Annotated in this window: 51 protein-coding genes and 1 pseudogene (2 of these 52 cut by a window edge); 31 read left to right on the top strand and 21 right to left on the bottom strand. The window is 71.8% G+C overall.

Annotation, left to right across the window (positions count from 1 at the left end):
- From ABTV91_RS01780 to ABTV91_RS01770, 3 genes and pseudogenes are all read right to left on the bottom strand, one after another.
- A protein-coding gene (locus ABTV91_RS01780; protein ID WP_433852935.1) for a hypothetical protein crosses the window boundary here: on the bottom strand, positions 1 to 400 show its 5' portion. The gene continues 179 nt to the left of window position 1, outside the view; the window shows 400 of its 579 coding nt (coding positions 1-400); the start codon lies at positions 398 to 400; the stop codon falls past the left edge of the window.
- 65 nt (positions 401 to 465) lie between these two features.
- Positions 466 to 999 (bottom strand): annotated as a pseudogene (locus tag ABTV91_RS01775) (NUDIX hydrolase).
- Positions 1,000 to 1,118: 119 nt separating this feature from the next.
- Complete coding sequence (locus tag ABTV91_RS01770) at positions 1,119 to 3,482, bottom strand: S9 family peptidase (RefSeq protein WP_433852934.1); 2,364 nt, start codon at positions 3,480 to 3,482, stop codon at positions 1,119 to 1,121.
- A 231-nt stretch (positions 3,483 to 3,713) separates the two neighbouring features.
- On the opposite strand from ABTV91_RS01770, the gene ABTV91_RS01765 reads away from it, so the two are divergent.
- The gene (locus ABTV91_RS01765) at positions 3,714 to 5,042 is read left to right on the top strand and encodes an AMP-binding protein (RefSeq protein ID WP_433852933.1); all 1,329 of its coding nucleotides are present in this window, start codon (positions 3,714 to 3,716) and stop codon (positions 5,040 to 5,042) included.
- Positions 5,043 to 5,756: 714 nt separating this feature from the next.
- Here ABTV91_RS01765 and ABTV91_RS01760 read toward each other — a convergent pair.
- Complete coding sequence (locus ABTV91_RS01760) at positions 5,757 to 6,767, bottom strand: pteridine-dependent deoxygenase (RefSeq protein ID WP_433852932.1); 1,011 nt, start codon at positions 6,765 to 6,767, stop codon at positions 5,757 to 5,759.
- Between the two features lie 198 nt (positions 6,768 to 6,965).
- Between ABTV91_RS01760 and ABTV91_RS01755 the strand changes: the two genes are divergently transcribed.
- From ABTV91_RS01755 to fabG, 8 genes are read left to right on the top strand one after another with little or no spacing between them, the layout of a single operon-like run.
- A complete protein-coding gene (locus tag ABTV91_RS01755) occupies positions 6,966 to 7,235 on the top strand; it encodes a phosphopantetheine-binding protein (protein WP_433852931.1) in 270 nt (89 codons plus the stop codon).
- Positions 7,236 to 7,240: 5 nt separating this feature from the next.
- Positions 7,241 to 7,963 (top strand): ketosynthase, encoded by a 723-nt coding sequence (locus ABTV91_RS01750; RefSeq protein ID WP_433852930.1) that lies wholly within the window; start codon positions 7,241 to 7,243, stop codon positions 7,961 to 7,963.
- Between the two features lie 50 nt (positions 7,964 to 8,013).
- Positions 8,014 to 8,313: a hypothetical protein gene (locus ABTV91_RS01745; protein WP_433854094.1), complete on the top strand. Its 300-nt coding sequence runs from the start codon at positions 8,014 to 8,016 to the stop codon at positions 8,311 to 8,313.
- Positions 8,310 to 9,290 (top strand): acyltransferase, encoded by a 981-nt coding sequence (locus tag ABTV91_RS01740; protein ID WP_433852929.1) that lies wholly within the window; start codon positions 8,310 to 8,312, stop codon positions 9,288 to 9,290. Before ABTV91_RS01745 ends, ABTV91_RS01740 begins: the two co-directional genes overlap by 4 nt.
- Positions 9,232 to 9,882: a LolA-related protein gene (locus tag ABTV91_RS01735; protein ID WP_433852928.1), complete on the top strand. Its 651-nt coding sequence runs from the start codon at positions 9,232 to 9,234 to the stop codon at positions 9,880 to 9,882. Before ABTV91_RS01740 ends, ABTV91_RS01735 begins: the two co-directional genes overlap by 59 nt.
- Before the next feature lie 41 nt (positions 9,883 to 9,923).
- The gene (locus ABTV91_RS01730) at positions 9,924 to 12,218 is read left to right on the top strand and encodes an MMPL family transporter (protein ID WP_433854093.1); all 2,295 of its coding nucleotides are present in this window, start codon (positions 9,924 to 9,926) and stop codon (positions 12,216 to 12,218) included.
- Positions 12,205 to 12,639: a phosphotransferase gene (locus tag ABTV91_RS01725; RefSeq protein ID WP_433852927.1), complete on the top strand. Its 435-nt coding sequence runs from the start codon at positions 12,205 to 12,207 to the stop codon at positions 12,637 to 12,639. The genes ABTV91_RS01730 and ABTV91_RS01725 overlap by 14 nt, the downstream gene beginning before the upstream one ends.
- A 28-nt stretch (positions 12,640 to 12,667) precedes the next feature.
- Entirely contained in the window at positions 12,668 to 13,396 is a 729-nt protein-coding gene (gene fabG, locus ABTV91_RS01720) for a 3-oxoacyl-ACP reductase FabG (RefSeq protein WP_433852926.1), read from the top strand.
- A 32-nt stretch (positions 13,397 to 13,428) separates the two neighbouring features.
- Here the strand turns inward: fabG and ABTV91_RS01715 are convergent, their stop codons facing one another.
- From ABTV91_RS01715 to ABTV91_RS01705, 3 genes are read right to left on the bottom strand one after another with little or no spacing between them, the layout of a single operon-like run.
- Positions 13,429 to 14,211 (bottom strand): glycosyltransferase family 2 protein, encoded by a 783-nt coding sequence (locus ABTV91_RS01715; RefSeq protein ID WP_433852925.1) that lies wholly within the window; start codon positions 14,209 to 14,211, stop codon positions 13,429 to 13,431.
- A complete protein-coding gene (locus ABTV91_RS01710) occupies positions 14,204 to 14,992 on the bottom strand; it encodes a beta-ketoacyl synthase chain length factor (RefSeq protein ID WP_433852924.1) in 789 nt (262 codons plus the stop codon). The genes ABTV91_RS01715 and ABTV91_RS01710 overlap by 8 nt, the downstream gene beginning before the upstream one ends.
- Positions 14,993 to 14,997: 5 nt before the next feature.
- The gene (locus ABTV91_RS01705; RefSeq protein ID WP_433854092.1) at positions 14,998 to 16,188 is read right to left on the bottom strand and encodes a beta-ketoacyl-[acyl-carrier-protein] synthase family protein; all 1,191 of its coding nucleotides are present in this window, start codon (positions 16,186 to 16,188) and stop codon (positions 14,998 to 15,000) included.
- Positions 16,189 to 16,431: 243 nt separating this feature from the next.
- On the opposite strand from ABTV91_RS01705, the gene ABTV91_RS01700 reads away from it, so the two are divergent.
- Together ABTV91_RS01700 and ABTV91_RS01695 are read left to right on the top strand one after the other, a co-directional pair.
- Positions 16,432 to 16,707: a YcgL domain-containing protein gene (locus tag ABTV91_RS01700; protein ID WP_055767125.1), complete on the top strand. Its 276-nt coding sequence runs from the start codon at positions 16,432 to 16,434 to the stop codon at positions 16,705 to 16,707.
- Positions 16,700 to 20,017 carry an ankyrin repeat domain-containing protein gene (locus ABTV91_RS01695; protein ID WP_433852923.1) on the top strand — a complete coding sequence of 1,106 codons (3,318 nt, stop codon included), beginning with the start codon at positions 16,700 to 16,702 and terminating at the stop codon, positions 20,015 to 20,017. Before ABTV91_RS01700 ends, ABTV91_RS01695 begins: the two co-directional genes overlap by 8 nt.
- 586 nt (positions 20,018 to 20,603) lie before the next feature.
- Here ABTV91_RS01695 and ABTV91_RS01690 read toward each other — a convergent pair.
- Positions 20,604 to 22,415 carry a monovalent cation:proton antiporter-2 (CPA2) family protein gene (locus tag ABTV91_RS01690; protein ID WP_433854091.1) on the bottom strand — a complete coding sequence of 604 codons (1,812 nt, stop codon included), beginning with the start codon at positions 22,413 to 22,415 and terminating at the stop codon, positions 20,604 to 20,606.
- Positions 22,416 to 22,741: 326 nt separating this feature from the next.
- Here ABTV91_RS01690 and mgtE point away from each other — a divergent pair, with 326 nt between their 5' ends.
- From mgtE to ABTV91_RS01665, 5 genes are all read left to right on the top strand, one after another.
- Positions 22,742 to 24,112 carry a magnesium transporter gene (gene mgtE, locus ABTV91_RS01685; protein WP_433852922.1) on the top strand — a complete coding sequence of 457 codons (1,371 nt, stop codon included), beginning with the start codon at positions 22,742 to 22,744 and terminating at the stop codon, positions 24,110 to 24,112.
- A 111-nt stretch (positions 24,113 to 24,223) separates the two neighbouring features.
- Positions 24,224 to 24,583, top strand: a complete 360-nt coding sequence (locus ABTV91_RS01680; RefSeq protein WP_433852921.1) for a helix-turn-helix domain-containing protein — start codon at positions 24,224 to 24,226, stop codon at positions 24,581 to 24,583.
- Positions 24,584 to 24,688: 105 nt separating this feature from the next.
- Positions 24,689 to 27,397 carry a bifunctional acetate--CoA ligase family protein/GNAT family N-acetyltransferase gene (locus ABTV91_RS01675; protein WP_433852920.1) on the top strand — a complete coding sequence of 903 codons (2,709 nt, stop codon included), beginning with the start codon at positions 24,689 to 24,691 and terminating at the stop codon, positions 27,395 to 27,397.
- 19 nt (positions 27,398 to 27,416) lie between these two features.
- Complete coding sequence (locus ABTV91_RS01670; protein ID WP_433852919.1) at positions 27,417 to 27,896, top strand: hypothetical protein; 480 nt, start codon at positions 27,417 to 27,419, stop codon at positions 27,894 to 27,896.
- A 74-nt stretch (positions 27,897 to 27,970) separates the two neighbouring features.
- A complete protein-coding gene (locus tag ABTV91_RS01665; protein ID WP_433852918.1) occupies positions 27,971 to 28,699 on the top strand; it encodes an alpha/beta fold hydrolase in 729 nt (242 codons plus the stop codon).
- A gap of 13 nt (positions 28,700 to 28,712) precedes the next feature.
- Here the strand turns inward: ABTV91_RS01665 and ABTV91_RS01660 are convergent, their stop codons facing one another.
- A complete protein-coding gene (locus ABTV91_RS01660) occupies positions 28,713 to 29,015 on the bottom strand; it encodes a hypothetical protein (protein ID WP_433852917.1) in 303 nt (100 codons plus the stop codon).
- A 79-nt stretch (positions 29,016 to 29,094) separates the two neighbouring features.
- Positions 29,095 to 30,051, bottom strand: coding sequence for an aldo/keto reductase (locus ABTV91_RS01655; RefSeq protein ID WP_433852916.1), 957 nt, complete (start codon positions 30,049 to 30,051; stop codon positions 29,095 to 29,097).
- A gap of 170 nt (positions 30,052 to 30,221) precedes the next feature.
- On the opposite strand from ABTV91_RS01655, the gene ABTV91_RS01650 reads away from it, so the two are divergent.
- Together ABTV91_RS01650 and ABTV91_RS01645 are read left to right on the top strand one after the other, a co-directional pair.
- Entirely contained in the window at positions 30,222 to 31,082 is an 861-nt protein-coding gene (locus ABTV91_RS01650) for a class I SAM-dependent methyltransferase (protein ID WP_433852915.1), read from the top strand.
- Positions 31,083 to 31,231: 149 nt separating this feature from the next.
- The gene (locus tag ABTV91_RS01645) at positions 31,232 to 31,774 is read left to right on the top strand and encodes a pseudouridine synthase (RefSeq protein ID WP_433852914.1); all 543 of its coding nucleotides are present in this window, start codon (positions 31,232 to 31,234) and stop codon (positions 31,772 to 31,774) included.
- Between the two features lie 113 nt (positions 31,775 to 31,887).
- On the opposite strand, the gene ABTV91_RS01640 is transcribed toward ABTV91_RS01645, so the two are convergent.
- Together ABTV91_RS01640 and hrpB are read right to left on the bottom strand one after the other, a co-directional pair.
- Positions 31,888 to 32,241, bottom strand: a complete 354-nt coding sequence (locus tag ABTV91_RS01640) for a hypothetical protein (protein WP_433852913.1) — start codon at positions 32,239 to 32,241, stop codon at positions 31,888 to 31,890.
- A gap of 254 nt (positions 32,242 to 32,495) precedes the next feature.
- Complete coding sequence (gene hrpB, locus ABTV91_RS01635) at positions 32,496 to 34,994, bottom strand: ATP-dependent helicase HrpB (RefSeq protein WP_433852912.1); 2,499 nt, start codon at positions 34,992 to 34,994, stop codon at positions 32,496 to 32,498.
- Positions 34,995 to 35,116: 122 nt separating this feature from the next.
- Here hrpB and ABTV91_RS01630 point away from each other — a divergent pair, with 122 nt between their 5' ends.
- Complete coding sequence (locus ABTV91_RS01630; RefSeq protein WP_433852911.1) at positions 35,117 to 35,932, top strand: TatD family hydrolase; 816 nt, start codon at positions 35,117 to 35,119, stop codon at positions 35,930 to 35,932.
- A gap of 48 nt (positions 35,933 to 35,980) precedes the next feature.
- Here the strand turns inward: ABTV91_RS01630 and ABTV91_RS01625 are convergent, their stop codons facing one another.
- The 5 genes from ABTV91_RS01625 to ABTV91_RS01605 form a co-directional block, all read right to left on the bottom strand.
- A complete protein-coding gene (locus tag ABTV91_RS01625) occupies positions 35,981 to 37,498 on the bottom strand; it encodes an OmpA family protein (protein WP_433852910.1) in 1,518 nt (505 codons plus the stop codon).
- A 93-nt stretch (positions 37,499 to 37,591) separates the two neighbouring features.
- Positions 37,592 to 38,494 (bottom strand): NAD-dependent epimerase/dehydratase family protein, encoded by a 903-nt coding sequence (locus ABTV91_RS01620; RefSeq protein ID WP_433852909.1) that lies wholly within the window; start codon positions 38,492 to 38,494, stop codon positions 37,592 to 37,594.
- Entirely contained in the window at positions 38,491 to 39,429 is a 939-nt protein-coding gene (gene panE / locus ABTV91_RS01615) for a 2-dehydropantoate 2-reductase (RefSeq protein WP_433852908.1), read from the bottom strand. Before panE ends, ABTV91_RS01620 begins: the two co-directional genes overlap by 4 nt.
- A 39-nt stretch (positions 39,430 to 39,468) precedes the next feature.
- The gene (locus tag ABTV91_RS01610; RefSeq protein ID WP_433852907.1) at positions 39,469 to 40,263 is read right to left on the bottom strand and encodes an ABC transporter permease; all 795 of its coding nucleotides are present in this window, start codon (positions 40,261 to 40,263) and stop codon (positions 39,469 to 39,471) included.
- Positions 40,260 to 41,213, bottom strand: a complete 954-nt coding sequence (locus ABTV91_RS01605) for an ABC transporter ATP-binding protein (protein ID WP_433852906.1) — start codon at positions 41,211 to 41,213, stop codon at positions 40,260 to 40,262. Before ABTV91_RS01605 ends, ABTV91_RS01610 begins: the two co-directional genes overlap by 4 nt.
- Before the next feature lie 136 nt (positions 41,214 to 41,349).
- Here ABTV91_RS01605 and ABTV91_RS01600 point away from each other — a divergent pair, with 136 nt between their 5' ends.
- The 8 genes from ABTV91_RS01600 (at position 41,350) to ABTV91_RS01565 (ending at position 48,087) form a co-directional block, all read left to right on the top strand.
- Positions 41,350 to 42,060, top strand: coding sequence for an FAD-binding oxidoreductase (locus ABTV91_RS01600; RefSeq protein ID WP_433852905.1), 711 nt, complete (start codon positions 41,350 to 41,352; stop codon positions 42,058 to 42,060).
- A 94-nt stretch (positions 42,061 to 42,154) separates the two neighbouring features.
- Positions 42,155 to 43,336 carry a diguanylate cyclase gene (locus ABTV91_RS01595; RefSeq protein WP_433852904.1) on the top strand — a complete coding sequence of 394 codons (1,182 nt, stop codon included), beginning with the start codon at positions 42,155 to 42,157 and terminating at the stop codon, positions 43,334 to 43,336.
- A 133-nt stretch (positions 43,337 to 43,469) separates the two neighbouring features.
- Positions 43,470 to 43,634 carry a hypothetical protein gene (locus ABTV91_RS01590; protein ID WP_433852903.1) on the top strand — a complete coding sequence of 55 codons (165 nt, stop codon included), beginning with the start codon at positions 43,470 to 43,472 and terminating at the stop codon, positions 43,632 to 43,634.
- 3 nt (positions 43,635 to 43,637) lie between these two features.
- A complete protein-coding gene (locus ABTV91_RS01585; protein ID WP_433852902.1) occupies positions 43,638 to 44,216 on the top strand; it encodes a hypothetical protein in 579 nt (192 codons plus the stop codon).
- A gap of 10 nt (positions 44,217 to 44,226) precedes the next feature.
- The gene (locus ABTV91_RS01580; protein ID WP_433852901.1) at positions 44,227 to 44,421 is read left to right on the top strand and encodes a helix-turn-helix transcriptional regulator; all 195 of its coding nucleotides are present in this window, start codon (positions 44,227 to 44,229) and stop codon (positions 44,419 to 44,421) included.
- A 69-nt stretch (positions 44,422 to 44,490) separates the two neighbouring features.
- Positions 44,491 to 46,020, top strand: coding sequence for an alpha/beta hydrolase (locus ABTV91_RS01575; RefSeq protein ID WP_433852900.1), 1,530 nt, complete (start codon positions 44,491 to 44,493; stop codon positions 46,018 to 46,020).
- A gap of 121 nt (positions 46,021 to 46,141) precedes the next feature.
- Positions 46,142 to 46,897, top strand: a complete 756-nt coding sequence (locus ABTV91_RS01570) for an ABC transporter ATP-binding protein (RefSeq protein WP_433852899.1) — start codon at positions 46,142 to 46,144, stop codon at positions 46,895 to 46,897.
- Positions 46,894 to 48,087, top strand: a complete 1,194-nt coding sequence (locus ABTV91_RS01565) for an ABC transporter permease (RefSeq protein WP_433852898.1) — start codon at positions 46,894 to 46,896, stop codon at positions 48,085 to 48,087. The genes ABTV91_RS01570 and ABTV91_RS01565 overlap by 4 nt, the downstream gene beginning before the upstream one ends.
- A gap of 420 nt (positions 48,088 to 48,507) precedes the next feature.
- Here the strand turns inward: ABTV91_RS01565 and ABTV91_RS01560 are convergent, their stop codons facing one another.
- On the bottom strand, positions 48,508 to 49,500 hold the full coding sequence (locus ABTV91_RS01560; protein WP_433852897.1) for an energy transducer TonB: 993 nt from the start codon (positions 49,498 to 49,500) through the stop codon (positions 48,508 to 48,510).
- A 188-nt stretch (positions 49,501 to 49,688) separates the two neighbouring features.
- Entirely contained in the window at positions 49,689 to 50,270 is a 582-nt protein-coding gene (locus ABTV91_RS01555; protein WP_433852896.1) for a TIGR00645 family protein, read from the bottom strand.
- 107 nt (positions 50,271 to 50,377) lie between these two features.
- Here ABTV91_RS01555 and ABTV91_RS01550 point away from each other — a divergent pair, with 107 nt between their 5' ends.
- On the top strand, positions 50,378 to 51,067 hold the full coding sequence (locus ABTV91_RS01550; protein ID WP_433852895.1) for a glutathione binding-like protein: 690 nt from the start codon (positions 50,378 to 50,380) through the stop codon (positions 51,065 to 51,067).
- A 61-nt stretch (positions 51,068 to 51,128) separates the two neighbouring features.
- Here ABTV91_RS01550 and ABTV91_RS01545 read toward each other — a convergent pair whose 3' ends face one another.
- A complete protein-coding gene (locus ABTV91_RS01545; RefSeq protein ID WP_433852894.1) occupies positions 51,129 to 51,275 on the bottom strand; it encodes a hypothetical protein in 147 nt (48 codons plus the stop codon).
- A 76-nt stretch (positions 51,276 to 51,351) separates the two neighbouring features.
- A complete protein-coding gene (locus ABTV91_RS01540) occupies positions 51,352 to 51,906 on the bottom strand; it encodes a hypothetical protein (protein WP_433852893.1) in 555 nt (184 codons plus the stop codon).
- Between the two features lie 164 nt (positions 51,907 to 52,070).
- Between ABTV91_RS01540 and ABTV91_RS01535 the strand changes: the two genes are divergently transcribed.
- The 3 genes from ABTV91_RS01535 to ABTV91_RS01525 form a co-directional block, all read left to right on the top strand.
- On the top strand, positions 52,071 to 52,214 hold the full coding sequence (locus ABTV91_RS01535) for a hypothetical protein (protein WP_153191803.1): 144 nt from the start codon (positions 52,071 to 52,073) through the stop codon (positions 52,212 to 52,214).
- Between the two features lie 85 nt (positions 52,215 to 52,299).
- Positions 52,300 to 54,525 carry a S9 family peptidase gene (locus tag ABTV91_RS01530; RefSeq protein WP_433852892.1) on the top strand — a complete coding sequence of 742 codons (2,226 nt, stop codon included), beginning with the start codon at positions 52,300 to 52,302 and terminating at the stop codon, positions 54,523 to 54,525.
- A gap of 19 nt (positions 54,526 to 54,544) precedes the next feature.
- Positions 54,545 to 54,971 carry the 5' portion of a cytochrome c oxidase assembly factor Coa1 family protein gene (locus ABTV91_RS01525; RefSeq protein WP_433852891.1) on the top strand. Its footprint extends 62 nt past the window's final position, so 427 of the gene's 489 nt are visible here — the first part of the coding sequence; the start codon lies at positions 54,545 to 54,547; its stop codon lies beyond the right edge, outside the window.

The following is a 54,971-nucleotide window of genomic DNA, read 5'->3' as shown; positions in this document are numbered from 1 at the left end:
ACTGCATCGCCGCGAACATGCCGTCGACCAGCGGCAGCATGGCGAAATTGGCCAGCGCCACGACGACCAGGAAGACGATGAAGCCGATCCGCCCCCATTCGTGGCGGCGCAGCAGCGCCCACGACACCGCGAGCAGGGCGACGGACAGCAGCAGCATCAGCACGGTCAGCGACAACGCGTGGCGCGCGGCCCATTGCACCGCCGCCGGCACCGGCAATCCCTGCTGCTGCAGCCAGCCCACCGGGTCGAGCCGGCCCAGCACCGCGACCAGCAGCAGCTGGAACAGGCTCCAGGCGATGGACAGGCCGGCCATCAGCAGCGACAGCCTGGCGGTGACATCGACGAAGGACGCGGCCGACGGGCGCGTGGGATGGAGCGGAGGAGGGGCGGGCTGGATCACGCGGGTACGCTGCGGGGAAACGGTGGAGCGCACTATCGCCGGACCGGCCGGACTTTCCCAGCCCCTCAGGCATCGGCGTGGGGATGCGGCGGCCGGCGCCGGGGCGCGGTGGAGCGCAGCGCCCGCGCCGCCGCCGGCAGCACGTGGCGTTCGCTCAGCGGCGCCAGCACCACGCCGTGCGGCGATTGCAGCGGAATCCAGACCAGTTCGGCGATTTCCGCCTGCGCGCGCGGCGTGCCGTCCACCTGCACCGGGAACGATTCGCCCTGAACGCGCCGCCCTGGTTCGTTGTTGCCGCCATCCATGGCGGCAACCCTCCGGGCCATCGACAAGCGATGTCAAAAACCGCTCCGGGCGGTTTTTTTGACCGCGTCGTCCTCGAAGGTGCCCAGGGCAACCGCCTCGCCCGCGCGCAACGCCACGCCCAGTTCCTCGCGCAGTTCGCGCGCCAGCGCATGCAGCGCGTCCTCGCCGGCTTCGCGTTTGCCGCCGGGCTGGATGAAGGCGCACGAACCGCGCTTGCGCACCACCAGCACGCGACCGGCGGCGTCGAGGATCACCGCGGTGACGATGCGGATGGGGGGCAAGGCGGGCTCCATTGCAGGTGATCGCCGTAGGAGCGCCCTTCAGTGCGTGATGGGGCACTACCGGCAAAGCCCTTTCGCGCACTTAAGTGCGCTCCTACGTGACAAGGGCGGCCAGTGGCCGCCCTTGTCGCTTACTTCAGCGTTTCCTCGAACAGCTTGAGGATGCGCTTGTACTGGTCCAGCCAGGAATCGGCGCGCGTATAGCCGTGGCGTTCCAGCGGGTAGGGCGCGATGGTCCAGTTGTCCTTGTGCAGTTCGATCAGGCGCTGGGTCATGTTGACCGAGTCCTGGAAGAACACGTTGTCGTCCATCATGCCGTGGGCGATCAGCAGGTGGTCCTGCAGGCCTTCGGCGTACTCGATCGGCGAGGACACGCGGTAGGCCTCCGGATCGATGTCCGGGGTGTTGAGGATGTTGCTGGTGTAGCCGTGGTTGTACTGGTGCCAGTCACCGACCGGGCGCAGCGCGGCGCCGGCCTTGAACGTGCCGGGCGCGCGGTACAGGGCCATGAAGGTCATGAAGCCGCCGTAGGAGCCGCCGTAGATGCCGGCGTGGTCGCGGTCGCCCTGCTGGGTTTCCACCAGCCAGTCCAGGCCGTCCTGGTAGTCCTCGAGTTCCGGGTGGCCCATGTTGCGGTAGATGGCGGTGCGCCAGTCGCGGCCGTAGCCTTCGCTGCCGCGGTAGTCCATGTCCAGCACGATGTAGCCCTTCTGCACCAGCAGGTTGTGGAACATCTGCTCGCGGAAGTAGGTGGGGTAGCGCTGGTGCACGTTCTGCAGGTAACCGGCGCCGTGCACGAACATCACCACCGGGTACTTCCGGCCCGGTTCCTTCTGCGCGGGGCCGTAGTACTTGGCCCAGACCACGCCGGCACCATGCTTCGACGGCACCGCCACCAGCTGCGGCTGGATCCACTCGCGCGCCTTGAACTCGGCGCTGCGGGTGTCGGTGAGCACGCGCGCGCTGCCGCCGGCGGCCGGCACCACCGCCAGCTGCGCCGGCAGGTAGGCGCCGGAGTAGCGCACCAGCAGCTGCTGGCCGTCGGGCGAGAGCGAGAAATCCTCCACGCCGTTGAGGTCGGTGAGCTCGCGCACCTGGCCGCTGGCGGCATCGACGCCGCACACCTCGTAGTCGTGCGGCGCCTGCTGGTTGCACAGCACGTAGAAGCCCTTGCCGTCAGCCGAAGGCACCGGCGCGGAGGTTTCCCACCTGCCGCTGGTCAGCGCGCGCGGCTTGCCGGTGCCGGCCTGGGTGTACAGGTGCGAGAAGCCCGATTCCTCCGACAGCAGCCACAGCGTGCTGCCGTCGGCCATCCAGCCGAAATCGTTGAAGCCCCAGTTGATCCAGCCCGGGTCGGTGAGGCGGTGGCGGTTCTGCATGCGGCCGTCGGCGCCGACGCTGACGATCCAGCGGTCCTTGTTGTCGTTGGCGCGCAGCATCACCGCCGCCTGCCTGCCGTCGGCGCTCCAGCGGATGCCGCCGCCCATGAAATCGCCCATCACCTGCACGGTGCGGTCGCCCTTGAGCGGTTCCTTGCCGGCGGCCTTGCGCAGCGCGGCCAGCGGATCGGTGCCGATGCCGGGCAGGGCGTCCAGCGCCAGCGGGCGCACCTGGCCGGTGCTCGCGTCGACGAACCACAGCGCATGCGGCGCGAAGCCGTTGCGGCCGACGCGGGTGCGGGTGTCCTCGGTTTCCTCGTAGCCGGATTCGGTCACGTACAGCGGCATCTTGCCGCCGCGGCCGTCCTCGAAGTTCTTCGGCTTGGTCACCACGATCAGGTGGGTGGCGTCGGGCGAGAGCACGCTGTCCACGATCTCCACGTCCGCGCCCAGGTAGACCGGGCCCGGCGCGCGGGTCGGGTCGGCCTGGCGCCAGCGCTCGCCCTGCTCGCGCAGCGCGTCGCGCTGGGCGCGGTCGCGGCGCAGGGTTTCCAGCGTGCGCATCTGCTGGTCGCGCAGCACGTCGGCCTTGGGCGCGTCGGCGGGGTTCTTCTCGGCCTTGAGCTGGGCCACCAGGGCGATCGCGCCGCTGCTGGCGTTCCAGTGGTACCAGGTGTTGCCGACGTTCCAGATCAGGCCGCCGTCGGTGGCGAAATCCACGCCCGAGGCGCGCTCGTTGCCGCGGGTGAGCTGGGTCAGCGCGCCGCTGCGCAGGTCGCGCACGAACACGTCGCCGTTGCGCACGAAGGCCATGCGCTGGCGCTGGCGGTCGTAGACGCGGTTGGCCGCGTCCAGCGTGCCGCGCTGGTCGTCGGCCACCTGCTGCGCCGTGCCGCCGGCCACCGGCTGGCGGAAGGTGTCGCGCACCGGGCTGCCCTTGCGCTTGAGCGTGTATTCGGCCTGCTGGCTGTTCCACGACCACCAGGCCGATTCCACCGGCGGCCCGATCCAGTCCGGGTCGGCCATCGCCTGTTCGATGGTGATCGGCGTGGGCGCGGCATGGACGCCGCCGACGGCGGTCAACAGCAGCAGGGACAGGGGCAGAAGTCTGGACATCGCGGGCACCGGTGAAGAAAACCGGCAAAGCCTAGCAGCCCGCTCCCGCGAAGGGCTGGGCCACTGGTCATGGACGCGCCGGCAAACCGCGCGCAAGGCGCGTCGCGCGGGGCACCTGATGCTGCCGCGGCGTTGTCCGGCCTGCGCCAGCGGCTATGCTGGGCGCCGGCCGCGCCCTGGTTCCGCGACCGTTCTTTCCGAAGGTTGTCCCGCGTGCCTGCTGCCCATCCGATGTCTTCTTCCCTGCATCCCCTCGCCGTTGGCGCGCCCGGGCGGCCGCTGGCGGTGGCCGGCGCCACGCGGATCGATCTGGCCACCTTCCTCGAGCACGTGCGCGGCGTGGCCGCGCTGCTGCCGCCCGGCCACCATGCGGTCAACCTGTGCGAGGACCGCTACCGCTTCCTGGTCTGCTTCTGCGCGGTCGCGCTGCGCGGGCAGGTGAACCTGCTGCCGCCCTCGCGTGCGCCGGCGGTGGTGGCCGAGGTGCAGCAGCGCCATGCGCAGACGTGGTGCCTGGGCGACACCGCGCCCGATCCGCTGCCGGCCGGCTGGTTCGCGCTGCCGGAGGACCTGCCGCGCCAGCCGGGCGAAACCCCGCGGCTCGATGCCGCGCAGCTGGTCGCCATCGGCTTCACGTCGGGCAGCACCGGCGCGCCGGCGGCCAACCCCAAGACCTGGGGCGCGTTCGTGACCAGCACCGCGCAGAACCTGCAGGCGCTGGGCGACCTGTGGGGCGAACGCGCGCCCGCGGTGGTCGCCACCGTGCCGCCGCAGCACATGTACGGCATGGAGATGTCGGTACTGCTGCCGCTGCTGGCGCCGGCGGTGCTGCACGCCGGGCGGCCGTTCTTCCCGCAGGACGTGGCGCAGGCATTGGCCGAGGTGCCCGCGCCGCGGCTGCTGGTCACCACACCGGTGCACCTGAAGGCCCTGGTCGAATCGGGCGTGGAGCTGCCGCCGCTGGCCGGCATCGTCACCGCCACCGCGCCGCTGCCGCAGCCGCTGGCCGAAGCGGCCGAAACGCGTTTCGCCACCGAGGTGCGCGAAGTATTCGGTTCCACCGAGACCTGCATCTTCGCCCGCCGCCGCACCGCCCGCGAGCAGGCGTGGACGCTGCTGCCGGGCGTGCGCCTGGAACCGCAGGAGGACGGCACCTGGGTGCACGCGCCGCACCTGCCCGATGCGGTGCTGCTGGCCGACCTGGTCGAGCTGCTGCCGGAAGGGCGTTTCCTGCTGCGCGGCCGCCGCGCCGACCTGCTGGAGATCGCCGGCAAGCGCGCCTCGCTGGGCGACCTGACACGGCGCCTGCTGGCGGTGCCCGGCGTGCGCGACGGGGTAATGGTGCAGCTGGACCCCGAACCGGGCCAGGCGGTGGGCCGCATCGCGGCGCTGGTGGTGGCGCCGGACCGGGAGGACGCCGGGATCCTGCAGGATCTGCGCGCGGGCATGGATCCGGTGTTCCTGCCGCGGCCGTTGCGCCGGGTGGCGTGCCTGCCGCGCAACGAGACGGGGAAGCTGCCGAGGGATGCGGTGCTGGCCTTGCTGCGCGGCGAAGGCTGACTCAGCCGTTGCCATTGCCATTGCCATTGCCATTGCTTTTGGCTTTTGACTTCTGGGTCCCCTTCCGTAGCGACGGAGCCGACGGATTAGACCCCGCAGGGGCGACGTGCATGGATGCACGTCGTTTTTCGACGAGACATGGATGTCTCGTCGAAAAATCCCGCCGGCGGAGTGGACCCAGCCCGCGTAGCGGGCTGGGCGCGTAGGCAGGGGCGTGTTTCTCTTGGTTACTTCTCTTTGCACGAGCAAAGAGAAGTAACTCGCTCCTGCGAAGCAGGGGCGAAAGCTCTGCTTTCAAGCTTCCGCTTTCATGCTTTGCCTTTGGCCTCTGCCTTGACCCTTTGCCTATCGCTTTGGCAACAACATCCAGGGGAAGCAAGAACAAGGGCAGAAACAGAATCAAAGGCTTTCGCTCCCCTTCGGGGCGCGAGCCACCTTTCTTTGCTCGTGCAAAGAAACGTGGCCCAAAGAAACACGCCCCTGCCTACGCGCCCGCCGCGCTGCGCGCGCCGGGTCCACTCCGCCGACGGGATTTTTCTACGCGACATCCATGTCGCGTAGAAAAACGACGCACATCCATGTGCGTCGCCCTTCGGGTTTTTCCCGCCGGCTCCGTCGCTGCGGAAGGGGACCCGGAAGTCAAAAACCAGAGCAAAAGCAAAAGCAAAATCACGGCAACGGCAACGGCAACGGCAACGGCAACGAAAACCGCAGTCAGGCGCCGTGCACCCCGTCGATCTCCACCCGCAGATCGCGCCGGCACACTTCCGCATGCAGCACGATGTACGGCACCTCCGCCGGCAGGTGCCGCGCCAGCGCCTGGCGGACGGCCGGGATCTCCGCTGCGTCGCGCACATAGACCTTCAGCCGGCTGCCCGCGCCGAAATGCGCCGGCAACGCCGGCAGCCGCGCGCGCGCCGTGCCCACCAGCGCGTCGAGGTTGGCGAAGGTTTCCTCCAGCTGGCGCAGAGTGTCCTCGCCGTGCAGGGTGGCGTGGCCGACGACGCTGGCCGTGCCCGACAGCAGCAGCGGCAGCGCGCTGCCCGGCGCGGCCAGCATGCCGCGGGCGAAGCTGGGCGACTGCGGGCCGTACTGGCGCGGGTACCGCCAGGCGCTGACCTGGCGCGGGTTTTCCAGCGGCGTGCCGGGCTCGCGCGCGGCCAGCCAGTAGACCTGCAGCACGCGCACGCCATCCAGGCGGCCGATGGCGGTGGCCGCCGGCAGGGTGCCGGCGTCGATGGTGCCGATGCCGCGCGCGCGGCCGATGCAGAACTGGCGGTAGCGCTCGTCGTCGCCTTCGCCCTCGGTGATCGCGTCCAGGTAGTTCCAGATGCGCAGCAGGTGCGGGTAGCCGTGCTGCGGCAGCGCCGACAGCAGCCGCGCATAGGCGTGCGCGGCTGCCTCGAGGATGCCGCCGTGGCGGGATTCGTCGATCTGCAGCGCGCCGAACATCAGCGCGCCGTCGCTGGCCCAGGCCAGGCCGTCGGCTTCGCGGCCGCTGCGCACCGGGCCGGTGCCGCGCCAGACCTCCAGCCGCGCTTCGCCCTCGGGCTGCAGGCCGACCTGCAGGTAGCGTGGGTCGTCGCTGGCCGGGGCGCCGTCGCCGGCTTGGAAACCGAATACCGCCAGCACCTGCGGATCGGCCAGCAGGGCCGGCAGCCGCGCCGGATCGGCGTAGTCCACCTCCAGCCCGGCGGCGGGCGCGAAGCCGGAAACCGCGTTCATCGCGCGCTCCCGCGGGCGCGGCGGCCGGCAGGGGAGGAAAGCGGGAATACGGCGGGGAGACGGGGGTGCGGGAACGTCATTGCGCGGCGGATCGGTGCTGCAGAAAGCGCCATGATAGCGCGCGCGCCGCGACGGCCATGGTTGCGCCGCGGGCGGCGATACCGGATCGTTGCGCATCATCTCTTCATGGAAGTGGCAATGTCGCAACAAACCGAGGCCGAGCGCGAGCTGGCGCAGCTGCTGGTCGAGAGCCTGAACCTGGAAGACGTGGACCCGGCGGCGATCGACCCGGAGGCGGCGCTGTTCAATGACGGGCTGGGCCTGGATTCGATCGACGCGCTGGAACTGGCCCTGGCCATCGGCAAGCGCTACGGCTTCCAGCTGCGTTCGGACAACGACGACAACCGCCGCATCTTCGCCTCGCTGCGCGCGCTGTCGGCGCACGTGCAGGCCAACCGGACCGCCTGACCGCCATGGGCGACGCCGGCCACGCGCCCGGCCACGGGCCGGCGGCAAGCGTCCTGCGCATCGCGCTGCTGCTGGCCTACCCGGTGTTCTCGCACGTGGCCAGCGTGCGCAACGAGGGCGGCTGGGCGGCGCTGGCGCTGTTCGGGCTGGTGCTGCTGTGCCTGCTCGACGCGCTGGCGCGGCGCCGCGCCGCGGCCTGGGCCGCGCTGCTCGCGTCGGCGCTGCTGCTGGCCTGGCTGGGACGCTCGCCGTGGGCGTGGATGCTGCTGCTGGCGCCGCCGGTGGTGTTCCCGCTGCTGGTGGCCTGGGGCTTCGCGCGCTCGCTGCGGCCGGGCCGCACCGCGCTGATCACGCGCATCGTGCAGGCCCTGCACGCGCGCGCCGGGGTGCCGGTCGACGCGCGGCTGGAACGTTATACGCGGCGCCTGACCGCGGCCTGGGCGCTGCTGCTGGCGTTGCTGGCGGCGATCAACCTGGCGCTGGCGATGAGCGCGGTACCCGACGGCCTGCTGGCCGCGTTCGGCTGGCAGCCGCGCTGGCCGTTGAGCCATGCGCAGTGGTCGTGGTGCGCGAACGTCGCCGACTGGGGGTTGATCGGCGGCTTCCTGGTGGCCGAGTACGCGCTGCGCTGCCGGCTGTTCCCGCAGCGCCCGTACCGCAGCGCCGGCCAGTTCGTACGCCAGATGAGCCAGCTCGGCCCCGCGTTCTGGCGCGACCTGCTGCGCTGAACGCCGTGGGCCGCGGGTATCCTGTGGCCGACGCCGCCGCCCGCCACGCCATGCAGTTCACCATTGCCCACGACCATCCCTGCCTGCCCGGCCATTTCCCGGGACGGCCGCTGGTGCCGGGCGTGGTGGTGCTGGAGCAGGTGCTGCGCGCCGCCGAGGCGCAGGCCGGCGCGCCGCTGGCGGCGCTGCGCCTGCCGCAGGTGAAGTTCATGGCGCCGCTGCTGCCGGGGCAGGCCGCGCGGGTCGAACTGGACGGGCAGGCGCCGCGCTGGAAGTTCCGGGTATGGCGCGGCGACGAACTGCTCGCGCGCGGCGAGTTGGTGGCCGGCACGGAAGGCACGGCGGCATGAGCGAGGCCGACTGGAAGCGCCGGCCCGAGGGCGGCGGCCGCGCCGCGATCCGCCTGATCGCCGGCATCGCCCGCCATGGCGGCCGTGGCGTCGCCCGGCTCTGCCTGTATCCGATCACCGCCTATTTCCTGCTGGTGCGCGGCGCCGAACGGCGCGCCTCGCGCGCCTACCTCGGTCGCGCGCTGGGCCGCCGCGCCGGGCTGTGGGACGTGGCGCGCCACATCCACACCTTCGCCGCGACCATCCTCGACCGGGTGTTCCTGCTCGGCGGGCGCATGAACCTGTTCGACATCCGTACCGAGGGCACGCCGGAGCTGCTCGCGCAACTGGACGAGGGCCGTGGCGTGCTGCTGTTCGGCTCGCACCTGGGCAGCTTCGACGCGCTGCGCGCGCTGGGCCGGCAGCGGCCGGACCTGAAGCTGCGGGTGCTGCTGGACCGCGCCCACAACGCCGCCATCACCGACCTGCTGGCCGAACTGGACCCCGGCCTGGCCGCGGGCATCATCGATGCCGGGCAGGGCGGGCCGGCGGTGGTGCTGGCCATCCAGCAGGCGCTGGAAGAGGGCGCGATGGTGGCGCTGCTGGTGGACCGCGCGCGGCCGGGCGAAGCCGCCCTGCACGCGCCCCTGCTCGGTGCGCCGGCGCCGTTCCCCACCGCGCCGTGGCTGATCGCCAGCGTGCTGAAGGCGCCGGTGATGCTGGCCTTCGGCCTGTACCGCGGCGGCAACCGCTACGATCTGCTGTTCGAGCCGTTCGCGCCGGCGCTCGACGTGCCGCGCGCGCAGCGCGCCGAGGCCCTGTCGGCGCTGGTTCACCGTTATGCCGGCAGGCTGGAACACCACCTGCGCGGCGCTCCCTGGAACTGGTTCAATTTCTATGATTTCTGGCATTCCGAAGCCTCACTTCCCGCGCCGCTGGATGCTGGCGGCGTTGCTGGCCGCCTGCGGCAGCGTGCCGGCGATGGCGGCCGACGTTGATGCGGCCTGGATCCTGCGCCAGCTGGCGCAGCCGGTGCCGAGCCAGACCGGTTTCGTCGAACTGCGCGGTTCGGCGCTGCTGAAAGAGCCGCTGCGGGTCGAAGGCCAGTACCGGCGCCCGGATGCGGCGACGCTGGTGCGCGAGGTGCGCGCGCCCTACGCCGAAACCACCACCATCGCCGATGGCAGGGTCAGCATCGCCCGCGCCGGCAAGCCGCCGCGCGTGTTCTCGCTGCAGCGCGTGCCCGAGCTGTCCGACCTGCAGGCCAGCTTCGGCGCGCTGCTGTCCGGCGACCTGGCCGCGCTGGAACAGGCCTATCGCCTGCAGGCGTCGGGCACCGCGCAGCGCTGGCAGCTGGTGCTCACGCCCAGGGCGCAGGCGCTGGCCGCACGGGTGCGCGCGGTGACGCTGCGCGGGCGCGATGGCGAGCTGCGCTGCATCGAGACGCAGCCGGCGCGCGGCGACCTGCAGCGCACCCTGCTGGGCGGCGCGGCCGGCGCCGCCAGCGGCGTGCGCCAGGCCGACGCCCTGGCCGCGCTGTGCCATGACGGCGCGGGCGCCGGGGCCGGCCAGGACGGGAGCCGGCGTTGAAGTCCACGCCGCGCCTGCGCATCGGCCTGGCGATCGCCTGGATGCTGCTGCTGGGCCTGATCACCGCCTGGGTCAGCGCGCGCGTGCAGGTCAGCGGCGACCTGCGCAGATTCATGCCCGATGCGCGCACCCCGGCGCAGAAGCTGCTGCTCGACGAGCTGGGCGAAGGCCCCGGCGCGCGGCTGCTGCTGCTGGCGTTGTCCGGTGCGGCGCCGGATCGGCTGGCCGACCAGTCGCGGCAACTGCAGCAGGCGCTGGCGGCCGATCCGCAGTTCGAACTGGTCGCCAACGGCGCGCAGGCCGGGCTCGATGCGTTTCCCGAACGCCTGCTGCCCTACCGCTACCTGATCGACGACCTGCCCGGCGACGCGTTCAGCGCCGACCATCTGCACGACGAACTGCAGGCGCGGCTGCAAGACCTGGGGTCGCCTGCCGGCGCGCTGGTCGAGCCGCTGCTGCCGTCCGATCCCACCCTGCAGGTGTTGCGCGTGGCCGAAGCGCTGCAGCCGGCCAATGCGCCGCAGCGCATCGACGAGGTCTGGTTCGACCGCAGCGGCCGGCAGGCGCTGCTGCTGGTGCAGACGCGCGCGGCCGGCTTCGATCCCGGCGCGCAGCAGCAGGCGGTGGACACCCTCGAGGGCGCGTTCGCGCGCGTCGCCGGCGACAGCGGCAGCCGCCTGGAGATGAGCGGGCCGGGCGCGTTCTCGGTGAAGATCGGCAACCGCACCGCGCGCGAGGCCGGCACCATCGGCACCATCGACACGATCGGCATGATCCTGCTGCTGTGGATCGCCTACCGCAGTTGGAAGATGCCGATCCTGGGGTTCCTGCCGCTGGCGAGCGCCGGCCTGGCCGGGCTGTCGGCGGTGGCGCTGGCCTTCGACGGCGTGCACGGCATCACCATCGCCTTCGGCTTCACCCTGATCGGCGTGGTGCAGGACTATCCCATCCACTTCTTCAGCCACGAACGCCCCGGCCGCTCGCCGTGGGACAACGTGCGCGCGCTGTGGCCGACGCTGGGCACCGGCGTGGTCGCCACCTGCATCGCCTACCTCACCTTCCTGTTCTCCGGCGTCGCCGGGCTGAAGCAGCTGTCGGTGTTCACCATCACCGCGCTGGTCACCGCGGCGCTGGCCACGCGCTACCTGCTGCCGGCGCTGGTCGACCCTGCCACCCGCGATTTCGCCGATTCGGCGTGGCTGGCCCGATTGTGGCGCCACACCCGGCGGCTGCCGCGCCCGCGCTGGTCGCTGGCGGTACTGGCGGTCGCCGCGCTGGCGGTGCTGGTGTGGGCGCCGGGGCCGTTCTGGCAGAACGACCTGGGCAAGCTGACGCCGGTGGACCCGGCCGACCTGCAGCGCGACGCGCAGCTGCGCGCCGAGCTCGGCGCGCCCGACGTGCGCTACGTGATCACCGTGCGCGGCGCCGACGCGCAGGCGGCGCTGGCCGCCAGCGAACGGCTGCGGCCGGTGCTGGACCAGCTCGTCGCCGACGGCGCGCTGGACCGCTACGACATGGCCGCGCGCTACCTGCCCAGCGCGGCGCTGCAGCGCCAGCGCCAGCAGCGGTTGCCGGACGAGGCCACGCTGCGCGCCGCGCTGGCCGCGGCGGTGGCTGCCACGCCGTTCCGCGACGATGCGTTCGAGCCCTTCGTCGCCGACCTGCAGCGCGCCCGCGGCGCGCCCGCGCTGCAGCCGCAGGACCTGCACGGCACGCCACTGGCCACCGCGGTCGATGGCCTGCTGCTGCGCGGCGCCGACCATGCCACGGCACTGGTGTCGTTGAGCGGCCTGCACGACGTGGCCGCGGTGGCGACCAGCGCGCGCCTGCACGGCGCCGAGCTGCTGGACCTCAAGCACGCCTCCGAATCGCTGGTGGCCGAATACCGCGGCCGCGTGCTGATGGCGCTGGCGGTGGCGGTGCTGCTGCTGTCGGCCACCGTGTGGGCGGCGCTGCGCTCGCCGCGCCGGGTGCTGCGCGTGCTGCTGCCGATGGCGCTGACCACGCTGGTGGTGCTGGCGCTGCTGCGCGGCATGGGCATCGAACTGAACCTGTTCCACCTGATCGGGCTGATCCTCGCCGCCGGCCTGGGCCTGGACTACGGCCTGTTCTTCGAGCACGCCGGCGACAGCCACGCCGACCAGCTGCGTACCCTGCACGGCCTGCTGGTGTGCAGCGCGATGACGCTGCTGGTGTTCAGCCTGCTGGGCCTGTCGTCGATTCCAGTGCTGCGCGCCATTGGCGGCACGGTGGCGCTGGGCGTGGTGTGCAATTTCGTGCTGGCGCTGCTGGTTTCGCGCCACCCCTGGCAGGAGGCCGCCGATGCTGGCGCGTGAGGACATCCTGCGTCTGGTGCCGCACCAGGGCGGCATGTGCCTGTGGGACGAAGTGCACGCCTGGAGCGCGACGGAGATCGCGCTGCGCGCCTTCAGCCACCGCGATCCGGCGCATCCGCTGCGCAGCGGCGGACAGCTGCGCGCCATCCACTTGTGCGAGTACGGCGCGCAGGCGATGGCGGTGCACGGCGGCCTGCGCGCGCGCGGACGTGGTGGCGCAGTGGTGCCCGGCGTGCTGGTGGCGCTGCGCGAGGTGCAGCTGCACGTGGCGCGCATCGACGATCTCGAAGGCGCCATCGAAGCGACCGCGCAGGTGCTCGCCGAAGCGGAAACCAGCCAGCAGTACGGCTTCCGCATCACCCACGGCGCGCGCGTGCTGGCCGAAGGCCGCGCGGCGGTGATGCTGCAGCCGGGACAATGACCGCAACGACATGCAGGAAGAAACCGCGATGAATACGAAACGACGCGCGCTGGTGACCGGCGGCAGCGGCGACCTGGGCGGGGCGATCTGCCGGCGCCTGGCCGCCGATGGCGCCCATGTGATCGTGCACGCCAACGGCAACCTGGCGCGGGCGCAGGCGGTGGCGGCGGAGATCGCCGCGGCCGGCGGCAGCGCGCAGGCGGTGGCCTTCGACGTGGCCGACGGCGAGGCGACCGCGGCGGCGCTGGAGCAGCTGCTGGCCGACGGCCCGATCCAGATCGTGGTCAACAACGCCGGCGTGCACGACGACGCGCCGATGGCCGGCATGGACGCGGCGCGGTGGCGGCGGGTGATCGACGTGTCGCTGCACGGCTTCTTCCACGTCACCCAGCCGCTGCTGCTGCCGATGGCGCGCACGCGCTGGGGCCGCATCGTCAGCGTCTCGTCGGTGGCGGCGGTGCTCGGCAACCGCGGCCAGACCAACTACGCCGCGGCCAAGGCGGCGCTGCACGGCGCCTCGAAGTCGCTGGCGCGGGAAATGGCCAGCCGCGGCATCAGCGTCAATGTCGTCGCGCCGGGCGTGATCGAAGGCAGGATGGCGGTCGATGCGTTCCCGCCGGAGCTGATCAGGCAGACCGTGCCCGCCGCGCGCGCGGGCCGGCCGGAGGAGGTGGCGGCGCTGGTCGCCTTCCTGTGCGGCGAGGATGCCGGTTACATCAACGGCCAGGTGATCGGCGTCAACGGCGGCATGGGCTGAGGCACCGGGGAGCGGGAACGGGTTCCTGTTCCCTAGTTGCCGCCTTCATCGATCACCGGCGGATGCGCGCGGATCGCGCGGTGCACCTGCCGCACGTGGCCATGGCGCAGCGCCAGCCGCACGATGTGCGTGGTGATGCGGGTCAGGTCGCGCAGCGGGCGGAAGTGGCTGGGGCGGAAGCATTCGTCGCTGCCGGCGGCGCGGTAGCGCGACTCGATCGGCACCGATACGCAGCGCGTGCCCAGTTGCCGCGCGGCCGAGATCAGCACCTGCGCCTCGAATACGAAATCCTCGCCGGGTACCTCGCGCATCGCGATCACGTCGGCCGGATAGAAACGCTGCCCGCTCTGGCTGTCGGCGACCTGGTAATGCGTGCCCCAGGCCACGCCCCAGTCGCCGAACTCGTTGGCCAGGCGCCGCAACAGCGGCTGCGAGGCGCGCTTGCGCAGGCGTGCGCCGATGATGATGCAGCCGGGGTGGCGGTTGGCGCTGGCCAGCAGCCGCGGCAGGTCGGCGGCCGCATGCTGGCCGTCGCCGTCCAGGGTCAGCACGCCGCGCAGGCCGCGCCGCGCAGCTTCGGCGAAACCGCTGCGCAGGGCCTGGCCCTTGCCGCTGCGCCGCGCATGGCGCAGCACGGTGACCGGCAGGTCGGCGACGAGGTCGGCGGTGCCGTCGTCCGAACCGTCGTCGACCACGATCACGTGCGGGAAATACGCGAGCGCGCCGCTCACCACCTCGCGGATGCGCAGCGCTTCGTTGAGCGCCGGGATCACCACCGCCACGTCGTCCGGGCGCAGCATGCGCGGCTCAGCCATGGCCGATGTCGATCCGCAGCCACTGGTCCGCGCCGGCCGGCAGCAGTACCTGCTCGCGTTCCAGCGCCAGCGCTTCCAGCAGCGGCAGCGCCGGTTGCATGGCATTGCCGGCCAGCAGCCGCGACAGCGGCCCGGCAGCGTCGCCGCGGTCCATGCCGGCGTGCTGCGCCAGTTCCATGCGCAGCACCGGCAGGCCGGGGCAGGGCACGCGCGACAGCACCAGGGCGACGCCGAGCAGGCCTTCGCTGGGCGCCATTTCGGCGAGCGGCCCGCAGGCCGGTCCGTCGTAGGCGACCAGCAGCACCGCCTCGCTGCCGGCGGCCAGCTGCGCCATCGCTTCGATCAGGCCCTGCGCGAAGCTCCCCGGGCCGGCGCTGATCGCGGTGGCCGGCGCGTGCGCGCCGGTGCCGATGGTCCAGTAGCCGGCGGCGGCGTTGTGCACCGAGTTGTGGAAGCGGGTGGGCGACACCGCGCGCGGGTCGCTGGCCAGCGTCGCGCACATGTAATCGGTGATCGACATCTCGCCGTGGGTGGAGGCGAACACCGACGGCAGCGCCGTTGCCTCGCGCCCCGCCGCCTCGCAGGCGGCCTGCGCCGCCTCCAGCGCCACCGCCACGGTGGCCGGCGCGCGGCGGCGCTCGTTGGCGGCCAGCAGCGTGGGCGCCGGGCGCGCCTGCGCCTGCGCCGGGCGCAGCCCCTCGCGCACCCAGGCGCAGGCCGCGTCCCAGTCGGGCAGGCCGCTGCCCCAGAAACCGATGCCTTCGACGATCGCTTCGCGCATGCGCTTCATTCCACCTTGCCGAATACCAGCGAGCAGTTGTTGCCGCCGAAGCCGAAGGAGTTGTTCATCGCGTGGCCGATGTCCGCCCGCGCGTTGTCGAACCGGATCTGCGGGCCGCAGGCCGGATCGGGAACCGTGCTGTTGAGCGTGCCCGGCAGCAGCCCGTCGGACAAGGCCAGCAGCGCGAACACCGATTCGACGATGCCGGCCGCGCCCAGGGTATGGCCGGTCCAGCCCTTGGTCGAACTGGCGTGCAGCGACGGCGGGAACAGCGCGGCCACCGCGGCGGCCTCGATGCTGTCGTTGGCCGGGGTGGAGGTGCCGTGCAGGTTGAGGTAGCCCAGCTGCGCCGGCTCGAGCCCGGCGCTGCGCAGCGCCTGCTCCATCGCCAGGCGCGCGCCCAGCCCCTGCGGATGCGGCGCCGACATGTGGTGGGCGTCGCTGGATTCGCCGTAGCCGCGCAGCTGCAGCGCGGTGGCGGGGCCGGCATCGGCGCGCTCCAGTACCGCGTAGCCGCCGGCTTCGCCCAGCGACAGCCCGCTGCGGCGCGCGTCGAACGGCTGGCAGGGCGCGCTGGCGACCAGCTGCAGCGAGTGGAAGCCGAACAGCACGCTGCCGCACAGCGTATCGACGCCGCCGACCAGGGCCGCGTCGGCGAAGCCGGCGTGGATCAGCCGCGCGGCCTGCGCGAACACCTTGGCGCTGGACGAACAGGCGGTGGCCACGGTCACACAGGGGCCGCGCAGGCCGGTGGCGGCCTGGACGAAATCGCCCAGCGCGTGCGGCGTGTGGATGCGCGGGCGCTGCAGCTCCGGCGGGAAATGCGCCATGCCTCCGGCGTCGGTCTGCAGGCGCGCATAGGCCTCCTCGGTGGCGCCGATGGCGGAGGTGGAGGTGCCCATCACCACCGCCACGCGGCGGGTGCCATGGCGGGCGACGACGCCGGCCAGCGCATCGGTCAGGCCGTCCTGCTGCAGCGCCAGCCACGCCAGCGCGTTGTTGCGGCAGGCGAAGCGGGCCAGCGCCGGCGGCAGCGCCACCTCCTCCACGCCCTCGACCCGGCCGATCCAGCAGTCCAGCGGGTCGGTGCCGAAATCGTTGCGGCGCAGGCCGCTGCGGCGTTGCGCCAGCGCCTGGCGCTGCGCCTCCAGCCCCGCGCCCAGCGCGGTGGTGGCGCTGTGCGCGAGGACGTTCAGCGGGAGCTGGCGTGGTGGCGATGCGGCGGTCACGCGGTCTTCCGGGGCTTGGACGGGGCGCGAGTATATCGGGGCGCCGCGCAGCGCACGGTTTTCGCGCGAGGTGATGGCGTGCGCGTTTCTTGATGAAAATGAATGAAGCGCCGGCCGAAAAGCTGACGCCCGCATAAGCGCATGCCTTTCACAGGCGTCGGGTTTCCGACACAATCCCTTGCATTCCCAAGCAGGGCAAAGCCCGCGGGCATGCAAGCCTACGTATATAAAAGCCAACGCAAGCAGGACACCTACGTCTACCTTGCCAAGCGCGATGATTTCGACGCGATCCCGGCCACGCTCGGCGCCGCCCTGGCGCCGTTCGCGTTCGTGCTGGAGGTCGCCCTGACCCCGGAGCGGCGCCTGGCGCAGGCCGACGCCGCGCTCGTGCGCGCCAACCTGGCCGCGCACGGATTCCACCTGCAGCTGCCGCCGCAGCCCCTGGCGCCGGTGAAGATCGCCCGCATCGACGGCCGCGATGACTGACGTCCTGCGTACCCGTGCCCTGGGCGCGCTGGCGGCCGGCGCGCTGCTCGCGCTCGCCACCGCGTTCGGCGGCGTCGCCGCGGCCGCCTGCGGCCTGCTGGCGCAGCCGGCGTTCGCGCTGGGCGTGTCGTGGTGGCGGCGCACGCGCGCGGCCGCGCCGCTGTCCGCGCAGTTCCGGCAGGACCTGCCGGGCCTGCTGGCGGTGTGGACCGGCGGCGCGCTGGTACTGGCGCTGCTGGTGTCCTGGCCGCTGGCGGCGCTGCACGACAGCGGCAGCCTGCAGGCGGTGCTGGCGCTGTGCGTGGCGGTGAGCATCGCGGTGGCGGCGCTGTGGCGCACCTGGCCGCTGTGGCAGGCACTGGAGCGCGGCGGCGGCACGCTGCGCGCGCACTGGCAGGCGCTGTCCGCGCGCGGCATGGATTCCTGGCAGGGCGTCGGCGCGGCGCTGGCGCTGTGGCTGCTGTGCGCGGCCGTGGTCGCCCCGGCCTGGCCCGGCCTGGTCGGCGATGGCGTGCGCTGGCCGCTGGCGATCGCCACCGCGCTGCTTTCGCCGCTGCTGCACGCCGCGCTGCAGGCGCTGCCCGCCGTCGCGCAGGCCGCCGCGCCGGCCGCACAGACATTCGATCCATTCGCCGAGGCGCAGGCCGAACCGGCGCCGCTGGAACCGCTGGCGCCGCACGAACTGGCGCCGCAGCTGTACGAGGCCGCGCGCGTGGGGCGCGTGGACCGCGCGCTGCAGCTGCTCGAGGCCGGCGCCGACCCGCATGCGCTGCCGCCGGACGATTCGCGCGACCAGCGCAGCCTGGTGGTGCTGGCCGCGGTATTGCCCGACCTGCGCCTGCTGCGCGCGCTGATCGGCCGCGGCGTGGACGTGAACCTGGCCCACCGCGGCATGACCCCACTGCTGGCCGCCACCCGCGACAGCTGGCATGGCCGTCCCGAGGCGGTGATGACCCTGCTGGCCAACGGCGCCGATCCGCGCGCCACCGACGCCGACGGCAACACCCCGCTGCACCACGCCGCGCGCAGTTCCGACCCCGGCGTGGCCGCGCTGCTGCGCGATGCGGCGGCCGAGATCGACGCGCTCAACCAGGAAGGCCACAGCCCGCTGGCGGTGGCCTGCCAGGCCGGCAACTGGCGGCTGGCGCGGTTCCTGCTCGAACGCGGCGCCAAGGTCGAACCGGCCGACGGCGTGCCGGTGCTGATTCCCGCCGCCGCCACCGAAGACGACGATCCGGCCGGCGTGCAGCTGCTGCTCAAGCACAAGGCGCGGCTGGACGCACGCGACCGCCGCCGGCGCAGCGCGCTGCACGAGGCCGCCGCCGCCGGGCACGTGGACATCGTCGAGGCGCTGCTCGCCGCGGGCGCCAACATCGAGCCGCGCGACGCGGCCGGCCGCACGCCGTGGCTGGACGCGGCCGCGCAGGCGCATGCCGGCGTGCTCGAACGCCTGCTCGCGCACAAGCCCGACGTCGCCGCGGTCGACGGCGAGGGCTGCAATGCCGTGCTGCTGGCCTGCCGCGCGGAGAACGTGACCGCGGCGCTGGTGCGGCGCCTGCTGGACCTGGGCATCGCCGCCGATGCGGCCGCCGCCGATGGCCGCCGCGCCATCGACCATGCCGCCGCCGCCGGGCGCTGGAGCATCGTCACGCTGCTGGACCCGGCCTATCCGCTGCCGGCCGCGGTCAGCGACGCGCTCGCCGGCGAGACGGGCGACACCGCCGCGCCGGCGCAGCTCAACGACCGCGCCCCGCTGGCGCTGTTGCGCGAGGCGCTGGCCTTCGGCAACACCGACGGCATGGCGCCGCTGGCGCGGCTGTGCGCGGCGCCGGAACTCGGCGCCCTGCTGCACGACGTGGAACTGGCGCTGCAGCCGCGCGTGGTGGACTGGCTGCTGGCGCACGGCGCCGACGCCGAAGTGGCCGACGCCTGCGGCGACACGCCGATGTTCGCGCTGCTGGCGCGCGGCGTGGACGCCATTCCGACCCTGCAGGTGCTGCTGCGCCACGGCGTGTCGCCGGCCGGCCGCGGCGGGCTGGGCCGCCTGCTGGCCGCCTGCGCGCAGCACGACCAGGGCTCGCGCGGCACCGAACAGTTCGTGCTGGAGCTGCTCGAACGCGGTGCCGATCCGTTCGGCGCTTCGCCGGCCGGCGATCCGCCGCTGGCGCTGGCGGTGCGCCTGGGCTGGCTGAAGGTGCAGCACTGGCTGCTGGCGCACGGCGCGGACCGCGAGGCGCGCGACAGCCACGGCATGACCGCGCTGCACCTGGCCACCGCGCTGGCGCGCGAGGCCTCGCTGAAACTGCTGGTGATGCAGGGCGCTTCGCCCGACGCGCGCGCCGCCGACGGGCAGACACCGCTCGGCGTGGCCCTGTCCAGTGGCCGCCGCGACCTGGCCGACTGGCTGGACTGGCGCGGCTGGACGCTGCCGCTGCGCGCCCTGCGCGAGGCCGACGTGCCCGCCGCGGCGATGGCCGGCGACGCCGACGCGGTGCGCCGCCTGATCGACCTGGGGCTGCCGGTGGACGCGGTCGACGCGCAGGGCTGCACCGGTCTGCTGCGCGCGGCCGGCGGCGGCCATGTCGCCACCGTGGACCTGCTGCTGGCGCGCGGCGCCGACCCGCAGCACGCGGCCGCCAGCGGCGCCACGCCGTTGTCGGCGGCGGTGAGCATGCGCCAGGCCGCGATCGTCACCGCCCTGCTCGACGCCGGCGCGCGCATCGACCACCGCCTGCCCGGCGGCGTCACCGTGCTGATGCTGGCCGCGGCGCTGGGCCTGCCGGACATCGTCGCCAGGCTGTTGACCGCCGGTGCCGACGTGCACGCCGGCGACGACCAGCAGCTGGCGCCGCTGCACTGCGCCGCGCTCTACGGCTTCACCGCGCGCGACCGTTCGCGCCTGCTGGCGCTGCTGGACACCCTGCTGCTGGCCGGCGCCGAAGCCGACCAGCCTTCGGCCGGCACCGTCACCCCGCTGCTGCTGCTGCTCGGCGCGCGCGCCGAACCGGGCACGGCCTGCGACGAACACGTGGTGCTGGCCGCGGTCGAACGCCTGCTCGACGAGGACGTGGCGCTGGACGTGCGCGACCCGCGCGGCTTCGGCCCCTTGCACCTGGCCGCGCTGCACGGCCTGCCGCTGCTGGTGCAGCGCCTGCTGCGCGCCGGCGCCGACCCCGACCTGCGCGACGCGCTGGGCCGCAGCCCGCGCGAGATCGCGGTCATGCGCGGCTTCATCGACGTGGCCGGCGAGTTCGAGCCGGCGGTCCCGGGCGTCTCCTCCATGGCCCGTTTCCTGCGCGACCGCGGCTGAGCGCGCCGTACGCGCGCTGCGGTGGATAGCACGCGCCACGTGGGAGCGGCTTCAGCCGCGATGGAGCGTTCCCGATAAAGCCCGTTCGCGGCTGAAGCCGCTCCTACAGAGATTGCGGCGTGGCTGCGGGTGAATATTCCTTGCGGTGGATGTTCCCGGCAGCACCGCACTGCAGCCGAACATTCCCGCCTGCGTAGGAGCGGCTTCAGCCGCGATGGAGCGTTCCCGGGAAAGCCCGTTCGCGGCTGAAGCCGCTCCTACGGGGATGCGGAGTGGCTGCGGGTGAATGTTCCTTGTGGTGGATGTTCTCGACAGCACCGCGCTGCAGCCGAACATCTCCGCCTGCGTAGGAGCGGCTTCAGCCGCGATGGAGCGTTCCCGGTAAAGCCGCGTTCGCGGCTGAAGCCGCTCCTACGAGGATTGCGGCGTGGCTGCGGGTGAATGTTCCTTGCAGTGGATGTTCCCGGCAGCACCGCGCTGCAGCCGAACGTCCGCGCCTGCGTAGGAGCGGCTTCAGCCGCGATGGGGCGTTCGCGGTAAAGCCCGTTCGCGGCTGAAGCCGCTCCTACGGGAAACGCCGGGTGCGCTACTCGCCGGCCGCCGGTTTTTCGGCTACCGCGTCGCTGTCGCCGACGTCGGCCTCGAACAGCTGCATCAGGTCGGCGCGGGCGTCGCGCGAGGTCTGCATTACCGCCGCCTCGTCGTCGTAGACCAGGTGCTGGGCCTTGAGCAGCTTTTCGTCGTGCTCGCGGAAACGGCGCACGTGCTCGCGCGCGGTGTGCTCGGCCATGCCCAGCGCGGTGAGCACGCGCTCGCTGATCTCCAGGCTGGAACCGAACACCTCGCGGAACGGCTCGGCCGACATGTCCATCAGCTTCCACGCGTGCTGGCGGTTGCGCGCGCGCGCCAGCACCCGCGCCTGCGGGTACAGGCGCCGCACCAGCCGCACCGCGCGCAGGTTGGTGTCCGGGTCGTCCATGGCCATCACGAACACGCGGATCTGGTCGCCGCCGGCCGCGCGCAGCAGGTCCGGCCGGGTGGGGTCGCCGTAGTAGAGGTGGTTGCCGAAGCGGCGCAGGTCTTCCACCGTGTCCGGGTCGGCTTCCAGCGCCACGAACGGAATGCGCTGCGCGGTCAGCAGGCGCGCGACGATCTGGCCGAAGCGGCCCATGCCGGCGATCAGCACCTGCGGGTGCTGGGCCTGGGCATCGTTCAGGTTGTCCGGCGCGCGTTCCGGGCCCCGGCTCGGGGCCTGCGACCGCAGCAGGTACTTGAGGCCGATCATCAACAGCGGGGTCAGCGCCATCGACAGGCTGACGATGGCGACCAGGCGGTCGTGGTTGATGCGCCCGAGCAGGCCGGCGCGTTCGGCTTCGTTGAAGACGACGAAGGCGAACTCGCCGCCCAGCCACAGCACGCTGCCGAGCATCAGCGCGCTGCGCAGCGGCATGCGCGCGCCCAGGCCGATCAGCACCAGCAGGCCGAACTTGACCGCCAGCAGCGCGGCCACGCCGATGGCGATCACCGTCGGCTCGGCGGCGATGCGCGCCAGGTCGATGCTCATGCCGACGGCGATGAAGAACAGCCCCAGCAGCAGTCCCTTGAACGGCTCGATCTGCGATTCGATCTCGTGGCGGAATTCCGAGTCGGCCAGCAGCACGCCGGCCAGGAACGCGCCCAGGCTGGGGCTCAGCCCGGCTTTCTGCATCAGCCAGGCGGTGCCCAGCACCACCAGCAGCGCGCTGGCGGTGAACACCTCCGGCATGCGCGTGCGCGCGACCATGCCGAACAGATGGCGCAGCACCGGCCGGCCGAGCAGGATCACCACGGCCAGCGCGCCCACCGCGGTGGCCACGTTCTGCCAGGTCAGGGTCTCGTTGCGGATGCCGCCCAGCAGCGGGATCGCCGCCAGCAGGGGGATGGCGACCAGGTCCTGGAACAGCAGGATGGCGAAGCCGAAGCGGCCGTAGTCGCTGTTGAGCGCCTTGTGCTCGGACAGCAGCTGCAGCCCGACCGCGGTGGAGGACAGCGCCAGCGCGGTGCCGACCACCAGCGCGCTCTTCCAGTGGAAGTGGTACAGCAGCAACAACCCGCCGAGCACGCCGGCGGTGAGCAGCACCTGCGCGGTGCCGCCGCCGAACACCGGGCGCCGCATCACCATCAGCCGCGCCGGCGACAGTTCCAGGCCGATCAGGAACAGCAGCATCACCACGCCGATCTCGGCGGCGTTGAGGATGCGGTCGGCATCGTGCACGAAGGCCAGCACGTGCGGCCCCAGCGCCACGCCGGCGGCGAGGTAGCCCAGCACCGCGCCCAGCCCGAAACGCTTGAACACGGGCACGGCGATCACCGCCGCGAGCAGCAGTACCAGGGCCAGTTCCAGACCGCCGCCATGCATCGGGATCACGCTCGAAGTGAAGAGAAGGAAGGGCAGCGCGGCCGCCGGATCGGGCGCATGCGCGTGCTGCCGGAAAGAGTAGCGCGCGCCCGCCGGCTTGGAAAATCCCGGCGCGCGTGCTTGACCCCGCTGCGTGGCGGTCGCAGACTCGCGCAGCCGCCGGCCGCGCCGCGCGGCAATCCTTCGGAGTCCACACCATGCCCAGCGACAGTAGACGTCGACCTCGTTCGACGCCGGAGACGGTGAACGCCTAGCGGGCTGGTTCGCCGGTGCCGGCGTTGCGCCCGCAACCTGCAGCCGGCCACGGGCCGGCAAGGCGAACCACGATGAACCAGAAGCAGCTCCTGCGTCCGGCCGCCGATGCCAGCACCCTCGGCGCGCCCCTGGCGCAGTTCAACACCGCCGACGCGGTGGTCCACCTCAACCAGCTCGACCGGGCGCAGGCCGCCACGGTGCTGGCCGCGCTGCCGCTGCCGCGCGCGGTCAAGCTGCTGGAAGCGCCGGAACTGCAGCGCGCCGGCGAACTGGTCGCCGCGCTGCCGCCGGCCCGCGCCGCCGCGCTGCTCGGGCTGATGGCCGACGACCGCGCCACCGACATCGTGCATGAACTGGACGAGGCCGAGCGCGCGCGGCTGATCCCGCTGCTCGAGCCGGACGCGCGCCGTTCGATCCAGCTGCTGCTCGGCTATCCGCCCAACACCGCCGGCGCGCTGATGACCACCGAGTTCGTCAGCGTCCCGGCCGACTGGACCGTCGCCCGGACCCTGCAGCACATCCGCGAGGTCGAGCGCACCCGCGAGACGGTCTACGCGATCTACGTGCTCGACCCGCAGAGCCGCCAGCTGCGCCAGGTGGTGACCATGCGCCGGCTGATCACCGGCGCACCGGAGGATTCGATCCTCGACGTGGCCCAGGTCAACCCGCCGGTCAGCGTCGGCCCGTTGCTGGACCAGGAGGACGTGGCGCAGCTGATCCGCCGCCACGACCTGCTGGCGATCCCGGTGGTGGACGCGCAGCAGCGCATGCTCGGCATCGTCACCGTGGACGACATCCTCGACGCGCTGATCGACGAATCCACCGAGGACGTACACAAGTTCGGCGGCGTCGAGGCGCTGGACAAGCCGTACATGCAGATCGGCTTTTTCGACATGATCAGAAAGCGCGCCGGCTGGCTGAGCGTGCTGTTCCTCGGCGAGATGCTCACCGCCAGCGCCATGCAGCACTACGAGGACGAACTGGCGCGCGCGGTGGTGCTGACCCTGTTCATCCCGCTGATCATGAGCTCGGGCGGCAACTCCGGCTCGCAGGCGACCTCGCTGCTGATCCGTTCGCTGGCGCTGCAGGAACTGCGCCTGCGCGACTGGTGGAAGGTGGCGCTGCGCGAGCTGCCCACCGGCGTGGTGCTGGGCGGCATCCTCGGCCTGCTGGCCGTGGTGCGCATCACCGTCTGGCAGCTGGCCGGCCTGCACGACTACGGCGCGCACTGGAAGCTGCTGGCGGCGACCATCGGCGCGGCGCTGGTGGGCATCGTCACCTTCGGCTCGCTGTCCGGCTCGATGCTGCCGTTCGTGCTCAAGCGGCTGGGCTTCGACCCGGCCAGCGCGTCGGCGCCGTTCGTGGCCACGCTGGTGGACGTGACCGGACTGGTCATCTACTTCAGCATCGCCGCGATGATCCTGGGCGGAACGCTGCTGTAGGCGGGCTGGCGGCCGGTTGGCGGGCCGTTGGCGCAGGCCTGGCGTGGCATGATCGGCGGCGGAACCTACAGTCGGGGCTCCCCGTACAGGAGCCGCCGCATGGAGCAGGACATGAAGTTGAACCCGACGATCATCCGCCGCCTGCGCGAGGCCAGGCACTGGTCGCAGGAACAGCTGGCCGCCGCCGCCGGCCTGAGCCTGCGGACCGTGCAGCGGGTGGAGACCGAGGGCGCCGCCTCGCGCGAGACGCGCGTCTGCTTGGCCGCGGCGCTGGACACCGACGTCAGCGCGATCATGGAGGGCGAACCCGCTGCCCCCGACGCATTTCGCTGGAATCCGTGGATGCTGCCCATCCTCGCCGGCGTGCTGGCGTTCGCTGCAGGCACGATGCTGGGCGCGCCGCGGATCGTGGACTACGGCGCGATCGTGCTGGTGTCCATCGGCGTGCTGGGCCATTCGCTCAGGAAGTGATCTCCGCCGCGGGACCGCGGCGCGGCCGATGCCGGTTGATCCTGCTCATGCCAATGCCGCCCCTGCGCGTGTACCTTTGATCGCGTTCCCGTTGTCGGCGTCGCGATGAGCATCTATCACCTGCAGACCGTGTTCCGTCCCCGCTCGGTGGCCGTCGTCGGCGGCAGCCCGCGCGAACGCTCGGCCGGACGCGCGGTGGTGCGCAACCTGCGCGCGGCCGGTTTCGCCGGGCAGATCGGCTGGGTCAATCCGCGCCACGCGCAGATCGACGGCATGCGCACGGTCAAGCGGCTCAAGGACCTGCCATGGGTGCCGGACCTGGTGGTGGTCACCACGCCGGCGGCGATGGTGCCGTCGGTGGTGGCCGCGGCGGCCGAACTGGGCGTGGCCGCGGCCATCATTCTGACCGCCGGGCTCGGCCGCGGTCCCGGCTCGCTCGCCGCGCAGGTGGAGGCGGCGGCGCGGCCCAGGGGCATGCGCATCCTCGGCCCGCACTGCCTGGGCGTGATCGCGCCGCACGCGCGGCTCAATGCCTCCATCGCCGCGCACACGCCACAGGCCGGCGACCTGGCGCTGATCTCCGAATCCAGCGCGATCGCGGCCGCGCTGGTGGAGTGGGGCGTGGCGCGCTCGATCGGCTTCTCCGCGGTGGTGTCGCTGGGCGATGCGCTGGACGTGGATTTCGGCGACCTGCTCGACTACTTCGCCGCCGACTACCGCACCCGCGCGATCCTGCTCTATGTCGACCAGATCAGCGACGCGCGCAAGTTCATGTCCGCCGCGCGCGCGGCCGCGCGCGCCAAGCCGGTGGTGGTGGTCAAGTCCGGCCGCCAGCCGCGCGGCGCCGAGGCGCGCGCGCCTACCCACTCGCAGGCGCTGGCCGCGGCCGACGCGGTGTACGGCGCGGCGTTCAACCGCGCCGGGCTGCTGCGGGTCAACGCCCTGGACGAACTGTTCACCGCCGCCGAGACGCTGGGCCGGCTCGGCACGTTTCCCGGCCACCGGCTGGCGATCCTCAGCAACGGCGGCGGCATCGGCCGGCTGGCGGTGGACCAGCTGCAGGCGCTGGGCGGCACCCTGGCGGCGCTGTCGCCGGCCACGGTGGAGCGGCTGGACCAGGCGCTGCCGAGCGGCTGGTCGCGCGACAACCCGGTGGACATCGTGGTCGATGCCGGCGGCGAGCGTTACGCCGCCGCGGTGGAAGCGCTGCTGGCCGACGAGGCCAACGACGCACTGCTGGTGGTCAACGTGCCGACCGCGTTCACCTCCTCGGCCGACGCCGCGCAGGCGCTGACCCGCACGCTCGGCCTGCGCCCGCGGCAGCTGCGCGACAAGCCGGTGTTCGCGGTGTGGCTGGGCAACGACGAACAGGCCACGGCCACGCTCAACACCGCGCGCGTGCCGACCTATCCCAGCGAGGCCGAGGCGGTGCGCGGCTTCCAGCACCTGGTGCGCTACCGCCAGGCGCAGGCCGCATTGATGGAGACGCCGCCGAGCCTGCCCGCCGATTTCGTGGTGGACGCCGTGGCCGCGCGCGCGCTGGTGGAAGCGGCGCTGGCCGACGGACAGCAGTGGCTGGACCCGGTGGCCACGCACGCGCTGCTGCTGGCCTACGGCATTCCCTCGCTGGCGGTAATGGTCGCGCGCGACGCGCACGAGGCGATGGAACTGGCGCAGCCGCTGCTGGAGCAGGGCGCCACCGTGGCGGTGAAGGTGTTCTCGCCGGACATCCCGCACAAGTCCGATGTCGACGGCGTGCGCCTGAACCTGGGCACGCTGCAGGCGGTGCAGATGGCGGCCACCTCGATCCTGCAGCGCGCGCGCGAACTGCGCCCGGCCGCGCGCATCGAAGGCGTGCTGGTGCAGCCGACGCTGGTGCGGCCCAAGGCGCGCGAGCTGATCGCCGGCATCGCCGACGACCCGGTGTTCGGCCCGGTGCTGGTGTTCGGCCGCGGCGGCACTGCGGTGGAAGTGATCGACGACAAGACCCTGGCGCTGCCGCCGCTGGACCTGCGCCTGGCGCACGAGGTGATCGGCCGCACCCGCGTCTCGCGCATCCTCAAGGCCTATGGCGACGTGCCGGCCGCCGACGAGCGCGCGGTGGCGCTGGTGCTGGTCAAGCTGGCGCAGCTGGCCGCCGACATTCCCGAGATCCGCGGCCTGGACCTCAATCCGCTGCTGGCCGACCGCGACGGCGTGATCGCGCTGGACGCGCGCATCGCCATCGCCCCGGTGCGGCGCCTGCACAAGGGTCGCGGCCATCCGCGTTTCGCGATCTTCCCGTATCCCACCGAGTGGGAACGCAGCATCGCGCTGTCCGACGGCGGCCGCGCCTTCGTGCGCCCGGTGCGGCCGGAGGACGACGCGCTGTTCCGCGCGTTCTTCGCCCGCGTCAGCGACGACGACCTGCGCCTGCGCTTCTTCCAGTCGGTCAGGCATTTCAGCCACGAGTTCATCGCGCGCCTGACCCAGCTCGACTACGCGCGCTCGATCGCGCTGGTCGCCATCGACCCGAAGAGCGGCGACATGCTCGGCGCGGTGCGCCTGCACGCCGACGCCGATTACGACCGCGGCGAATACGGCATCCTGATCCGCTCCGACCTCAAGGGCCACGGCATCGGCTGGAAACTGATGCAGATCATGATCGAATACGCCGGCTGGCAGGGGTTGAACGTGGTCGAAGGCCAGGTGCTGCGCGAGAACAGCACCATGCTGGCGATGTGCCGCACGCTGGGCTTCAAGGTCAAGCCCGACCCGGACGACCCGACCATCATGAACGTCACCCTGCCGGTGCGGCCGGCGGGCTCGGCCTGATCCGCAGGAAGGAACCTGCATGTCCAGTTTCCAGGAGCGCGTGCACGCCGCACCCGACACTCTCACGGCGCTGCTGGCGCAGCCGTTCCCGCGCGAAGAGGCGCCCGAGGAGGGCTGCGCGTTCGAGCAGCACGCGCTGTGGATGGGCCAGGCGCCCGGGCGGCTCGCCGCGGTGATCGGCATCGATTACACCGACTGCGACGCTGGCGGCAGCGACCTGCACGAGGAACTGGAGACCCTCTGGAACGGCTATCGGGACAGCCAGGACACGGCGCTGGGCCTGCTGGTCGGTGTGCTGGGCGCGCCTTCGTGCTGCGTCGAGGGTTACGCGCCGGCCGGCAGCGGCGTGCCGGACGCGCTTCTGGATGCATTCGAACGCCACCGCATCGCCTGCTGGCGGCGCGGCGACAGGCTCGCCCTGCTGGTGCTGGGCGCCAGCGTGGGCGACGGCGAACTGGAAGTCTGCCTGGGCCTGGTGGTGGTCGCCGCGCAGGCGTGACCGCGGCATCCGCGGGCCCATGCGTTCCACCGCCGGCGGTACCGGCCGCGCGCCGCCGGCGCGACAATGACGCCATGGACACCGTTGTTGCCGGGAACGCGCCCGGAAAGATCCCGCTGTTGCTGCTGCCCGGCCTGCTCAACGATGCGGAGCTGTGGCGCGCGCAGATCGCCGACCTGTCCGACATCGCCGACTGCATCGTCGGCGACCAGACCCGCGGCGACACCCTGCAGGCCGTGGCCGAGGACGTGCTGGCGCAGGCGCCGCCGCGCTTCGCATTGGCCGGGTTCTCGCTGGGCGGCTTTGTCGCCCAGCAGATCCTGCGCGTGGCCCCGGCGCGCGTGCGGCGGCTGGCGCTGATCGGCACCTCGATCCACGCCGATTCGCCCGAACGCGCCGCGCAGCGCCGCGCGCAGCGGGCCAGCGTGCGCCTGCCCGGCACCTTCCATGGTTTCGGCGACCGGCTGATGCGCAGCTACATCGATGCCTCGCGCCTGGACGACCACGATCTCGTGCAGCGCGTGCGCGCGATGACCACGCGCCTTGGCGCCGACGTATTCCTGCGCCAGAGCGCGCTGGAGCGGCCCGACGGCCACGCCGTGCTGGCCGCCTACCGCGATCCGCTGCTGATCGTCTGCGGCGCCAACGACCGCATCACGCCGCCGGCGGTCAGCGAAGAGATGCACGCGCTGGCGCCGCATTCGCAGCTGCGGGTGCTGCCCGGCTGCGGGCACCTGGCGCCGATGGAAAAACCGGACGAGGTCAGTGCCGCGCTGCGCGGATGGCTGCTGGCGCCGGCCTGAACCGCCGCGCGCTTCAGTGCATGGACTGCGCCTGCTCGGCGTGGTGCCAGGCGTGGCGCACCAGCCAGCGTGCCTCGTCCCACGGCACGGCCAGCGCCGGCGCATGCCGGTGGTAGCTGTCCTGCAGCACGCGGTAGAGCTGTTCCTCGCTGGCGCGCGGCCATGCCATGTAGACCTCGAAGCCCATCCGCAGCAGGCGCCGGTACTGGTCGAAGTCGTGGTGGCCGAGGCGGCCGATGGCGTGGACGCTGCGCCAATAGGCCATTTCGGCGTCCAGGTCGAGCGTGCGACGGCTTGCAGTGTGCGGGATCTGCATGGCGGTCTCCGTTCGTGGTCCGCCCCCTGTAGGCCGGATGCTACGACCGGGACGGCGCGGGGTTCAACCCGCGCCGCATTCAGCCTTCGGCGCTGGCGTCGTCGAGCTGCGCGACGTCCTGCGCCGACAGCGACAGCCGCGCGGCGGCGAGCACCTCGTGCAGCTGTTCCACGCCGGTGGCGCTGACGATGGGCGCGGTGACGCCGGGCCGCGCGATCAGCCAGGCCAGCGCGACCTGCGCCGGCGTCGCCGCGTGCGCGGCGGCGACATCGTCGAGCGCGGCGAGGATGCGCAGCCCGCGCGGATTCAGGTAGCGCGCGACGACCTTGGCGCCGCGCGCATCGCTCTTGCCTGCATCCTCGGCGCTGCGGTACTTGCCGCTGAGGAAACCGCTGGCCAGCGCGTAGTAGCCGATCACACCCAACTGCTGTTCGCGCGCCAGCGGCTCGAGCTCCGCTTCGTAGCCGGCGCGGTCGTAGAGGTTGTATTCCGGCTGCAGGCTCTCGTAGCGCGGCAGGTGGTAATCGGCCGACACCTTCAGCGCGTCGCGCAGGCGCGTGGCGCTGTAGTTGGACGCGCCGATCGCGCGCACCTTGCCGGCCTCGATCAGCCGCGCGAAGGCGCCGAGGGTTTCCTCCAGCGGCACCGACTCGTCGTCCTCGTGCGCCTGGTACAGGTCGATCACATCCGTGCCCAGGCGCCGCAGCGAATCGTCGACGGCGGCGTTGATGTTGTCGGCCGACAGCCCGGGGCGCTCGGCCCACTTGGCGACCTTGGTGGCGAGCACCACCTTGTCGCGCCTGCCGCCGCGCCCGAGCCAGCGGCCGATGATGGTTTCCGATTCGCCGCCCTTGTTGCCCGGCACCCACGCCGGGTACACGTCGGCGGTATCGACCAGGTTGAAGCCGGCCTCGACGAAGGCGTCGAGCAGGGCGAAGGCGGTCTTCTCGTCCACACTCCAGCCCAATACGTTGCCGCCGAACGCGATGGGGCCGACCTGCAGGCCGGAACGGCCGAGTTCGCGGAACCGGGTCATGCGCACCTCCTTGGAATCGGCACACCAGCATAGACGCCGCATCGGCCGGTTCCGTTGCGCCGACGTGAAAACAGCGTTCCGCGCCGGGCCGCGCGCCGCCGCTTGCGCGCGAGGCGAAGGTGTCGCGCGCGCGTGCTAGGCTCGCCTCACTCCAACCGTGGAACATCCCGATGAAGACGTCCGCCCCGCTGGTTGCCGCCTGCCTGCTGTTCGCCGCCCTGCCTGTCGCCGCGCAGGATCCCGCGCATGCCGGCCACGATCACGCCGCCATGCATGGCGCCACCGCTTTGGCGCCGCTGCAGGCCGCCGTATCCGGCGACTGGCGCAGCGCCGCCAACACCGCGCGCGATCAATACCGGCATCCGCTGCAGACGCTCGAGTTCTTCGGCCTGCAGCCGCAGCAGACCGTGGTGGAGATCACCCCGGGCGGCGGCTGGTACGCCGAGATCCTCGCCCCGTTCCTGCGCGGCCAGGGCCACTACGTGGCCGCGGTGGTCGACCCGATGGCGCTGCCGGCCGGCGGTGGCCGCGATTACCAGCAGCGCACCCGCGACGGCCTGGAGAAGAAGTTCGCCGAAGCGCCGGCGCTGTTCGACAAGGCCACCGTCGTGGCCTACGACCCGGCCGCGCCGGTGCTCGGCAAGCCGGGGTCGGCCGACGTGGTGCTGACCTTCCGCAACGTGCACAACTGGCGCGCCGCCGGCCAGGCCGAAGGCCTGTTCCGCGCGTTCTTCGCGGTGCTCAAGCCGGGCGGCACGCTGGGCGTGGTCGAACACCGCGCCAAGGCCGACGTTCCCGCCGACGACAAGAGCGGCTATGTCGGCCAGGCGCAGGTCATCGCCATGGCCGAGGCGGCCGGCTTCAAGCTGCAGGAAAGCAGCGAGATCAACGCCAACCCGCGCGACACCAAGGATCACCCCAACGGCGTATGGACGCTGCCGCCGTCCAACAACCACGACGCGGCCGACGCGGACAAATACAAGGCGATCGGCGAAAGCGACCGCATGACGCTGCGCTTCGTGAAGCCGTGAAAGGCAGGGAGGGGGAACAGGGAACTGGGGAGGGTTGCGCGATGCGCCGTGCTGGCCAATCGCGTGATTTACCGTTTCTGCGGGACCGAAGCGCAGGTGCATGACGTCCGCGCATACGGCCGTTTCCCATTTCCCATTTCCCCGTTCCCATGCTCGTAGCCTTCAACAAACCCTTCAACGTCCTGTGCCAGTTCACCGACCGCAGCCAGCCGCCGCGGGCGACGCTGGCCGGTTTCGGGCTGCCGAAGAACGTGTACGCGGCCGGCCGCCTGGACTACGACAGCGAAGGCCTGCTGCTGCTCACCGACGACGGCGGCCTGGCGCACCGGCTGACCGACCCGCGCCACAAACAGGACAAGACCTACTGGGTGCAGGTGGAAGGCGTGCCGGGCGAGGAGAAGCTGCAGGCGCTGCGCGGGGGCGTGCTGCTCAACGACGGCCCGACCCTGCCGGCGCGCGTGCAGCTGCTGGAAACGGCGCCGGCGCTGTGGCCGCGCGATCCGCCGGTGCGGTTCCGCAAGACCGTGCCCGATGCCTGGCTGGCCATCACCCTGCGCGAGGGGCGCAACCGCCAGGTGCGGCGCATGACCGCCGCGGTGGGCCTGCCGACGCTGCGGCTGGTGCGGGCCTCGATGGGGCCGCATGCGCTCGACGGCCTGCAGCCCGGACAGTGGCGGGTGGTGCAGGAGTGAGTGAAGAGGAGTGAGGAGCGAGAAAAATCAGGAGCAATCTCCGCCTTTGCGGAGATGACAGCTTGGTGCTGCCTTCTCTCACTCCTCACTCCTCGTCCCGCACTCCTCGCCTTTCAGGCGTCGCTGCCGATGTCGCTGGTCTCGTCCACCGTGGTCTCGGCGCGGCGGCGCTGGGCGATCTGCTGCGATTTGGCTTCCAGTGCGGCGTTGTCGCGCTTGTTCCTGCGGTAGACGGCGTAGCCGATCAGGCCCAGGCCGACCGCGGCCACGGCGATGGTGGCGGTGGGGTTGCGCCGCGCCACGCGGCCCACGGCGCGGCCGCCGGTCTTCATCGCGCCGATCGCAGCGCCGGCCTTGAGCCAGTCGGCGGCGTTGGACCCTCCGCTCTTGAGGCTGTCGCCAGCGTGGCTGGCCAGTTCCATGGCCCGCTCCAGGGCCGATCCGGTGATGTCGCTGAACTTGCTCATGGGGGATCCTCGTTTGCAGGGGCAGGCACGCAGTGTCGCGGGACGCGCGTGCAGGAAATGTTAGTCGCCGGCGGGGCGCCACGCTGGACTTGTGTAGTCCAGTCCCCTTTCACCGTCGCCACGGGAGACGATCTTTCACGTCCCGCGAGGTTTTACGCGATGCGTGGCAGTCGCGCTCCAGGGGTCGTCCGGCCGCGCCACGCATGAATCGATAGTCCAAGCCGCCTTTCACCGTCGCCACGGGAGATGGACCCTCACGTCCCGCGAGGTTTTGCGCGATGTGTCGCAGTCGCGCTCCACGGGTCGTCCGGCCACGGGTGCCGCGGATACCTTCCCTTCATCTCCTTCTTCACCTCCGCATAGGTGTTCTCCCAGAAGTTGCGCAGGTCGCCGGTGACCTGCAGCGGCTTGCCGCCGGGGGAGAGCAGGTGCAGCAGCAGTGGCACGCGGCCGTCGGCGATGCGCGGGGTGTCGGCCAGGCCGAACAGTTCCTGCAGCTTCACCGCCAGCACCGGCGGGCGCGGGGTGATGCCGTCGTCGTCCATCGCGTAGTCGATGGCGCGGTCCATGCCGGAAGGCACGCTGATGCGCACCGGCGCGTGGCGGTCGACCAGCTGGCGCGTGTTCCAGTCGATGCCCGACTTCAACGCCTCGCCCAGCTCCTGCTCGGCCAGGGCGTCGAGGCGGGTCTTGCCGGCGAAGGCCGGCAGCAGCCAGTCGTCGAGCGTGGACAGCAGCGCCGCGTCGGAGAGGTCGGGCAGGTCCAGTTCCGGCATCCAGTGGCGCAGGCCCTGCACGCGGTGGCGCCATTGCCGCAGGTTGCCGGTCCACGGCAGCGCTTCCAGGCCCAGTTCGCGCACGGCGTCGGTGAGTGCGCGCGCGGCCTGCGCCGGGTCGACCTTCCCGGCCGGGCGGCTGTCCAGCACGATGCGGTCGAAGCCGGATTCGCGGCGCGCCTCCAGGGCGCGGCGCTCGCCGTTCCAGCGCACCACGTCGTGCTGGTGGAAACGCCGCGGGAAGTCGGCGCGCAGGCGCGCCTCGTCCACCGGCGCGGCGCGCAGCACCAGCGCATCGCGCGCTTCGTGGCGCAGTTCGCTGACCACCAGCCAGGGTTCGCCGCGCAGGTCGCTGGTGTCGAACAGGCGCGCGCTGCGGCCGTTGGCCAGCTGGTAGCGCAGCGGATCGGTGGCGTGGCGCGCGGCGATGCGGTCGGGGAAGGCATGGGCGAGCAGGTCGCCGAGCTCATGCGCCTCGATGTCGGCCGGCGGCGTGGCATCGCAGCGCAGGCGCCGTCGCCATTGCCTGGCGGCCGTATCGATGGCGGCCAGTGCGCCGCGGCTGGCGTCCTGCGGCGCGCGCCCGTTGCGGAACGCGGACAGGGCGCGCCAGCGCGCGGCCAGCGCATCGCCGCCCTGGCGCAGCGGATCGCGCGCTTCCAGCAGCGCGGCCAGGTCGGCGGCCAGCGCCTGCTCGCGCGGATCGACCGCGGCGATCAGCATCGCCGCCAGCCGCGGGTGCGTGCCCAGCGCGAGCATGCGCCGGCCGCTGCCGGTGATCGTGCTGCCGTCGAGCGCGCCGAGCCGCTGCAGCAGCTCACGCGCGGCGGCCAGCGCGCCGGCTGGCGGCGGATCGACGAAGCGCAGCTCGTCGCTGCCCCAGGCGGCCAGCTCCAGCGCCAGCGCGGCCAGTTCCACCTGCGCCATCTCCGGACGTCGCTGCGGTTCCAGCCGCTGCGATTGCGGCCATAGCCGCAGCGCCCAGCCGGCGGCCACGCGGCCGGCGCGGCCGGCGCGCTGGTCGGCCGAGGCCTGCGAGATCGCCACCGCGTCCAGCCGCGAGAACCCGCTGTTGGGGTCGTAGCGCGGCTCGCGCGCCAAACCGGCGTCGATCACCACGCGCACGCCGGGCAGGGTCACCGAGGATTCGGCCACGTTGGTCGCCAGCACCACGCGGCGGCGGCCGTCCGGGTCGGGCTGCAGCACGCGCGACTGCTGCTCGACGGGGAGCTCGCCGTGCAGCGGCAGGACATCGGTGTCGCCGGGAAGCGCCGGCTCCAGCGCGGCCTGCACGCGTGCGATCTCGCGCTGCCCCGGCAGGAACACCAGCACGTCGCCCGGATGCGTCGCCAGCGCTTGTTCGACCGCGCGCCGCGCCTGCGCTTCCAGCGCTTCGTCGCGCCGCGCGGGAAAGTGGCTCACTTCCACCGGGAAGCTGCGGCCCTCGCTGGACAGGCGCGGCGCATCGAGGAAAGCCGCCAGGCGTTCGCCGTCGAGCGTGGCCGACATCACCAAGATGTGCAGGTCCTCGCGCAGGCCCGACTGCACGTCCAGCGCCAGCGCCAGGCCGAGATCGGCGGCCAGGTGGCGTTCGTGGAATTCGTCGAACAGCAGCGCGCCCACGCCTTCGAGCAGGGGATCGTCCTGCAGCATGCGGGTGAGGATGCCCTCGGTGACCACCTCGATGCGGGTGCGCGCGGAGACCTTGTTCTCGAAGCGGATGCGGTAGCCGACGGTTTCGCCGACCGGCTCGCCCAGCTGCCGGGCCATGAACTGCGCGGCGCTGCGCGCGGCGACGCGGCGCGGTTCCAGCATCACGATCCTGCCGCCCTGCAGCCAAGGCGCGTCGAGCAGCGCCAGCGGCACCTGGGTGGTCTTGCCGGCGCCGGGCGGGGCCTCGAGCACCAGCCGCGGATGCGCGGCCAGGCTGTCGGCGATGGCCGGCAGCAGCGCGGAAATGGGAAAGGCGGTTCGCATCGCGACATTGTAGGTGCGGGGCCGTCCGGCACGGCTGCCAGCAGGCACGTCCGGCCCTGCATTTGGTCGCGGCTCGCGCCACTCCTACAATTCCCGCCTCCCGTTCCCCGGTTCCCCGCTCCATGCAACTGATCGACATCGGCGCCAACCTCACCCACGAATCCTTCGACCGCGACCTGGACGTGGTGCTGGAGCGCGCGCGCGCCGCCGGCGTGGTGCAGATGGTGGTGACCGGCGCCAGCCGCGAGCACTCGCCGATGGCGCTGGAACTGGCAAGACGGCATCCCGGCTTCCTGTACGCCACCGCCGGCGTGCACCCGCACCACGCGGTCGAATACACCGACGAATGCGACGCGCAGATGCGCGCGCTGCATGCGCACGCCGAAGTGGTGGCGGTGGGCGAGTGCGGGCTGGACTACAACCGCGATTTCTCGCCGCGCCCGGCACAGCGCCGGGCGTTCGAGCGCCAGTTGCAGATCGCCGCGGACCTTGCCGTCGACGGCGTGGGCAAGCCGCTGTTCCTGCACCAGCGCGACGCGCACGACGACTTCCTGGCGATGATGAAGAACTTCGACGGCAAACTCGGCCCGGCGGTGGTGCACTGCTTCACCGCCGAACGCCGCGAACTGTTCGATTACCTGGACCGCGACTGGCACATCGGCATCACTGGCTGGCTGTGCGACGAGCGCCGCGGCGCGCACCTGCGCGAGCTGGTGAAGCACATCCCGGCCGGGAGGCTGATGATCGAGACCGACGCGCCCTACCTGCTGCCGCGCACGCTGCGGCCGCTGCCCAAGGACCGCCGCAACGAACCGGCGTTCCTGTCACACATCGTCGAGGAACTGGCCCGCGACCGCGGCGAGGACGTGGCGCTGACCGCGGCCAACGCCACCGCCGCCACGCGCGCGTTCTTCGGCCTGCCCGATCCCGCTGCCTGAGCGGCGGTGCGCGGGCGGCCCGGTTCCAACCGGACCCCGGGCAACGCATCAGCGCTTGACCAGCTCCACCCGGCGGTTGCGCGCGCGGCCACCCTCGTCGGCGTTGTCGGCGACCGGCTTGTCGGCGCCGAAGCCGGCCGCTTGCAGGCGACCGGCATCAATGCCCTTGCCGGCCAATGCCGCGACCACGGCGTGTGCGCGCGCCTCGGAAAGCGTGCGGTTGTGCGCGGCGTCGCCGGTATTGTCGGTGTGGCCCTCGACCGCCAGCCTCAATGCCGGGTCGGCGCGCAGCAGCTCGAGCACCTGCGCCAGCTGCGGCTCGGACGTGGGCAGGATGTCGGCCTTGTCGGTGGCGAAGTTGACCTGGATGGCGACGCGCCCGTTGCTGTCCAGCTTCTGCTTCAGCGCTGCGGCCGGCAGCAGCGTGGCTGTCTGCACGAAGCCGGTGCGCTCGGTCACTACCCAGCCGGCGCTGAGGTATTCCAGCCGCGCATGCACCCAGACCTGGCGGCCATCGGGCAGGTCGGCGCGATAGATGACCAGATCGAAGTCGTCCCAGCTGTAGCCGGCGGCCTGCGAATAGGCCGAACGCAGCGCCTCGGGCACCGTTTCCGCCTGCTCCTTCGGGATGCGGCCCTCGAACACCTTGGTGGCGTTGACGCCGGCCATCATCGCTTCGAGATTGCGGCGCACCTCGTGCATCGAATACTCGCGTTCGCCCTTGTCGAAATCGGCGGCCCAGGTGCGGCCCTCGACCTGCTCGAAACGGTCGCCGGTCCAGAACGGGAAGCGGTCGAAGTCGCGCTGCTGTGGCTTGTTGCGGTCGCGGTAGCCGGCGGGTAGCGACAGGTGCGGGAACGCGTCGTTCCAGCGCGCGCTGGGCTGGAACGGCACCTCCTCCAGCACTGCCAGGCCCGCGCCGTTGCCGTCCATGGCCAGCTGCACCCAGATGGTGCGTTGCGCCTGGCGCACTACGTACACCGTGGTCGGCGCGTCCTGTTCCATGTTCACCGCGTCGATGAAGCCGCCGCCGATCTCGTCTTCGAGCTGCGGGCCGTAGTAGATGTCGCGGCGCAGCGGGCCTTCGAACACCTTCCTGCCACCGGCCGCGTCGATCAGGTTTTCCAGGTTGCGCTGAAGCTCCAGCGCGGAAAAGGTCTTGTCGCCCTCGGCGACGATGCGCGCCGACCAGCTCGGGCCTTCCGCCCAGTGGATGCCGTCGCCGATGCGGAACGGGAAACGCGCCCACGCGCGCGGATGGGGGCGGTTCTGCGGCGCGTAGCCCTGCGGCAGGCCGAAGAACGGCATCGCGCCGAGCATGGCCTGGCTGGACGGAACGCTGGCGATATCGAACGGCAGAACCGCCACCGGCTTGCCATCGCGGTCGTGGATGGCGCCGTCTTCCTGCCGTGCGCCCGCCACCACGGGCGCGTCCGCCGCGACCGGCGTGTGTTTCTGCGCACTGTCGGCGCTGGCGGGGGCATCGGCCGTGTCGGGTGCCGCGCCACATCCGGCCAGCAGCAGCGCCGCCATGCCATAGCCCATTACCTTGCAGTTCCTGCGCACGCTGATCTCCTGGCTCGGGGAGCGCCGAGCATAACGGAGGCGCGTTGCGCCGCCATGCGCTTCCGCACGCTGCTGCGTCGGGTGGCCGGCGCGCTAGCGCGGGTGCGTTGCGCCGTCGCCGGCGGCCCAGGCGTCCGCCAGGCCTTCGCGATAGCTGTGGAAACGCGGCTGCCAGTGCAGCGCCTCGCGCGTGCCGCGGCTGTCGATGCGCTTGCTGGCCGCGTAGAAGCGCCGCAGCGACGGAGCGAGCGCGGGATCGTCCCAGGCCATCGCCGGCGGCAGCGCGAACCCGCCCAGGCGCGCGGCGTGGGCCAGTACGTCCTGGGGCGGCGCGGGTTCGTCGTCGGCGGGCAGATACAGGGCGTCGTGTGTGGGCAGGCGCATCGCCGCGCTCACCGCCGTGGCCAGGTCCTCGACGTGCAGCCGGTTGAACACCAGCCCGGGCCGCACGATGTGGCGCGCGCGGCCCTGTGCCAGCTGCACCAGCGCGTTGCGACCGCGCCCGTACAGACCGGGCAGGCGGAACACGGCCGAGGCGATGCCGCGTTCGTGCGCCAGCGCGCGCCACTGGCTTTCGGCGAGGAGCCGCCGCGCTGCGGTGGCATCGGTGGCGTCGGCGCTGGACTGTTCGTCGATCCAGCCGCCGTCGCGGTCGCCGTACACGGCGGTCGAGGACAGGTAGCCGACCCAGCGCAGTGCGGGGCTGGCGCGCAGGGCGGGAGCGAGCAGGCGCAGCGCGGGATCGCCATCGGCGTCGGGCGGCACGCCGCACAGCACCGTGTCGGCCCGCGCGATGGCGGCGAGGAACGCGGTGTCAGGATGGTGGTCGGGATGCAGGCGATGGCGCGCGATGCCGTCGCCGGGCGCGGCCGCCGGATCGCGCACGCTGCCTTCGACGGCGACGCCCAGCGAGCGGAGGTGCCGGGCGAGCGCGCGCCCGGCGCAGCCCAGCCCCAGGATCAGCACCCGCCGCGGCAGGGCGCCGGCGACGGTCATGCGCCGCGTTGCGCTTCGTAGGCCTGCAGGTGGCAGTACGCGGCCTGCAGCCGCGGCGCCGCCTGGCCGGCGGCCTGCGCGCGCTCGAGCATGTCGCCGACGACATGCGCCGCCTCCACCCGCTGCCCGGCTTCCAGGTCGCGCAGCATCGAGGCCTTGATCGGCGAGCCGGCCCTGGTCAGCGCGGACAGGGCGATGTCCTGCGCCTTGGCCGGTATCGGCTGGCCGGCGTGCGCGGCCGCGGCCAGGCATTCGTCGTACAGCGCGCGCATGAGCGCGGAACCGTGGTCGGTGGCGACGATGTGGCCGACATCGGCGCGCATCAGGCAGGTGCCCGCCGCCAGCGTGGCCAGGAAGGTGTACTTGATCCACTGCTCGCCGGCGATGTCGTCCGAGGCGACGTGGTCGATGCCTGCCGCCGCGCAGGCCGCGGCGAGGGCGACGACGCGGCCGCTGCTGGCCGCCGCGTCGCGTTCGCCGAAGGTCATGCGCGCGGGCCGGTCCAGGTGCACGATGGCGCCGTCGTCGGCCTTGGTCGCGCTGATGAAGCACAGTCCGCCCAGCACCGCGTCGCGGCCGAAACGCGCGTCCAGCGCCGCGTAGTGGCGCAGGCCGTTGAGGATCGGCAGCACCGTGGTGCCGGCGCCGACCGCCGGCGCGATGGCCTCGATCGAGCTGTCCAGGTCGTAGGCCTTGCAGCTGAGCACCACCAGGTCGAACGGGCGCTCCTGCGCCAGCGCCGGCAGCGCGTCGGCGGTGACGTGCGCCACCGGGAACGCCGCGTCGCCGAGCGGGCTGCGGATCACCAGGCCGTCGCGCTGCAGCTGCGCCGCGCGCGCCGGCCGCACCAGGAAGGTCACGTCGACGCCGGCCTGCGCCAGGCGCCCGCCGAAATAGCCGCCGGTACCGCCGGCGCCGAGGATCAGGATGCGCATGGTGCAGGCTCCATCGGTATCAGGGGAAAGCGGCGGCGTTCAGCTGCGCAGGCCGACACCGCGCCGCAGCAGCCACAGCGACAGTGCCGTGAGCGCGGCGACGAAGCCCAGCATCAGCGCGTACGACACCCACAGCGGCACGTCGCTGCTGCCCAGCAGGCCGTAGCGGAACGCGTTGACCATGTAGAAGATCGGGTTGGCCTTGGTCAGCGCCTGTGCCCATCCCGGCAGCAGCGTGACCGAGTAGAACACGCCGCCCAGGTAGGTCAGCGGGGTCAGGATGAAGGTCGGCACGATGGCCACGTCGTCGAACTTCTTGGCGTACACCGCGTTGATGAAGCCGGCCAGCGAGAAGATCGTCGAGCCCAGCAGCACCGTGCTCAGCGTCACCAGCGGGTGCGGCACGTGCACGCGGGTGAAGAACAGCGCGATCAGCAGCACGATGGTGCCGACCATCAGCCCGCGCAGCACCGCGCCGGCGACGTAGCCCCACAGGATCACCCAGTTCGGCATCGGGCTGACCAGCAGTTCCTCGACGTGGCGGCCGAACTTGGCGCCGAAGAACGAGGAGCTGATGTTGCCGTAGCTGTTCTGGATCACGCTCATCATCACCAGCCCCGGCACGATGAACTGCATGTAGCTGTAGCCGCCCATGTCGCCGATCTTCGAGCCGATCAGGCCGCCGAAAATCAGGAAATACAGGGTCATGGTGATGGCCGGCGGCACCAGGGTCTGGCCCCAGATGCGCAGGATGCGGTTGACCTCGCGGCGGACGATGGTGCCCAGCGCCACCCGGTTGCGGGCGCTGTCGGTCAGGGGAGCGGGGGTGCTCATGCGGCGGTGTTCTCCAGGTTGCCGGTGAGGCGCACGAACAGCTCCTCTAGGCGGTTGCTCTTGGTGCGCATCGAGCGCACGCGGATGCCGGCGGCGCCCAGCGTGTCGAACACGCGGTTCAGGTCCATCGCCCGCGGCATGTCCAGGTCCAGGGTGTGCGCGTCGACCGCGGCCAGCTGCGCGCCTTCGATGTGCGGCAGCTGCGCCGGCAGTTCGCCGTCGATGTCGAGCAGGAAGCCTTCCACGTCGAGCTTGGCCAGCAGCGCGCGCATCGGCCCCTGCTCGACGATGCGGCCATGGTTGATGATGGCCAGGTTGCGGCACAGCTGCTCGGCTTCCTCCAGGTAATGCGTGGTGAGGATGATGGTGGTGCCGGCGGCGTTGATCTCCTGCAGCGTCTTCCACATGTCGCGGCGGATCTCGATGTCCACGCCGGCGGTGGGCTCGTCCAGGATCAGCAGGCGCGGGCGGGTCATCATCGCGCGGGCGATCATCAGCCGCCGCTTCATGCCGCCGGACAGCGTGCGGCTCATCATCTGCGCCTTGTTCCACAGGTGCGCGCGCTTGAGCTCCTCCTCGGCGCGGACCTCGGCCTCGGCGCGCGGGATGCCGTAGAAGCCGGCGTAGTTGACCAGGATGTCGAAGGGTTTTTCGAACAGGTTGAAATTGATTTCCTGCGGCACCAGCCCGATCAGGCGCATGGTCGCGCTGCGCTCGGCCACCAGGTCCGAGCCGAACACCTGCACCTGGCCCTCGCTCAGGTTCACCAGCGAGGAGACGATGCCGATCAGGGTGGATTTGCCGGCGCCGTTGGGGCCGAGCAGGGCGAAGAAGTCGCCGGGGGCCACTTCCAGCGAGACGCCCTTGAGCGCCTGCACGCCGTTGTCGTAGGTCTTGCGGAGGTCGTGCACGCGCAGCGCGGGCGCGACGGGAGGGATGCGGGAGTCCAAGCTCGGGGCCTTCGCGCCGAAGTGACGGCGCCGGATGAGTGCGAGCCGGTATTATAGGTGCCCCCCGCGGCCCCGGCCCGGTTACACACTGTTGCTCGTGCCTGCACAATTCCCCCTCAGGCTGGCCGGTCGCCGCATGCTGGCGCCCACCGTCGGCCACTACCAGTTCATCCGCGACGACGGCCTGCCGCTGGATTTCCAGCCCGGGCAGTTCATCCAGGTGCACTTCGCGTACGCCGACGGTACCGCCACCAAGCGCAGCTACTCGCTGGCGACCATCCACGACCACGTGCTCGGCCCGGGCGACGCGGTGGAGATCGCGGTCAGCTTCGTGCCCGGCGGCGCGGCCACCGCGCTGTTCGAGGGCCTGGAGATCGGCCAGCACGTCACCGGCAGCGGCCCGTTCGGGCGCTTCTGCCTGCAGCCGGGCGACCGCAACGGCCGTTACCTGCTGATCGCCACCGGCACCGGCGTCACCCCGTACCGCTCGATGCTGCCGCTGCTGGCCAGGGCCATGCAGGAGCGAGGCGTGGAGGTGGTGCTGCTGCAGGGCGCGCGCGCGCCGGCCGAACTGCTGTACGCCGACGACTTCCGCGCCTTCGCCGACGCCCACCCCGGCTTCCGCTACATGCCGTGCCTGTCGCGCGAACTGCCGGCCGACCCGCACCCGGACGTGCGCAGCGGCTACGTGCAGCAGCAGCTGGCCGGACTGGCCCCGGACCCGGCGCGCGACATCGCCTACCTGTGCGGCAACCCGGACATGGTCGATGCCTGCTTCGAGGCGCTGAAGGCCGCCGGCCTGCCGGTGCCGCAAGTGCGCCGCGAGAAGTACGTCAGCAGCAAGTAAGCCGGCCGGACATGCGCGGGCGGCCCCGCATGCGGCATGATCCGGCCAGGCGTCCCGCGCGTGGCGGCGCCGCTCGACGCAAGGACTCCCGGGCTTGGCTTCGCTGGATTTCCCCACCATCGCCATCATCGGCCTGCTGCTGAACATCGGCCTGGCGGCCGGCTTCTCGCTGATCCTGCTGGTGATGCGCGGCCACCCGGTGCCGCGGCTGTGGGCCGCCAGCCTGTGGGCGAGCGCGTTGAGCACGGTGCTGCTGGGCCTGCAGCTGCACATGCCCGAGCTGGCCTCGATCCTGGCGCGCAACGCCTTCGCCGTGCTGGGCAGCATGCTGATGCTGTTCGGCGTGGCGCTGCATGTCGGCCGCCGCGCGCCGGTGCGCCCGGCCCTCGCGCTGGCCGGCGCGTACATGCTGGCCATCGTCTGGTTCAGCGTGGCCACGCCGGACCTGGGCGTCCGACTGGCCCTGTACAGCGTGCTGATCATCATCTGGAAGAGCTGGGAATCGTGGCTGCTGCTGCGCCATGCGCCGGCCGACATCCGCCGCAGCTGCCGGCTGGCGGCGGCGGTGTTCCTGCTCGATGCGGCGCTGTTCCTGGTGCGCGCGCTGATCCCCGTCGCGCCCGGCGCCGGCGGCGACATCCTGCGCGCCGGCCTGCCGATGAACGTCACCTACGTCGGCGGCATGTTCGTGATGCTCGGCCACACCTTCGCGCTGGTGCTGCTGATCGTCGAACGGCAGATGGTGGACCTGCGCCGGCTGGCGCGCCGCGACGGCCTGACCGGCCTGCTCAACCGCACCGCGCTGATGGGCGACGGCGGACAGCAGCTGGCGCAGTGCGTGCGCCAGCGGCAGCCGTTCGCGGCGATGCTGCTGGACCTGGACCACTTCAAGCGGATCAACGACACCCACGGCCACCAGGCCGGCGACGCCGTGCTGCACCACACCGCACGCACCCTGCAGCGCAACCTGCGCGGGCACGACTGGCTGCTCGGCCGCTACGGCGGCGAGGAGTTCGTGCTGCTGCTGCCGGGCGCGGGCATGGAGCAGGCGCTTGCCCTGGCCGAGCGCCTGCGCGCGGCGCTGGAGGCCAGCCCGCTGGGCCGCGACGGCGGCGCGATCGTCACCACGACCAGCATCGGCGTGGCCATCGCCGACGCCACGCCGGACCTGGAGCGCCTGCTGGCGCGCGCCGACGCGGCGCTGTACCGGGCCAAGGCCGCCGGCCGCAACCGCGTCGCCTGTGACCTGGCGGTGGAGCCCACGCCCGCTGCCTGAACGAGCGGCGGTGTTCCCGCCTGCGGGCGGGCTCGCGCCGCGGATGGGCAGGCACCTGTAAAGTTTGCTTGACAGCCTGCCATCGTCCGCTGCATCCTCCTGTAAAGCGTGCTTGACAGGGAGGAATGGGATCATGAACGAAGCAGCAGACCGGCCACGCGCCGGCGCCGCCTGGCTGGGCATCGGCGCGGCCTTCATGGGCGTCGCCGCCACCGGGCAGACCGCGTTCGTCGGCGTGGGCGCGGCCTTCCTCGCGCTGGGCCTGGTCCTGCTGGCGCGTCCGCGCAGGAGCCGCTGAGCGATGGCGCGCGCACTGGACCGCTGGATCGTCGGCGGCATCCTCGCCAACGGCGTGGCCGGCCTGGCGCTGCTGCGGCTGATGCCCGGCAACGCCGATACGCTGGGCGGCATCTGCATCGGGGTGGCCATCGGGCTGTCGTTCGTGGCGCTGCTGCGCCGGCAGCTGCCCGCGGCCTGCGACACCGCGCCGCTGGCGCTGCGCAGGCGCTACAGCCGCGAAATGATGATCGCGATGGGCGCCTACGTCGTGCTGCTGGTGCTGTCGATCACCCTGCTCAAGCGCGTCGACGGCACCGCGCTGCGGGCCTGCATCGCGCTGCTGCCGGTGCCGCCGATCGCGATGACCCTGCGCGCGATGATCCGCTACATCCGCGATGTCGACGAACTGCAGCAGCGCATCGAACTGCAGGCGGTCAGCTTCGCCACGGCCTGCGTGTCGCTGCTCTATCTCACCGGCGGCCTGCTGCAGGCGGCCAGGGTGCTGGACGTGCCGGCCAGCGCGGCGATGATCTGGGTGTTTCCGCTGGTGTGCCTGGCCTATGGCCTGGCCAAGATCGCCGTTTCGCGCCGCTACCGCTGAGCACGCACGCATGGACAACCGCCTGCGCGAACTGCGCGAAGCCAGGGCCTGGTCGCAGGGGGAACTGGCCGAACGGCTGGAGGTCTCCCGGCAGACCGTCAACGCGCTGGAGACCGGCAAGTACGATCCCAGCCTGCCGCTGGCGTTCCGCATCGCACGGCTGTTCGACGCCAGGATCGAGGACATCTTCTTTCCTGTCACATGACGCCGCCGGCCGCGTCATGGGCTGGCATATCCGATTACGTTCCATCAACCACAAGGGGCCGTTCCGATGATGTCCCGCAAGACCCGTACCCTCCTGGCGGTGGCCGCGCTCGTCGCGGTGCTGGGCTACCGCGCGTTCAAGCCCGCGCCCGACGACGCCGGGGCCGATCAAAGCCCCGCGTCCACGGCCGACGTGCAGGCCAGACCGCTGATGCTCGGCAGCCTGGCATTCCGCCCGTGCACCCTGGACTCGCCGTTCAGCCGCGACAGCCTGGAAGCGCAGTGCACCACCTTCCAGGTGTCCGAGGACCGCGGCAACCCGCAGGGCCGCAAGATCGCGCTGAACATCGCGCTGCTGGCGCCGGACAAGCCCGACGGCGTGCTGCCCGACCCGGTGTTCTTCCTGGCCGGCGGCCCCGGCCAGTCGGCGGTGGAGAGCTATCCGCAGATCGACGCCGCCTTCGCCGACGTGCGCAAGCGCCGCAACGTGATCCTTGTCGACCAGCGCGGCACCGGCCGATCCAACCTGCTGTCGTGCGAGGCGCCCGAGGGCGACGACGCCGGCATCGAGGCGATGCGGGCCGCGGCGGCCGCCTGCGCGGCGACGCTGTCGAAGAAGGCCGACCTGCGCCACTACACCACCACCGACGCGGTCGCCGACCTGGATGCCGTGCGCCAGGCCATCGGCGCGGAGAAGATCAACCTGCTCGGCGTCAGCTACGGCACCCGGGTGGCGCAGCAGTACGCCATGCGCCACCCGCAGAGCACGCGCAGCATCGTGCTCGACTCGGTGGTGCCCAACACCCTGCAGCTGGGCAACATCTTCGCCCGCAACCTGGACGACGCGCTGGCGCTGCAGTTCGCCCAGTGCACCGGCAACGCCGCCTGCAAGGCGGCGCTGGGCGACCCGCGCGCCGAGCTGGACGCGCTGCTGGCTACGCTGCGCGCCAACCCGGTGACCGTGCGCTACCGCGACGCCAACACCGGGCAGGAGCGCGAGGACGTGCTGCGCGCCGACACCGTCGCCGGCCTGGTGCGCATGTACGCCTACATGCCGCAGGCCGCGGCGCTGCTGCCCAAGCTGATCCACGAGGCGCGCAACGGCCGCTACGGCGACCTGATGGCGCTGGCGCGGATGATGCAGGGCGACATGAAGGACGCCATGGCCATGGGCATGCAGCTGTCGGTGATCTGCAGCGAGGACGAGGAAGGCATGGCCGCGCGCGACGGGGACGAAACCACCGTGCTCGGCAACCGCATGGCCGAAGGGCTGGCGGCGATGTGCCAGGTGTGGCCGAAGGGCCAGGTGCCGGCCGACTTCCACGCCGCGCTGTCCGGCCCGGTGCCGGCGCTGGTGCTGGAAGGCGAGTTCGACCCGGTCACGCCGCCGCGCTACGGCGAGGAAGTGGTCAAGGGCCTGCCCAACGGCCGCCTGTTCGTGCTGCGCGGCCAGGGCCACGCGGTGGTCGGCGCCGGCTGCATGCCCAAGCTGTTCGCCCAGTTCATCGACAGCACCGACGCCGCCGCGCTCGATGGCGCCTGCCTGGAAAAACTGACCTACGTGCCGCCGTTCACCAGCTTCAACGGCTGGGAACCGTGAAAAACCGGGAACGAGTGGACAGGAACGGGAAACGAGAGAGGGCGTGGAGCGATCGTGCGCTCTGTCGTCTGAATCTTCCCGTTGACGCCGCTATCGCCGTATCACTCAAGGATCCGCTTCCATGATCGTCGCAGAACGACTCCGCAAGACCTTTCCCGGCAAGGGCAAGGACAAGACGCCGGTGATCGCCGTGGACGAGGTGGGCTTCACCGCCCACGACGGCCAGATCACCGGTCTGCTCGGCCCCAACGGCGCCGGCAAGACCACCACGCTGCGCATGCTCTACACGCTGATGACGCCGGAGACCGGCAAGGTCGTGGTCGATGGCGTGGACGCCGCCGCCGACCCGGACACGGTGCGCCGCAGCCTGGGCGTGCTGCCCGACGCGCGCGGCGTGTACAAGCGCCTGACCGCGCGCGAGAACATCGAGTACTTCGGCCAGCTGCACGGCATGGACGCGGCGGCCATCGCCGCGCGCATCGCGCGCCTGGCCGCGGCGCTGCAGATGGAGGATTTCCTCGACCGCCCGACCGAAGGCTTCAGCCAGGGCCAGCGCACCAAGACCGCCATCGCCCGCGCGCTGGTGCACGACCCGAAGAACGTGATCCTCGACGAGCCGACCAACGGCCTGGACGTGATGACCACGCGCGGCCTGCGCGGCTTCCTCAAGGAGCTGCGCGCCGAGGGCCGCTGCGTGATCTTCTCCAGCCACATCATGCAGGAGGTGGCGGCGCTGTGTGACCGCATCGTCATCGTCGCGCACGGCCGCGTGGTGGCGCAGGGCACGCCGGACGAACTGCGCGACCACGCCGGCGAATCCAACCTGGAAGACGCGTTCGTCAAGCTGATCGGCAGCGAGGAGGGCCTGCACGCATGAACAAGACCGGATTCATTGGCAGCATGCTCACGGTGATGCGCAAGGAACTGCGCGACTTCGCCCGCGACCGCCGCACTTTCCTGCTGACCCTGTTCACCGCGCCGCTGCTGTACCCGCTGCTGTTCCTGGGCATCGACAAGCTCAGCAACCTGCGCGTGGAGAACCAGCTGGAGAAGGACATGGCGCTGCCGGTGGTGGGTATCGAACGCGCGCCCAACCTGGTGGCGTTCCTGGCCAGCCACGGCATCACCGCCAGCGCCGCGCCGGACGATTACGAGGCCCGCATCCGCGCCCAGCGCGAGGACGTGGCACTGGTGATCGCCCCGGACTTCGCCGAGGCCTGGCACGCCGGCAAGCCGGCCAAGGTCGAGATCGTCGCCGACACCACGCGCCGCACCAGCGACGTGCAGGTGGCGCGCGTGCGCACCGTGCTGACCGCCTACGGGCAGTCGGTGGGCGCGCTGCGGCTGCTGGCGCGCGGCGTCAACCCGATGGTCGCCGCGCCGGTGAGCGTGGGCACGCGCGACCTGGCCACCGCCGAGGCCAAGCGCGGCATCGTCCTGTCCGTCATCCTGCCGATACTGCTGATGATGTCCGCCTTCATCGGCGGCTCGCACCTGGTCATGGACACCACCGCCGGCGAGCGCGAGCGGCAGTCGCTGGAACCGCTGCTGGCCACGCCGGCGCCGCGTGGCGCCCTGGTCAGCGGCAAGATGCTGGCCTCGACGCTGGTCGGGCTGGCGGCGATCCTGCTGATCCTGCTGTCGTTCAAGTTCAGCGCCAGCATCGCCCGCGGCATGGGCGGCTCGCTGGACGTGAGCTTCATGGCGATGGGCAAACTGGTGCTGGTGCTGCTGCCGCTGGTGCTGATCGGCACCGCGCTGCTGACCTGCCTGGCCGCTGGCGCCAAGAGCATGAAGGAGGCGCAGAGCCACATTGTCTGGCTGATGATGCTGGCGATGATGCCCGGCTATGCGCTGATGGCCTACCCGCTGAAGGACACCCAGCTGTGGCAGTACGCCGTGCCGTTCCTGTCGCAGAACCAGATGCTGGTGAAGGTGACCCGCGGCGAGATGCCGGGCGCCGGGCAGTGGGGCGTCTACCTGGCCGCGTCGCTGCTGCTGACGGTGCTGCTGTGGGCGATGGCGGTGTGGCGCTACCGGCAGGAGAAGCTGGCGATCTCGGGCTGAGCCCGCATCGCCGCCTGGGAAACGAAAGGCCCGGAGCGATCCGGGCCTTTCGTCTTCGTAGGTGCGCGGCTTGCCGCGCATGCTTCACCGCGCACGCTTTGTCGGCAAGGCCCATGCGGGGCGAGCCCCGCATCTACGCATGGGAAAATCCTGTGCCTGCAAAAAAGGAGGCCCGGATAGCTCCGGGCCTTTCGTCTTTGTAGGTGCGCGGCTTGCCGCGCACGCTTCACCGCGCACGCTTCGCTATGCGCGGCTTCCGCCGGCAATCTCCATGCGGGGCGAGCCCCGCATCTACGCATGGGAAAATCCTGTGCCTGCAAAAAAGAAGGCCCGGATCGCTCCGGGCCTTTCGTCTTCGTAGGTGCGCAGCTTGCTGCGTACGCCTTGGCCGGCAAGCCCCATGCGGGGCCAGCCCTGCATCTACTGGTTGGGCTGGAAGGCCAGCGTGCGGCGGGTGGTGGTCGGGCTGCTGATCGGTTCGAAACGCCAGCGCCTGACCGCGTTCAGGGCTTCGCGGTCGAATACGCGCGGCGGGCTGGCGCGCAGCACGCGGGCGTCGGTGACCGAACCATCGGTGCCGACGGTCAGTTCCACCAGCACTTCGCCGGAAGTGCCCGAGCGCAGCGCGTCGGCCGGGTAGCGCGGGGCGGGCGTGCTCACCGCGCGCAGGGCCGGCGCGGCCGCGGCCGGCTTCGGCGCGGCCGCGACCTGCTGCGCGGCGGCGCGGGCGTCGGCCTCGCGCTTGGCCGCGGCCTGGCGCTCGGCCTCCAGCCGCTCGCTTTCCCTGCGCGCCGCTTCCTGGCGTGCGGCCAGCTGCTGCGCGGCGGTGGCCTCGGCCGCCTGCTGCTGCGCCAGGCGCTGCTGTTCGACCAGCTGCTTGGCGCGGTTCTCGGCGTCCTTCTTGACCTTGTCGGTCTCTTCCTGGGTGCGCTTGACCGCCACTTCCATGCCGCGGGTGATGCCCTGCTTGAGCCGCGGCAGCGCCGGCGCCGACGGGTCCACCTTCTCGATCAGCGCCACCAGGCGCTGGGCCTCGGGGAAGTCCTCGCGCGCCAGGCTCTGCTCGGCGGCGATCAGCGTGTAGGGCTGCAGGTCGGTCAGCGCGCTCTTGACCGCCGCGTCGTCGGGCAGCTTGTCGCGCAGCGCCAGGTAGTACTCCATGGCGTTGTCGCCGGCCGGCGCGTACATGCGGTTCTCGCGCAGCGCGGTGCTGGCCGAGTCGCGCAGCTGGTCGGTGCCCATCGACTGCACCTTGGCCGAAACCGCCGGAGCCGGTGCCTGCGCCGCGGACGCGGCCGGGGTGCCGGCGGCGGCCGGGGCGGAATCGTCCTTGCCCGAACAGGCGGCCAGGGCGACGGCCAGCAGGGCGGGCGCCAGCAGGCGCGTTTTGCCGTGGATCGTGACGTACGACATCAATCTTCCCCTTGAATCGACGAACGCGAATGGTTGCTGGCCCGGGCCGTCATGATGCGCGGCGTTTCCCGACGCCGGCCGGACCCGGGGCGAAGGGCGAATCTAGCATTGCCGCCGCGCCAGCACGAGATCGGGGCCGGGCGGCGGCCGAAGTCGATGGCCGCCAAGGGCGGCGGCCACCGGCCGGGTCAGTGCGCGTTCGGCTTCGAATGGCCGTTGGACATCAGCTTGTCGGTCCAGGCGATGCCGACCGCCGACAGGATGAACACGCAGTGGATGATGGTCTGCCACATCACGCCGGTGGAGGTGAACTTGGTGCAGGCCACGCCCGCGGCCAGCTGCGACCCGCACAGCGGCAGGCCCAGCTGGCCGGCCTCGATGAAGGTCTTGAGCAGGTGGATCGAGGAGATGCCGATGATCGCCATCGCCAGTTTCACCTTCAGCACCGATGCGTTCACGTGGCTGAGCCACTCCGGCTGGTCCGGATGGCCCTGCAGGCCCAGGCGCGAGACGAAGGTCTCGTAGCCGCCGACGATGACCATCACCAGCAGGTTGGAGATCATCACCACGTCGATCAGGCCGAGCACGATCAGCATGATCTGCTGCTCGGTCCAACTGGTCGCATGGGTGATCAGGTGCCACAACTCGTGCCCGAACAGATAGACGTAGACGCCCTGGGCGACAATCAGGCCGAGGTAGAGCGGCAGCTGCAGCCAGCGCGAGGCGAAGATCAGGGCCGGGAGGGGGCTCAGCGGTTTGTGTTCGGACATGGCAGGGATGCTGCGTTGCGGAAAGGCGGCAGGTTAACGGTCGTCCGGTAGGCTGCCAAGCGCTACCGTATCGATCCCCGGTCACGGTCCCCCACGGAGACGCATTCATGATCGACCTCTACTACTGGCCCACCCCCAACGGCCACAAGATCACCCTGTTCCTGGAAGAAGCCGGGCTGCCGTACCGCCTGGTGCCGGTCAACATCGGCAAGGGCGACCAGTTCCAGCCCGATTTCCTGGCCATCTCGCCCAACAACAAGATGCCGGCCATCGTCGACCACGCCCCGGCCGACGGCGGCGCGCCGCTGAGCGTGTTCGAATCCGGCGCGATCCTGCTGTACCTGGCCGAGAAGACCGGCCGCTTCCTGCCCGCCGACCTGCGCGGCCGCGCCGCCGCGCTGGAATGGCTGTTCTGGCAGATGGGCGGGCTGGGGCCGATGAGCGGGCAGATGGGCCACTTCAACGTCTACGCGCCCGAGCGCATTCCCTACGCCATCGAGCGCTACGACAGCGAGGTGCGGCGCCTGCACCGGGTGATGGACAAGCGCCTGTCCGAATCGACCTACCTGGCCGGCGACGAGTACGGCATCGCCGACATGGCCAGCTACCCGTGGATCGGCGCCTACAGCAAGCTGCCGGCCGACTTCGACGCCTTCCCGCACCTGCACCGCTGGCACCAGGCCATCGCCATGCGCCCAGCCACGCAGCGCGCCTACGCGCTGGGCCCGACGGTGAACCCGGATGCGGGCAAGCCGTTGAGCGAGGAAGAGCGGCAGCAGTTGTTCGGCAGGCGTTGACCAACGGCCGGCATCAGATGGTGCGTCGCGCCGGCGGCGCACCCGTGAGCCGGCGATGCGGTCACCACGCCAGTGGCGCGGCTTCCTGTTTCCAGAACAGCCAGCAGCGCACCTCGCGGTGCGCGCGCACGCCGACCTGCTCGGGATGGGCGGCGGAGGCCAGGTCGAGCAGATGCACGGTGCCGGAATGGCTGCCCACGGCCAGCATGCGGCCGTCGGCGGGCGCTGATCGTGCTGCACCACCACCGCGCGGCGGCCGTCGTTGAACGGAATCAGCTGCCGGATCACCGGCTCGTTCTCGGCCAGCGCCGCCAGCACGGCAGGAAGCGCTTCATCGCCGCGTGGAAGCGGCAGCCTCGCCACCGGGGCAGGTTCGTCGCCGCGCCGGATCTCGATGTGGCCGCCGATGGCCAGGGCGACCAGTTGCCGGTCCGGGCTGGCGCCGAACATATGCACGGACGGCATGGCGTGCACCTCCATGCCGCGCACCGCCAGCACCCGGCCCGGCTCGTACCACGGTCCGCACCAGCAATCCGCCGTCCGCCGTCCGCCAGCGCGCCGATGCCCTGGCCGTTGTCCTCCAGCAAGGGCTGGAGGGCCTCGTGCAGCGGCGGCCACTGTTCGCGGAACCGCGCGAGCGCGTCCGCGTCCCGCCCGGCATTGGCGGCGCGCAACTGCTCCATCAGTGATGGAAGCAGGGGCGACAGGTCGGGCGCATCGTCGGGATCGCCCATGCCCTCCCAGTCGCGGGCGTCGCCGCGGGCGATGTAGTCGTTGAAGTGGCGGGCATGGGCATGAACGGCGGTCTGCCAGCGCAGGTGCGGAGAGGGATCGGTCATGGCGGCCGTGGCGTTGGAGGAAGCAGGGAGGCCGATGGAAGCACAGTGGGGTTGCCGCCCGCCACGACGGCTGGCGCCTCCCGCCGCCGATTGATCCTGCGCAAGGCCAGCCGCGGCCGGCGCCCCTACGCTGCCTCCATCGACAACGGCACGGGGAGGGGACGATGCATCCGATCTTGCGCGACATGCTGACGCAACCGGTGGGCTGGCTGACGATCTGCGGGGCCCTGATTATCCTGGGCATTCCGCTGTTCACGGTGTTCTTCATCCGCCGCCGGATGCGCGAGGAGCAGCGCGGCCGGCGCTGAGCGGTGGGCGGGACTGACGGCAGGGGCAAGGGCGGGCCGGCTCGGCTAGGATGGCGCGATCCGTTCTGTCCATGACAGGAAGCCCATGCGCCCCTTGTTCCTCGCCCTTGCCATGATGCTCGCCACGCCCGCCGTCCACGCCGAAAAACTCACCCTGGAAGCGATCACTGGCAACGCGCCGCTGTCCGGGCCGACGCTGATGAAGCCCAAGGTGGCGCCGGACGGCTCGCGCGTGACCTTCCTGCGCGGCAAGGACAGCGACCGCAACCAGCTGGACCTGTGGGAATACGACATCGCCAGCGGCCAGACCCGGCTGCTGGTCGATTCCAAGGTGGTGCTGCCCGGTGCCGAGACCCTGAGCGACGAGGAGAAGGCGCGGCGCGAGCGCCAGCGCATCGCGGCGATGACCGGCATCGTCGATTACCAGTGGTCGCCCGACGCGAAGACCCTGCTGTTCCCCCTCGGCGGCGAGTTGTACCTGTACGACCTGGGCAAGCAGGGCCGCGAGGCGGTGCGCCAGCTCACCCATGGCGAGGGCTTCGCCACCGACCCCAAGATCTCGCCCAAGGGCGGTTTCGTCAGCTTCGTGCGCGAGCGCAACCTGTGGGTGATCGACCTGGCCAGCGGCAAGCCGCTGCAGCTGACCCATGACGGCAGCGCCACCGTCGGCAACGGCGTGGCCGAATTCGTCGCCGACGAGGAAATGGACCGCCATACCGGCTACTGGTGGGCGCCGGACGACTCGGCCATCGCCTTCGCCCGCATCGACGAATCGCCGGTGCCGGTGCAGAAGCGCTATGAGATGTACGCCGACCGCGTGGAGATGATCGAGCAGCGCTACCCGGCGGCCGGCGACCGCAACGTGCTGGTCAGGCTCGGCGTGGTGGCGCCGCGCGCCGGTGCCGCGCCGACCTGGGTGGACCTGGGCAAGGAGCAGGACATCTACCTGGCCCGCGTCACCTGGCGCGATCCGCAGCGCCTGACCTTTCAGCGCCAGAGCCGCGACCAGAAGAAGCTGGAGCTGATCGAAACCACGCTGGCCGATGGCCGCCAGCGCACCCTGGTCACCGAGACCAGCCGGACCTGGGTGCCGCTGCACAACGACCTGCGTTTCCTCAAGGATGGCCGCTTCCTGTGGTCGTCCGAGCGCAGCGGCTTCGAGCACCTGTACCTGGCCAGCGAGGACGGCGCCACGCTCACCCCGCTGACCTCGGGCGACTGGCCGGTGGACGAACTGTTGGCCGTGGACGAGGCCGCCGGCAAGGTCTACTTCCGCGCCGGCGTCGAATCGGCGCTGCGCAGCGAGATCCATGCCGTGCCGCTGGCCGGTGGCGCGCCGGTCAGGCTGTCGCGCGCGCCCGGCATGCACAGCGCCGCGTTCGCCAACAACGCCAGCGTCTACGTGGACAGCTGGTCCAACAGCAGCACGCCGCCGCAGATCGAGCTGTACCGCGCCAATGGCGAGAAGATCGCCACGCTGCTGGACAACGACCTGGCCGACCCGTCGCATCCGTACGCGAAGTACCGCGACGCGCAGCTGCCGGTCGAGTTCGACAGGCTGGCGGCCGCCGATGGCCGCACGCAGCTGAACTTCAGCCTGATCAAGCCGGCCGGCTTCGACCCGGCGAAGAAGTACCCGGTGGTGGTCTATGTCTACGGCGGCCCGGCGTCGCAGACCGTCACCGACAGCTGGCCCGGCCGCGGCGACCACCTGTTCAACCAGTACCTGGCGCAGCGCGGCTACGTGGTGTTCTCGCTGGACAACCGTGGCACGCCGCGCCGCGGCCGCGATTTCGGCGGCGCGCTGTACGGCGTGCAGGGCACGGTGGAAGTGGCCGACCAGCTCGAAGGCATCAAGTGGTTGAAGCAGCAGCCATGGGTGGATGGCGCGCGCATCGGCGTGCAGGGCTGGTCCAACGGCGGCTACATGACGCTGATGCTGCTGGCCAAGGCGTCGGACCAGTACGCCTGCGGCGTGGCCGGTGCGCCGGTCACCGACTGGGGCCTGTACGACACGCACTACACCGAGCGCTACATGAACCTGCCGGCGGCCAATCCCGACGGCTACCGCGAGGGGCGCATCCTCAGCCATATCGACGGGCTGACCTCGCCGCTGCTGCTGATCCATGGCATGGCCGACGACAACGTGCTGTTCACCAACTCGACCAGCCTGATGAGCGCGCTGCAGAAGCGCGGCCAGCCGTTCGAGCTGATGACCTACCCGGGCGCCAAGCACGGCCTGTCCGGCAGCAACGCGCTGCACCGCTACCGCATCGCCGAGAACTTCCTCGCGCGCTGCCTCAAGCCCTGAGCGGGCGGGAAGGACACGGATGTCGTCGCTGCCACCTCCCTTGCCGGGCGCTCGCCCGCCCGGCCAGCGGCCGCCGCGCAACTGGCTGCAGCGCAACCTCCGGTGGGCGCTGCCGCTGGTCGCGCTGCTGATCGTCGGCGGCTGGTCGCTGACCTACTGGATGGGACTGCGGCAGATGGCCGCGCCGCTGGAAAGCAGCGAGCCCTACCGCGAGGCGCTTGTGCGCGCTGGTCGCGATCCGGAAGTGGGCGCCGCGCTCGGCCGGCCGCTGCGGGCCAAGCCATTTCCGTTCGGCAGCATCAGCCAGTTCGGCGACGGTGGCAGCGCCGACATGGTCATCCGCATCGAAGGCCCGCAAGGCAGCGGCAAGCTGGGCGTACGCGCGCTGCGCAGCGAAGGGCGCTGGTTCTATCAGCGCCTGCAGGCCGAGCTGCCGCACCGGCATG

This window comes from Stenotrophomonas nitritireducens (assembly GCF_050984405.1).
In the GTDB taxonomy this organism is placed as follows: Bacteria; Pseudomonadota; Gammaproteobacteria; order Xanthomonadales; family Xanthomonadaceae; genus Stenotrophomonas; species Stenotrophomonas nitritireducens_B.
This window is presented reverse-complemented; position numbering and strand designations above follow the sequence as displayed.

Excerpts from the sequence above, each read along its gene's own strand:
- ABTV91_RS01730 (WP_433854093.1), top strand. The coding sequence starts at position 9,924 with ATGCTGCTGCTGGGCCTGATCACCGCCTGGGTCAGCGCGCGCGTGCAG.
- ABTV91_RS01660 (WP_433852917.1), bottom strand. The coding sequence starts at position 29,015 with ATGCAGATCCCGCACACTGCAAGCCGTCGCACGCTCGACCTGGACGCC.
- ABTV91_RS01690 (WP_433854091.1), bottom strand. The coding sequence starts at position 22,415 with ATGCATGGCGGCGGTCTGGAACTGGCCCTGGTACTGCTGCTCGCGGCG.
- ABTV91_RS01745 (WP_433854094.1), top strand. The coding sequence starts at position 8,014 with ATGCAGTTCACCATTGCCCACGACCATCCCTGCCTGCCCGGCCATTTC.
- ABTV91_RS01680 (WP_433852921.1), top strand. The coding sequence starts at position 24,224 with ATGAAGTTGAACCCGACGATCATCCGCCGCCTGCGCGAGGCCAGGCAC.
- ABTV91_RS01550 (WP_433852895.1), top strand. The coding sequence starts at position 50,378 with ATGATCGACCTCTACTACTGGCCCACCCCCAACGGCCACAAGATCACC.
- ABTV91_RS01555 (WP_433852896.1), bottom strand. The coding sequence starts at position 50,270 with ATGTCCGAACACAAACCGCTGAGCCCCCTCCCGGCCCTGATCTTCGCC.
- ABTV91_RS01590 (WP_433852903.1), top strand. The coding sequence starts at position 43,470 with ATGAACGAAGCAGCAGACCGGCCACGCGCCGGCGCCGCCTGGCTGGGC.
- panE (WP_433852908.1), bottom strand. The coding sequence starts at position 39,429 with ATGCGCATCCTGATCCTCGGCGCCGGCGGTACCGGCGGCTATTTCGGC.
- ABTV91_RS01735 (WP_433852928.1), top strand. The coding sequence starts at position 9,232 with ATGCTGGCGGCGTTGCTGGCCGCCTGCGGCAGCGTGCCGGCGATGGCG.
- ABTV91_RS01570 (WP_433852899.1), top strand. The coding sequence starts at position 46,142 with ATGATCGTCGCAGAACGACTCCGCAAGACCTTTCCCGGCAAGGGCAAG.
- ABTV91_RS01760 (WP_433852932.1), bottom strand. The coding sequence starts at position 6,767 with ATGAACGCGGTTTCCGGCTTCGCGCCCGCCGCCGGGCTGGAGGTGGAC.
- fabG (WP_433852926.1), top strand. The coding sequence starts at position 12,668 with ATGAATACGAAACGACGCGCGCTGGTGACCGGCGGCAGCGGCGACCTG.
- ABTV91_RS01770 (WP_433852934.1), bottom strand. The coding sequence starts at position 3,482 with ATGTCCAGACTTCTGCCCCTGTCCCTGCTGCTGTTGACCGCCGTCGGC.
- ABTV91_RS01695 (WP_433852923.1), top strand. The coding sequence starts at position 16,700 with ATGACTGACGTCCTGCGTACCCGTGCCCTGGGCGCGCTGGCGGCCGGC.
- ABTV91_RS01530 (WP_433852892.1), top strand. The coding sequence starts at position 52,300 with ATGCGCCCCTTGTTCCTCGCCCTTGCCATGATGCTCGCCACGCCCGCC.
- ABTV91_RS01665 (WP_433852918.1), top strand. The coding sequence starts at position 27,971 with ATGGACACCGTTGTTGCCGGGAACGCGCCCGGAAAGATCCCGCTGTTG.
- ABTV91_RS01585 (WP_433852902.1), top strand. The coding sequence starts at position 43,638 with ATGGCGCGCGCACTGGACCGCTGGATCGTCGGCGGCATCCTCGCCAAC.
- ABTV91_RS01610 (WP_433852907.1), bottom strand. The coding sequence starts at position 40,263 with ATGAGCACCCCCGCTCCCCTGACCGACAGCGCCCGCAACCGGGTGGCG.
- ABTV91_RS01565 (WP_433852898.1), top strand. The coding sequence starts at position 46,894 with ATGAACAAGACCGGATTCATTGGCAGCATGCTCACGGTGATGCGCAAG.
- ABTV91_RS01580 (WP_433852901.1), top strand. The coding sequence starts at position 44,227 with ATGGACAACCGCCTGCGCGAACTGCGCGAAGCCAGGGCCTGGTCGCAG.
- ABTV91_RS01740 (WP_433852929.1), top strand. The coding sequence starts at position 8,310 with ATGAGCGAGGCCGACTGGAAGCGCCGGCCCGAGGGCGGCGGCCGCGCC.
- ABTV91_RS01675 (WP_433852920.1), top strand. The coding sequence starts at position 24,689 with ATGAGCATCTATCACCTGCAGACCGTGTTCCGTCCCCGCTCGGTGGCC.
- ABTV91_RS01710 (WP_433852924.1), bottom strand. The coding sequence starts at position 14,992 with ATGCGCGAAGCGATCGTCGAAGGCATCGGTTTCTGGGGCAGCGGCCTG.
- ABTV91_RS01600 (WP_433852905.1), top strand. The coding sequence starts at position 41,350 with ATGCTGGCGCCCACCGTCGGCCACTACCAGTTCATCCGCGACGACGGC.
- ABTV91_RS01755 (WP_433852931.1), top strand. The coding sequence starts at position 6,966 with ATGTCGCAACAAACCGAGGCCGAGCGCGAGCTGGCGCAGCTGCTGGTC.
- ABTV91_RS01750 (WP_433852930.1), top strand. The coding sequence starts at position 7,241 with ATGGGCGACGCCGGCCACGCGCCCGGCCACGGGCCGGCGGCAAGCGTC.
- ABTV91_RS01575 (WP_433852900.1), top strand. The coding sequence starts at position 44,491 with ATGTCCCGCAAGACCCGTACCCTCCTGGCGGTGGCCGCGCTCGTCGCG.
- ABTV91_RS01645 (WP_433852914.1), top strand. The coding sequence starts at position 31,232 with ATGCTCGTAGCCTTCAACAAACCCTTCAACGTCCTGTGCCAGTTCACC.
- ABTV91_RS01535 (WP_153191803.1), top strand. The coding sequence starts at position 52,071 with ATGCATCCGATCTTGCGCGACATGCTGACGCAACCGGTGGGCTGGCTG.
- hrpB (WP_433852912.1), bottom strand. The coding sequence starts at position 34,994 with ATGCGAACCGCCTTTCCCATTTCCGCGCTGCTGCCGGCCATCGCCGAC.
- ABTV91_RS01620 (WP_433852909.1), bottom strand. The coding sequence starts at position 38,494 with ATGACCGTCGCCGGCGCCCTGCCGCGGCGGGTGCTGATCCTGGGGCTG.
- ABTV91_RS01560 (WP_433852897.1), bottom strand. The coding sequence starts at position 49,500 with ATGTCGTACGTCACGATCCACGGCAAAACGCGCCTGCTGGCGCCCGCC.
- ABTV91_RS01715 (WP_433852925.1), bottom strand. The coding sequence starts at position 14,211 with ATGGCTGAGCCGCGCATGCTGCGCCCGGACGACGTGGCGGTGGTGATC.
- ABTV91_RS01670 (WP_433852919.1), top strand. The coding sequence starts at position 27,417 with ATGTCCAGTTTCCAGGAGCGCGTGCACGCCGCACCCGACACTCTCACG.
- ABTV91_RS01545 (WP_433852894.1), bottom strand. The coding sequence starts at position 51,275 with ATGCTGGCCGTGGGCAGCCATTCCGGCACCGTGCATCTGCTCGACCTG.
- ABTV91_RS01700 (WP_055767125.1), top strand. The coding sequence starts at position 16,432 with ATGCAAGCCTACGTATATAAAAGCCAACGCAAGCAGGACACCTACGTC.
- ABTV91_RS01725 (WP_433852927.1), top strand. The coding sequence starts at position 12,205 with ATGCTGGCGCGTGAGGACATCCTGCGTCTGGTGCCGCACCAGGGCGGC.
- mgtE (WP_433852922.1), top strand. The coding sequence starts at position 22,742 with ATGAACCAGAAGCAGCTCCTGCGTCCGGCCGCCGATGCCAGCACCCTC.
- ABTV91_RS01765 (WP_433852933.1), top strand. The coding sequence starts at position 3,714 with ATGTCTTCTTCCCTGCATCCCCTCGCCGTTGGCGCGCCCGGGCGGCCG.
- ABTV91_RS01655 (WP_433852916.1), bottom strand. The coding sequence starts at position 30,051 with ATGACCCGGTTCCGCGAACTCGGCCGTTCCGGCCTGCAGGTCGGCCCC.
- ABTV91_RS01650 (WP_433852915.1), top strand. The coding sequence starts at position 30,222 with ATGAAGACGTCCGCCCCGCTGGTTGCCGCCTGCCTGCTGTTCGCCGCC.
- ABTV91_RS01540 (WP_433852893.1), bottom strand. The coding sequence starts at position 51,906 with ATGACCGATCCCTCTCCGCACCTGCGCTGGCAGACCGCCGTTCATGCC.
- ABTV91_RS01640 (WP_433852913.1), bottom strand. The coding sequence starts at position 32,241 with ATGAGCAAGTTCAGCGACATCACCGGATCGGCCCTGGAGCGGGCCATG.
- ABTV91_RS01630 (WP_433852911.1), top strand. The coding sequence starts at position 35,117 with ATGCAACTGATCGACATCGGCGCCAACCTCACCCACGAATCCTTCGAC.